61 protein-coding genes and 3 pseudogenes (2 of these 64 cut by a window edge) are annotated in these 53,993 nt (G+C 58.7%); 26 read left to right on the top strand and 38 right to left on the bottom strand.

The features are described from left to right. A pseudogene (locus tag CTR2_RS14735) lies at positions 1-12 on the top strand (PhzF family phenazine biosynthesis protein); its annotated part reaches 280 nt to the left of the window's first position; the annotation flags it as partial. A 23-nt stretch (positions 13-35) separates the two neighbouring features. Then, entirely contained in the window at positions 36-611 is a 576-nt protein-coding gene (locus CTR2_RS14730) for a DinB family protein (protein ID WP_176391718.1), read from the top strand. A gap of 145 nt (positions 612-756) precedes the next feature. On the opposite strand, the gene CTR2_RS14725 is transcribed toward CTR2_RS14730, so the two are convergent. Next, positions 757-1,512, bottom strand: coding sequence for an alpha/beta fold hydrolase (locus CTR2_RS14725; protein WP_087083143.1), 756 nt, complete (start codon positions 1,510-1,512; stop codon positions 757-759). A gap of 527 nt (positions 1,513-2,039) precedes the next feature. Here CTR2_RS14725 and CTR2_RS14720 point away from each other — a divergent pair. After that, positions 2,040-2,234, top strand: a pseudogene (locus CTR2_RS14720) (macro domain-containing protein); the annotation flags it as partial. A gap of 43 nt (positions 2,235-2,277) precedes the next feature. Beyond that, positions 2,278-2,568, top strand: a complete 291-nt coding sequence (locus tag CTR2_RS14715) for a hypothetical protein (RefSeq protein ID WP_140401022.1) — start codon at positions 2,278-2,280, stop codon at positions 2,566-2,568. A gap of 6 nt (positions 2,569-2,574) precedes the next feature. Here CTR2_RS14715 and CTR2_RS14710 read toward each other — a convergent pair whose 3' ends face one another. Beyond that, on the bottom strand, positions 2,575-3,048 hold the full coding sequence (locus tag CTR2_RS14710; RefSeq protein ID WP_087083145.1) for a CPBP family glutamic-type intramembrane protease: 474 nt from the start codon (positions 3,046-3,048) through the stop codon (positions 2,575-2,577). A 148-nt stretch (positions 3,049-3,196) separates the two neighbouring features. Between CTR2_RS14710 and CTR2_RS14705 the strand changes: the two genes are divergently transcribed. Together CTR2_RS14705 and CTR2_RS14700 are read left to right on the top strand one after the other, a co-directional pair. Next, positions 3,197-3,619: an Imm10 family immunity protein gene (locus CTR2_RS14705; protein ID WP_087083147.1), complete on the top strand. Its 423-nt coding sequence runs from the start codon at positions 3,197-3,199 to the stop codon at positions 3,617-3,619. Positions 3,620-3,986: 367 nt separating this feature from the next. Continuing rightward, positions 3,987-4,388, top strand: a complete 402-nt coding sequence (locus tag CTR2_RS14700; protein WP_254913326.1) for a DUF2750 domain-containing protein — start codon at positions 3,987-3,989, stop codon at positions 4,386-4,388. A gap of 111 nt (positions 4,389-4,499) precedes the next feature. Here the strand turns inward: CTR2_RS14700 and CTR2_RS14695 are convergent, their stop codons facing one another. Both CTR2_RS14695 and CTR2_RS14690 read right to left on the bottom strand, forming a co-directional pair. Continuing rightward, positions 4,500-4,898: a BLUF domain-containing protein gene (locus CTR2_RS14695; RefSeq protein WP_034359506.1), complete on the bottom strand. Its 399-nt coding sequence runs from the start codon at positions 4,896-4,898 to the stop codon at positions 4,500-4,502. A gap of 226 nt (positions 4,899-5,124) precedes the next feature. Then, positions 5,125-5,898: an MHYT domain-containing protein gene (locus CTR2_RS14690; RefSeq protein ID WP_087083150.1), complete on the bottom strand. Its 774-nt coding sequence runs from the start codon at positions 5,896-5,898 to the stop codon at positions 5,125-5,127. A 287-nt stretch (positions 5,899-6,185) separates the two neighbouring features. On the opposite strand from CTR2_RS14690, the gene CTR2_RS14685 reads away from it, so the two are divergent. Continuing rightward, complete coding sequence (locus CTR2_RS14685) at positions 6,186-7,730, top strand: methyl-accepting chemotaxis protein (RefSeq protein WP_149357059.1); 1,545 nt, start codon at positions 6,186-6,188, stop codon at positions 7,728-7,730. Positions 7,731-7,804: 74 nt separating this feature from the next. Here CTR2_RS14685 and CTR2_RS14680 read toward each other — a convergent pair whose 3' ends face one another. From CTR2_RS14680 to CTR2_RS14655, 6 genes are all read right to left on the bottom strand, one after another. Then, positions 7,805-8,716, bottom strand: coding sequence for a polysaccharide deacetylase family protein (locus tag CTR2_RS14680; protein WP_087083152.1), 912 nt, complete (start codon positions 8,714-8,716; stop codon positions 7,805-7,807). A 92-nt stretch (positions 8,717-8,808) separates the two neighbouring features. Continuing rightward, a complete protein-coding gene (locus tag CTR2_RS14675) occupies positions 8,809-9,225 on the bottom strand; it encodes a GNAT family N-acetyltransferase (RefSeq protein ID WP_087083154.1) in 417 nt (138 codons plus the stop codon). 158 nt (positions 9,226-9,383) lie between these two features. Further along, entirely contained in the window at positions 9,384-9,773 is a 390-nt protein-coding gene (locus CTR2_RS14670; protein WP_140401023.1) for a hypothetical protein, read from the bottom strand. Positions 9,774-9,900: 127 nt separating this feature from the next. Continuing rightward, positions 9,901-10,713: a nucleotidyltransferase domain-containing protein gene (locus CTR2_RS14665; protein WP_176391637.1), complete on the bottom strand. Its 813-nt coding sequence runs from the start codon at positions 10,711-10,713 to the stop codon at positions 9,901-9,903. A gap of 89 nt (positions 10,714-10,802) precedes the next feature. Further along, complete coding sequence (locus CTR2_RS14660; protein WP_310220591.1) at positions 10,803-11,063, bottom strand: GNAT family N-acetyltransferase; 261 nt, start codon at positions 11,061-11,063, stop codon at positions 10,803-10,805. Positions 11,064-11,513: 450 nt separating this feature from the next. Further along, positions 11,514-12,557, bottom strand: coding sequence for an AraC family transcriptional regulator (locus CTR2_RS14655; protein ID WP_087083156.1), 1,044 nt, complete (start codon positions 12,555-12,557; stop codon positions 11,514-11,516). Between the two features lie 132 nt (positions 12,558-12,689). Between CTR2_RS14655 and CTR2_RS14650 the strand changes: the two genes are divergently transcribed. The 4 genes from CTR2_RS14650 to CTR2_RS14635 all read left to right on the top strand — a co-directional run bounded on the left by CTR2_RS14650 (position 12,690) and on the right by CTR2_RS14635 (position 18,070). Further along, positions 12,690-13,649, top strand: coding sequence for an alpha/beta hydrolase (locus CTR2_RS14650; RefSeq protein ID WP_087083158.1), 960 nt, complete (start codon positions 12,690-12,692; stop codon positions 13,647-13,649). Between the two features lie 255 nt (positions 13,650-13,904). After that, a complete protein-coding gene (locus CTR2_RS14645) occupies positions 13,905-14,264 on the top strand; it encodes a DUF2946 family protein (RefSeq protein WP_087083160.1) in 360 nt (119 codons plus the stop codon). A gap of 90 nt (positions 14,265-14,354) precedes the next feature. After that, positions 14,355-16,541 carry a TonB-dependent receptor gene (locus CTR2_RS14640; RefSeq protein WP_254913328.1) on the top strand — a complete coding sequence of 729 codons (2,187 nt, stop codon included), beginning with the start codon at positions 14,355-14,357 and terminating at the stop codon, positions 16,539-16,541. An 11-nt stretch (positions 16,542-16,552) separates the two neighbouring features. Next, positions 16,553-18,070 carry a PepSY domain-containing protein gene (locus CTR2_RS14635; protein ID WP_087083162.1) on the top strand — a complete coding sequence of 506 codons (1,518 nt, stop codon included), beginning with the start codon at positions 16,553-16,555 and terminating at the stop codon, positions 18,068-18,070. Between the two features lie 190 nt (positions 18,071-18,260). Here the strand turns inward: CTR2_RS14635 and CTR2_RS14630 are convergent, their stop codons facing one another. Both CTR2_RS14630 and CTR2_RS14625 read right to left on the bottom strand, forming a co-directional pair. Continuing rightward, positions 18,261-18,686, bottom strand: coding sequence for an NUDIX hydrolase (locus tag CTR2_RS14630; protein WP_087083165.1), 426 nt, complete (start codon positions 18,684-18,686; stop codon positions 18,261-18,263). 63 nt (positions 18,687-18,749) lie between these two features. Then, positions 18,750-19,379 (bottom strand): TetR/AcrR family transcriptional regulator, encoded by a 630-nt coding sequence (locus CTR2_RS14625; RefSeq protein WP_176391638.1) that lies wholly within the window; start codon positions 19,377-19,379, stop codon positions 18,750-18,752. A gap of 86 nt (positions 19,380-19,465) precedes the next feature. Between CTR2_RS14625 and CTR2_RS14620 the strand changes: the two genes are divergently transcribed. After that, the gene (locus tag CTR2_RS14620) at positions 19,466-19,702 is read left to right on the top strand and encodes a hypothetical protein (protein ID WP_087083169.1); all 237 of its coding nucleotides are present in this window, start codon (positions 19,466-19,468) and stop codon (positions 19,700-19,702) included. Beyond that, complete coding sequence (locus CTR2_RS14615; protein ID WP_087083171.1) at positions 19,695-20,432, top strand: siderophore-interacting protein; 738 nt, start codon at positions 19,695-19,697, stop codon at positions 20,430-20,432. The genes CTR2_RS14620 and CTR2_RS14615 overlap by 8 nt, the downstream gene beginning before the upstream one ends. 163 nt (positions 20,433-20,595) lie before the next feature. On the opposite strand, the gene CTR2_RS14610 is transcribed toward CTR2_RS14615, so the two are convergent. From CTR2_RS14610 to CTR2_RS14595, 4 genes are all read right to left on the bottom strand, one after another. Further along, positions 20,596-21,009, bottom strand: coding sequence for a GNAT family N-acetyltransferase (locus CTR2_RS14610; RefSeq protein WP_087083173.1), 414 nt, complete (start codon positions 21,007-21,009; stop codon positions 20,596-20,598). A gap of 60 nt (positions 21,010-21,069) precedes the next feature. Further along, positions 21,070-21,600: an NUDIX hydrolase gene (locus tag CTR2_RS14605; protein ID WP_176391639.1), complete on the bottom strand. Its 531-nt coding sequence runs from the start codon at positions 21,598-21,600 to the stop codon at positions 21,070-21,072. A gap of 102 nt (positions 21,601-21,702) precedes the next feature. Next, positions 21,703-22,905: a GGDEF domain-containing protein gene (locus CTR2_RS14600; RefSeq protein WP_087084579.1), complete on the bottom strand. Its 1,203-nt coding sequence runs from the start codon at positions 22,903-22,905 to the stop codon at positions 21,703-21,705. 339 nt (positions 22,906-23,244) lie between these two features. Then, positions 23,245-23,496, bottom strand: coding sequence for a hypothetical protein (locus CTR2_RS14595; protein WP_087083175.1), 252 nt, complete (start codon positions 23,494-23,496; stop codon positions 23,245-23,247). Between the two features lie 397 nt (positions 23,497-23,893). On the opposite strand from CTR2_RS14595, the gene CTR2_RS14590 reads away from it, so the two are divergent. From CTR2_RS14590 to CTR2_RS14580, 3 genes are all read left to right on the top strand, one after another. Then, on the top strand, positions 23,894-24,757 hold the full coding sequence (locus tag CTR2_RS14590; protein WP_087084580.1) for a DMT family transporter: 864 nt from the start codon (positions 23,894-23,896) through the stop codon (positions 24,755-24,757). 213 nt (positions 24,758-24,970) lie between these two features. After that, positions 24,971-25,279 carry a hypothetical protein gene (locus CTR2_RS14585; RefSeq protein ID WP_176391640.1) on the top strand — a complete coding sequence of 103 codons (309 nt, stop codon included), beginning with the start codon at positions 24,971-24,973 and terminating at the stop codon, positions 25,277-25,279. 451 nt (positions 25,280-25,730) lie between these two features. After that, on the top strand, positions 25,731-25,916 hold the full coding sequence (locus tag CTR2_RS14580) for a hypothetical protein (protein ID WP_140401024.1): 186 nt from the start codon (positions 25,731-25,733) through the stop codon (positions 25,914-25,916). Between the two features lie 161 nt (positions 25,917-26,077). On the opposite strand, the gene CTR2_RS14575 is transcribed toward CTR2_RS14580, so the two are convergent. Together CTR2_RS14575 and CTR2_RS14570 are read right to left on the bottom strand one after the other, a co-directional pair. Further along, positions 26,078-26,830, bottom strand: a complete 753-nt coding sequence (locus tag CTR2_RS14575; protein ID WP_087083179.1) for an SDR family oxidoreductase — start codon at positions 26,828-26,830, stop codon at positions 26,078-26,080. A gap of 202 nt (positions 26,831-27,032) precedes the next feature. Beyond that, positions 27,033-27,215 (bottom strand): hypothetical protein, encoded by a 183-nt coding sequence (locus CTR2_RS14570; RefSeq protein WP_012838487.1) that lies wholly within the window; start codon positions 27,213-27,215, stop codon positions 27,033-27,035. 285 nt (positions 27,216-27,500) lie between these two features. On the opposite strand from CTR2_RS14570, the gene CTR2_RS14565 reads away from it, so the two are divergent. Then, positions 27,501-27,719, top strand: coding sequence for a DUF7661 family protein (locus CTR2_RS14565; RefSeq protein WP_087083181.1), 219 nt, complete (start codon positions 27,501-27,503; stop codon positions 27,717-27,719). A gap of 458 nt (positions 27,720-28,177) precedes the next feature. On the opposite strand, the gene CTR2_RS14560 is transcribed toward CTR2_RS14565, so the two are convergent. Continuing rightward, complete coding sequence (locus CTR2_RS14560; RefSeq protein ID WP_087084581.1) at positions 28,178-28,570, bottom strand: methyltransferase family protein; 393 nt, start codon at positions 28,568-28,570, stop codon at positions 28,178-28,180. Between CTR2_RS14560 and CTR2_RS14555 the strand changes: the two are divergent. Beyond that, a pseudogene (locus CTR2_RS14555) lies at positions 28,496-29,079 on the top strand (IS5 family transposase); the annotation flags it as partial. The gene CTR2_RS14560 and the pseudogene CTR2_RS14555 overlap by 75 nt on opposite strands. A gap of 101 nt (positions 29,080-29,180) precedes the next feature. Here the strand turns inward: CTR2_RS14555 and CTR2_RS14550 are convergent. Both CTR2_RS14550 and CTR2_RS14545 read right to left on the bottom strand, forming a co-directional pair. After that, on the bottom strand, positions 29,181-30,377 hold the full coding sequence (locus tag CTR2_RS14550; RefSeq protein ID WP_087083183.1) for an MFS transporter: 1,197 nt from the start codon (positions 30,375-30,377) through the stop codon (positions 29,181-29,183). Positions 30,378-30,400: 23 nt separating this feature from the next. Continuing rightward, complete coding sequence (locus CTR2_RS14545) at positions 30,401-30,895, bottom strand: DUF2938 domain-containing protein (protein ID WP_087083184.1); 495 nt, start codon at positions 30,893-30,895, stop codon at positions 30,401-30,403. A gap of 79 nt (positions 30,896-30,974) precedes the next feature. On the opposite strand from CTR2_RS14545, the gene CTR2_RS14540 reads away from it, so the two are divergent. Further along, a complete protein-coding gene (locus CTR2_RS14540) occupies positions 30,975-31,421 on the top strand; it encodes a helix-turn-helix domain-containing protein (RefSeq protein ID WP_087083186.1) in 447 nt (148 codons plus the stop codon). Between the two features lie 70 nt (positions 31,422-31,491). Here the strand turns inward: CTR2_RS14540 and CTR2_RS14535 are convergent, their stop codons facing one another. From CTR2_RS14535 to guaB, 5 genes are all read right to left on the bottom strand, one after another. Beyond that, positions 31,492-32,028: an Arm DNA-binding domain-containing protein gene (locus CTR2_RS14535; protein ID WP_087084582.1), complete on the bottom strand. Its 537-nt coding sequence runs from the start codon at positions 32,026-32,028 to the stop codon at positions 31,492-31,494. A 141-nt stretch (positions 32,029-32,169) separates the two neighbouring features. Then, entirely contained in the window at positions 32,170-33,786 is a 1,617-nt protein-coding gene (gene guaA, locus CTR2_RS14530; RefSeq protein ID WP_087084583.1) for a glutamine-hydrolyzing GMP synthase, read from the bottom strand. A gap of 33 nt (positions 33,787-33,819) precedes the next feature. Beyond that, positions 33,820-34,260: a type II toxin-antitoxin system VapC family toxin gene (locus CTR2_RS14525; protein ID WP_087083188.1), complete on the bottom strand. Its 441-nt coding sequence runs from the start codon at positions 34,258-34,260 to the stop codon at positions 33,820-33,822. Beyond that, complete coding sequence (locus CTR2_RS14520) at positions 34,257-34,529, bottom strand: type II toxin-antitoxin system Phd/YefM family antitoxin (protein ID WP_087083190.1); 273 nt, start codon at positions 34,527-34,529, stop codon at positions 34,257-34,259. Before CTR2_RS14520 ends, CTR2_RS14525 begins: the two co-directional genes overlap by 4 nt. 97 nt (positions 34,530-34,626) lie before the next feature. Beyond that, positions 34,627-36,102, bottom strand: coding sequence for an IMP dehydrogenase (gene guaB / locus CTR2_RS14515; RefSeq protein ID WP_087083192.1), 1,476 nt, complete (start codon positions 36,100-36,102; stop codon positions 34,627-34,629). Between the two features lie 97 nt (positions 36,103-36,199). Here guaB and CTR2_RS14510 point away from each other — a divergent pair, with 97 nt between their 5' ends. After that, positions 36,200-36,709: a DUF4124 domain-containing protein gene (locus CTR2_RS14510; RefSeq protein WP_087083194.1), complete on the top strand. Its 510-nt coding sequence runs from the start codon at positions 36,200-36,202 to the stop codon at positions 36,707-36,709. 77 nt (positions 36,710-36,786) lie between these two features. Here CTR2_RS14510 and CTR2_RS14505 read toward each other — a convergent pair whose 3' ends face one another. Beyond that, positions 36,787-37,149, bottom strand: a complete 363-nt coding sequence (locus CTR2_RS14505; protein WP_087083196.1) for an RnfH family protein — start codon at positions 37,147-37,149, stop codon at positions 36,787-36,789. Further along, positions 37,142-37,594, bottom strand: coding sequence for a type II toxin-antitoxin system RatA family toxin (locus CTR2_RS14500; protein WP_087083198.1), 453 nt, complete (start codon positions 37,592-37,594; stop codon positions 37,142-37,144). Before CTR2_RS14500 ends, CTR2_RS14505 begins: the two co-directional genes overlap by 8 nt. A 159-nt stretch (positions 37,595-37,753) precedes the next feature. Between CTR2_RS14500 and smpB the strand changes: the two genes are divergently transcribed. Together smpB and CTR2_RS14490 are read left to right on the top strand one after the other, a co-directional pair. Then, positions 37,754-38,227 carry an SsrA-binding protein SmpB gene (gene smpB / locus CTR2_RS14495; protein WP_003054725.1) on the top strand — a complete coding sequence of 158 codons (474 nt, stop codon included), beginning with the start codon at positions 37,754-37,756 and terminating at the stop codon, positions 38,225-38,227. 103 nt (positions 38,228-38,330) lie between these two features. Next, positions 38,331-38,729: a DUF4259 domain-containing protein gene (locus CTR2_RS14490; RefSeq protein WP_087083200.1), complete on the top strand. Its 399-nt coding sequence runs from the start codon at positions 38,331-38,333 to the stop codon at positions 38,727-38,729. 58 nt (positions 38,730-38,787) lie between these two features. Here CTR2_RS14490 and CTR2_RS14485 read toward each other — a convergent pair whose 3' ends face one another. Then, a complete protein-coding gene (locus CTR2_RS14485) occupies positions 38,788-39,081 on the bottom strand; it encodes a hypothetical protein (RefSeq protein ID WP_087083202.1) in 294 nt (97 codons plus the stop codon). Between the two features lie 210 nt (positions 39,082-39,291). Here CTR2_RS14485 and alaS point away from each other — a divergent pair, with 210 nt between their 5' ends. Beyond that, positions 39,292-41,916: an alanine--tRNA ligase gene (gene alaS, locus CTR2_RS14480; protein WP_087083204.1), complete on the top strand. Its 2,625-nt coding sequence runs from the start codon at positions 39,292-39,294 to the stop codon at positions 41,914-41,916. A gap of 241 nt (positions 41,917-42,157) precedes the next feature. Here alaS and trmB read toward each other — a convergent pair whose 3' ends face one another. The 4 genes from trmB to CTR2_RS14460 form a co-directional block, all read right to left on the bottom strand. Then, complete coding sequence (gene trmB, locus CTR2_RS14475) at positions 42,158-42,892, bottom strand: tRNA (guanosine(46)-N7)-methyltransferase TrmB (RefSeq protein WP_087083206.1); 735 nt, start codon at positions 42,890-42,892, stop codon at positions 42,158-42,160. Between the two features lie 29 nt (positions 42,893-42,921). Beyond that, positions 42,922-43,980: a tRNA glutamyl-Q(34) synthetase GluQRS gene (gene gluQRS / locus CTR2_RS14470; protein WP_087083207.1), complete on the bottom strand. Its 1,059-nt coding sequence runs from the start codon at positions 43,978-43,980 to the stop codon at positions 42,922-42,924. Positions 43,981-44,021: 41 nt separating this feature from the next. After that, positions 44,022-45,137, bottom strand: coding sequence for an NAD(P)/FAD-dependent oxidoreductase (locus tag CTR2_RS14465; protein WP_087083208.1), 1,116 nt, complete (start codon positions 45,135-45,137; stop codon positions 44,022-44,024). 133 nt (positions 45,138-45,270) lie between these two features. After that, complete coding sequence (locus CTR2_RS14460; protein WP_087083209.1) at positions 45,271-46,209, bottom strand: LysR family transcriptional regulator; 939 nt, start codon at positions 46,207-46,209, stop codon at positions 45,271-45,273. A 121-nt stretch (positions 46,210-46,330) separates the two neighbouring features. Here CTR2_RS14460 and CTR2_RS14455 point away from each other — a divergent pair, with 121 nt between their 5' ends. From CTR2_RS14455 to CTR2_RS14445, 3 genes are all read left to right on the top strand, one after another. Continuing rightward, positions 46,331-47,032 carry a pirin family protein gene (locus CTR2_RS14455; protein WP_087083210.1) on the top strand — a complete coding sequence of 234 codons (702 nt, stop codon included), beginning with the start codon at positions 46,331-46,333 and terminating at the stop codon, positions 47,030-47,032. A gap of 69 nt (positions 47,033-47,101) precedes the next feature. Then, a complete protein-coding gene (locus CTR2_RS14450; protein WP_087083211.1) occupies positions 47,102-47,509 on the top strand; it encodes a DoxX family protein in 408 nt (135 codons plus the stop codon). A 170-nt stretch (positions 47,510-47,679) separates the two neighbouring features. After that, a complete protein-coding gene (locus CTR2_RS14445) occupies positions 47,680-48,234 on the top strand; it encodes a flavodoxin family protein (RefSeq protein ID WP_034355547.1) in 555 nt (184 codons plus the stop codon). 149 nt (positions 48,235-48,383) lie between these two features. Here CTR2_RS14445 and CTR2_RS14440 read toward each other — a convergent pair whose 3' ends face one another. The 5 genes from CTR2_RS14440 to CTR2_RS14420 all read right to left on the bottom strand — a co-directional run. After that, positions 48,384-49,169 carry a sulfurtransferase gene (locus CTR2_RS14440; RefSeq protein ID WP_087083212.1) on the bottom strand — a complete coding sequence of 262 codons (786 nt, stop codon included), beginning with the start codon at positions 49,167-49,169 and terminating at the stop codon, positions 48,384-48,386. 50 nt (positions 49,170-49,219) lie between these two features. Then, positions 49,220-50,071 carry a MinD/ParA family protein gene (locus CTR2_RS14435; RefSeq protein ID WP_042438298.1) on the bottom strand — a complete coding sequence of 284 codons (852 nt, stop codon included), beginning with the start codon at positions 50,069-50,071 and terminating at the stop codon, positions 49,220-49,222. A 4-nt stretch (positions 50,072-50,075) separates the two neighbouring features. Beyond that, on the bottom strand, positions 50,076-50,870 hold the full coding sequence (locus CTR2_RS14430) for a GGDEF domain-containing protein (RefSeq protein WP_087083213.1): 795 nt from the start codon (positions 50,868-50,870) through the stop codon (positions 50,076-50,078). A 40-nt stretch (positions 50,871-50,910) separates the two neighbouring features. Further along, positions 50,911-52,626, bottom strand: coding sequence for a SulP family inorganic anion transporter (locus CTR2_RS14425; protein WP_087084584.1), 1,716 nt, complete (start codon positions 52,624-52,626; stop codon positions 50,911-50,913). 475 nt (positions 52,627-53,101) lie between these two features. Continuing rightward, a protein-coding gene (locus CTR2_RS14420; protein ID WP_087083214.1) for a DUF1329 domain-containing protein crosses the window boundary here: on the bottom strand, positions 53,102-53,993 show its 3' portion. The gene runs 485 nt beyond the window's last position; the window shows 892 of its 1,377 coding nt (coding positions 486-1,377); the start codon falls outside the window, past its right edge — the gene reads right to left on this strand; the stop codon is at positions 53,102-53,104.

The following is a 53,993-nucleotide window of genomic DNA, read 5'->3' as shown; positions in this document are numbered from 1 at the left end:
CTCAGTCCATGAAGACATCCAAGGAACTTTCAAGCATGTCCACAACCTTTCAGGCCCCATACAGCCCACCTCCATTGAATGAGCGCACCACGCTGTCCACATCAGCAGCAGACACATTAAAAATGCTGGTGCGCTACAAGGCCTGGGCAAACACACTTACGTTCAAAAACGTACTGGAACTACCGGAAGGCGAGACTCTTCGACAAAGACCGACACGGTTCGGAAACATGGTGCATACGCTGAACCATGTCTATGTGGTTGACGACATCTTCAGGCACCATTTACAAGGCAGGAAACACAGCTATACCGCACGAAATACAGACCAGACGCCTGCCGTTGACGATCTTTGGAAGGCAGTTCAGGAAATGGACTCCTGGTACACCGGGCTTGTCGATACTTGGTCGGACGACGACCTTGTGAAAGTCGTTCATTTCGAGTTTGTGGGAGGGGGGCAAGGTGCCATGACGCGCGAGCAAATCGTTCTGCATATCGTGAATCACGGTACTTATCACCGAGGTTTTGTCGGCGACATGATGTACCAGATACCTTTTACGCCGCCATCAAACGATCTGCCCGTATTCATCCGAGATCACTATCGCAACACTCGGTGAGGCGTTCAATTTCGACGGGGTGCTCTGAAATCGTATGGTGTCGACCGTAGGGGGTACTGGCCCGTGCCAGTGCAGGCCAGATCGACATGGCGTCCGGCACCAGGCCTACGTTCTCGAATCCCTATTCATGCACTCCCGAACTCTCTCATGGTGTTGCAACGTCTCGAATGAAGTCAGCCACCACCGCAGCGGCCTCTTGCGGAATGGCTTGCAGCAGGCAGTGTGGAGCATCCAATGCTTCAACTCTTATGTTCCGAAAACACTGCTTTGTATCCGTCACGGCAGACTGCGGCACCAGGCGGTCACGTATCCCTTTCAAGTAGAGAACCGGAGCATCAACTGCTTTGGCATGTGCTCGCGCATCTACGGATACCACCGCTCTCAGCCTTGAACGCAGAACCGCCGTTTGAACCTTGGCCAAGGCGGATCGCAGCATAGTTCGCAGACCTGGCGTCGCAAACCGGCCCAGGAGCATCAGGTTCAGTACTGGTGTGGGGGGAAGCGGTACTGGCATGGTCGCCAGACCGCTGAGCCAGCGAAGCCCCGGCCTTGGATTGCGCACGAACGAGCAGCACAGAACAACGCCTACAACGCGCCCCGGGTATGCCGCTGCCAGCGAAATGGCAATGGGCCCCGAGAAAGACTCTCCCAACAAGACCAAACGGCCTTCGGGTGGCAAGGCCGATGCGGCGAGCTTCGTCAAACCGGTATAGGTTTGTGGCGGACCAGAAGTTGGATAGCTCACCATGACGATGGGCGTCGTCTTCGCGAATGCGGCAACGAACGGTGCGAAAAGCTCACCCGTGCCATCCATTCCAGGAAGGAGAACAAGGACCGCGGGCCCAGCCTCTGCAAAAGATGGTGACTGCAAATCAGAAAATCCTACTGAAAGGCTGCTCATGGCCGGGGGCGGTAGTGGCAACCCCGTCCATTACAGCACTTTGAATAGTCTAATTTAAAGGTCAAAGGAACTTGTTTAAGGGTGGGTGGAATAGGGCAGTTTCGGCTTGCCGGGAGGGCGGATATGCCTTGCGGGTCGTGTGCACGCGACCAGGAAATCGGACTAAGGCAGTTCCTCGTTCAAGATCCGGATGGATACCTGCTTGGACTGACAAGCGTCCTCGGGACAGGATCTTTTGGCTTCGGTAGGCTTTTACCGAAACTAGCGATCGATCACAGGAAAGTACGCTTCTGGCCGTACTGCGAAAGCCGCAGATCGACCCAGTGCAGACAATCGAATGCTCGCAAAAACAGAAGTTTTGCGACGGTCACGATCGCTCAAAATTGCAATCTTCCTGATTCCAGGCACTTCGGGGACGCGCCCGCACACAACTGCATCGCACGTCGGCACTTACGCAGGCAACGCGTTTACAAACCTGGCTCGCCATTGCAGCATCAACTGCCTTCCCGCTCTTTCGCTGTACAGATATGCCCACACGCCTTCATGCCATCTGCTCTGACATCACAAAGCTTCATGTGGGGGCGACTGTCAATGCAGCAAATTCGTCTCTGCTTGGCGGAGGTGGCGTCGATGGTGCAATCCATCGTGCGGCAGGTCCAGGCCTTGTGCATGACTACCGCATCCTTAGATGGAGCTTGACAGCGTCGAAGCGCTTAAGGAGATGGCGGCCATAGGCCTGGGTTATGCCGTGATTCCGCGATGGCCATGAATGGTGTTGCGCAAGGACGAGCCATTGAGCCGTTCACTGTCGATGGTTTGCCAGATTATTCAGGCGCATTGTGCAGCCTGGATGTTGCAGCCGGAGTTGTGAAGATGGCTTGTATCGAATCTATCATTGCTGATCCGGTACCGATGTCTGTCATCGATGAGGCAGTAACTCGCTGTCTTTTGCATCGGGGTCATCAATTGATGCCCGCTGGCTCTTCTGCTGCCAGGTTTTCCGCGTGGGCGGCCGTTTCAGGCCGAAAGCAGCGGCTGCACATGACCCTGAGCTGACCTACGTCAGAGGAACTGAAGGCTGAAGACCATTGAGTTTGCAGCCGCATGAGTGAGGTATGTGCAAAGGATAGGTCTCCCATTCCTTTTCGCCTCTATGGTGAAAACGGCAGAAAGCACTATGGCTCCGAGCAAGATGGTGACTGCGAAGCGGTCTGTGTAGCCATGCAGCACAGTGAATACGATCACGGAGACCAGTCCGGCAATCCACCATGAGGATGTCAGCAGACGACGGGTTACCTGAATTGGCAGCCATTGCCCTGCAAGCGTCTCGATGAATGGCATCATCACTACCCCGACCATGAACTGAATACCTGCAGGGTATTTGGCCATCGGGTTTGAGCCTGGTGGCACCGGCCCTATGGACCAGGTCGTAAGAAGGACCCAGATAATCTGTCCACAGAACATCACGGCTGCTCCGCCAATAACCATCATCCATCTTGGAGCAGCCAGTAGTCGAGTCGGTGCGTCGAGGCTCATCAACCGAGTAAGTCAAGTAGCAATGAAGCCGTTGTAGCACATGTGCTGCAAACGCCGGGAGACAGCTGCCAGTCGATCCACGGCGCTCGTGACCAGGGCCTTCCCGGCATAGGGCCTGTCGCCGCCCTGAACCCTCAAGAACACCCAAATGAACACTCTCTCCTTTCGCGCAGCCTGCATCGCCACAAAAGATCCGGAGCACTTCTGCCTTCTTGTCGGCTTCGCCGACAAGAAGCACGGCACCGAGCATTACCTGATGCTCCAACGCTCCTTCGAAGAGGATGAGGACGAGCAGGATGAAGAACTGGGCATGAATACCTACCATGTCGAGTGGTGTGGGCAGCAGAGAGCTCGCTATGGCGGCATTGAGCGGTTTGTACTGAAGCGTACCGGTGCGGACGTCACGTTCAAGCGCGAGGCGGCGGAGGACATCGATGAACTGAAGCAAATGTCGATCGCCTTTGATCTTTCGGCCGGCGAGTACGAGGAACTGAAAGCCGCCTTGACGAATATCTTTGCCGGGGAGAGTTGCTTCGAGATGACGGATGGCCAGGCTATCGGGGCCGAATAGGTGTGGCGAAGGGGTCCGGACCCTTCGGTTCGGATGCGTCATCAAGGGCAGGGTGGATGCGCCGCAGCCTTGATGGTCATGGTACCCATTACCGGTACGACTGGCTGTCGGCCGCCATGAGCGTAGGGCCGAGCAGGGCGGTGGTGGTCGGGTATCTGAGACGGGATGGCGGATCTGGACTCAACGCGGTCAAGAAGAAAATCTGCTGGCAGCCCGCTTCCGGTCGTATGTGGTTGTGGCGGCCGCTGTTCGATTCACAGATGGGATATGCATCGGCGCTATCGCCAGTTCATCATTGCCGAAGCGACTAGAGCTCCGGCTCCAACCTGTTGACAGAATGCCTCATTCATCCGGCGCCAGTTCTCACATGGAAAAGTCTTATCCACTCAACCGACAACAGTTCCAAGCGGTATCGGCACTTGCCAGTCATCAGCGTTATCGGCATTTCATCGGCCGAGTATCGGACTGGCAATTGGTGTGGGGACTGAGGAATGAGGGGGGATGGGTGACAGCCTCGTACAGCAACGGAAATCCTGTGGCCCCCTTTTGGTCACATCCCGATTACGCGATTGCTTGTGCAGTTGGCGAATGGGCCGGCAATACCCCGGCAAGCATCGATATTCACCATTTTCTGAGTCGTTGGCTTCCCGGCATGGAAAAGGACGGCATGCTTGCGGCTGTATTCCCAACGCCTGCAATGCAGGGGGTAGTCGTTTCACCGCGCCAGTTGCAAAGCGATATTGAGGAAGAACTGTCTTGCATGGAGTGAATGAAAGCAGGTTGAAATTCCGTTGCCGGCCGGCAGGCGGCCGTCTCGGAACGATCTTTGAATCTGCGGAAATCAGAGTGCTTCAGCAACAAGGAGTTTGAATGGACGCTGCTAGGCAGCATCCAGCATTGGCAATAGTTGCTGCAGGCAACTCATCGCGGCATCTCCGTCGACAACCCACATTTGGGCCAACGGCTCGGCATCATCTACCGAGAGGTAAGCCATGGTCCAACCGGAGAAAAGGCGACTCGTTATACCTCTTGCCTCGTGCTGCGGAGTGAAATTGGTATGGCGATTGTCCAGCGATATCTTTTTGGCCAATGCAATCACCTGCTGCTGAGGGCCCTCCATGTATTGGACGAAGCGCTGGCCGTCAAAAATCAGGATCCCTGTGATCCCATGGGCCTCATTGAAGCGGCGTGAGACTCTGGTGATATCTGCGACACAGCTCGTACTGGCGTCACTGGCGATTTCACTGTGGTAGAGAAAACATCCGAGCAGGTGTTTCAAGATTGCCTCTTACTTTTCAGCGTTGCATAGATGCGGTTGGTGCCGGTATCGTGTTTGTCTCAAGCGAGGTACCCAGAAGCTATTCCTTGCAGACAGAGTCGGAGTGGTGATCAACGGGCCGATTGCTCGTCATCGGGCGACACATGCCAACGAGACAGGTCGAGATTTATGGTGGCGCAATGGGAAGTAAGCTCCATAACAAGGGGCACCAGTCTGCTGCCCCAATTCATTTGCGAGGGATGCCTGCTCTTGTGCTGCTCTTTTGGAAAGATACCAGCGCCAAGTCCATCAGCAGAACCATCGACATGCCCAGGGCCAGTACAGCCACTACCATCGGCAGTCCAAGTGCGCTAAGCACATACCTTCCCGAAGGAATCGCAAGGCGATTTTCCGTCGTGCAAATGAACTCGGCCGCACTCATGCCTGTGTAGTGCATGGCACAAACGGCAAGGGCCATGACCGCCGCGGCAAGCAGGCGCATGCTTGTCTTTTCGGTGTGAAATGCCAGCCACAGCGCCGCAGTTGCAGCCACGAGAGCAATAAGCACAGACATGGCGATTCGCTCATAGTCCCACTCCAGGTGGCCTCCAAAACGCATGCCATACATGCCTAGGTAGTGCATGACAACGGCGCCCAGCCCAAGCATTGATCCCGCCAAAAGCAAGCGACCAATGCTGCGCGGATTGTGAGCCACGATATGAAAAGCCAGAGCCGAGATTGCCACTGCGGCAATGAGCGACACGCCGGTCTCCCATATCGAGTAGCCGGTCCCAAGGTCCATGCGCAGCGCAAGCATGGCAATGAAATGCATCGACCATACGCCAATGCCGCCAAGAGCAATCCCTGTGCTGCCGAGGCTCATCAGATAGGTCTGGCGGTCATCAACCTTCGGCTCAAGTCGCTTGGCGGAGATCAGCGCAATGAAGGCGCCAATCATTGAAATCGCGTACGACAGTACAACCAATTCCATGCTGTAGCCGGTGCTGACCATTGCATCCATGAGCCTCTCCTAGTTGCCGAACAAGAAGAATCCAGAATTTATAAATTGACTTGTATCAAATTAATTCAAAGCCTTCAAGGTGATTTTGTGAATCAGATCTGATTCGATGCTAGTTCGATACATCAGATCTGATATCTATTCAAAAAATGAAACAAGTCAATGAATATGTAAGTACTTGACACGAACAAGCGCTCAACGAGCGATCGCATGGGTGCCCAAGGCGTACCGGCTTCACTCCAACTGGGCGGCATCTCGTTTTGTCAGGCCATTGACTACAGAAGGCACATATGAGAGTGAACGCACCGGTAACTCAGCGGGAGTACAGCTTTGATGAGCACGCGACTCTGATGTCCACCACGGACACGGAGAGCTACATCAAATATGCCAATCAGGCGTTCATGGAGGTCAGCGGCTTCGAGCCGCAAGAGATCCTCGGCCAGACGCACAATCTGGTGCGCCACCCGGACATGCCCCCGGCCGCTTTTGCCGACATGTGGGCCACCCTCAAAAGCGGCGAGCCCTGGAGCGCACTGGTCAAGAACCGGCGCAAGAACGGGGACCACTACTGGGTTCGCGCCAATGCCATTCCCATCATCCGCAATGACAAGGCCAAGGGCTATATGTCCGTGCGGACACAGCCCGAGCGCAAAGAGGTCGAGGCGGCGCAAAAGCTGTACGAGTCCATGCACGACAAGGGCGGTTCAGCCCCCGAGCTGCACAAAGGCATAGTCTCCAGGAAGGGGCTGGGGAAGCTGCTTTCGATCTGGCGGCACATGGGGGTGCGCCGGCGCATTCGCCTGAACTCGCTGGCCTTGTGGGGCGCCCTGGTGCTCGGCGCCTGGCTGCTGGGCCAAAGCCAGATGCAGTTCCTGTCGATGGCGGCCTTCATGACGGTGGCCCTGATGGTGATGACGCTATTGCTCGAGAGCCAGTTCGCCACGCCGCTGGAGCTGCTCAAGCGTCAGTCGCTGAACGTGGCAACCGGCAACAACCGGCAGACGGAATACTTGCAGCGCACGGATGAAATCGGCACCACGCTGCGCACGGTCAACCAGATCGGTCTCATGTTCCGCTGGCTGGTGGACGATGTGAACCAGCAAGCTCTGAATGTTCAGCAGGCCTGTAACGAGATCGAGCAGGGCAACAGCTATCTGCACGGGCAGACGGAGCAACTGGCGGTGAATGTGGCCCAGACCTCGGCCTCCATGGAGCAGATCACGGCCCGGGTTCAATCCAGCGCCGATACGGCACAAAAAGCCGGTGTGCTGGCCAGCGAAGCCAGCGCGGCGGCCTTGCGCGGGGGGCAGTCCATGGATCAGATCGTCTCCACCATGGAGTCGATTACGGCCAACTCCCGCCGCATTGCCGACATCGTCGGCGTGATTGACAGCATAGCGTTTCAAACCAATTTGCTGGCGCTGAATGCGGCCGTGGAGGCCGCCCGTGCCGGCGAGCATGGCAGGGGGTTTGCCGTCGTTGCCGGCGAGGTGAGGGCCCTGGCGCAGCGCAGCGCCGATGCAGCCAAGGAGATCAAGGCGCTGATTCAGGCCAGCACGGCCACCATCGAGGCGGGCTCTCTGGTGGTCAGCGATGCGGGGAGCAATATCGGGGATATCGTCTCTCAGGCCCGCAGCGTGGCGGACTTCATTGCCGAGATCAGCAAGGCCACGCGCGAACAAAGCGAGGAGATCAGCCAGGTAGGGAAGTCGGTGGCGGACATGGACTATCTGACGCAGCAGAACGCGCAACTGGTGACCCAGGGGGCGCAGGCTTCCAGCAGCATGCAATGGCAGGTGAAAAATCTTGTGGAAGCGATTGGCGTGTTCCGGTAGCCCGCGCAGCGAAGCGCCGTGATGACTGCTTCTGACCGGCAGGCGACCGTCTCGGAATGACCCCAAAAGGACTGCTAGGGTACTAGTGATTCCAGGCGGAGCTTGGGTTCTTCATAGACCGAGTCCTCGGCGGGATAGCGCAGGCCAGAAATGCCGCGAGCTTTCGCGCTTGCCCATACGACGCTTTCGCCAGTAGGCAATGTGTCAGGCTGCGAAGAGTAGATAGGATCTTTGAATGCGGTTGTTGCTGGTACGAATGTCCAGCCTTGCTTGCGAAAAGCCGAAACGATATCAGGCAAGGTTTCCGCATTGATCTCATTGGTGTGCAGCAGCATCACATGCACAGGGCTTCGACCAAGTACCTGCTTGGCCAGGCCTTCATAGTAAATAGCCCGGTCAAGCAGGTGTTCAATGTAGGCCATCTTGACCCGCACAGCCTTGTCGTGTGAACCTGCTTGTAGAAGCGAGGAGTAGATCTGGTTGTAGTACCAATCGCTGGCATCAATGGAGACTGGAGCGGGTCTATAGCCATTTGATTTCATCCTGGATCGGATGCCTTCACGCTTTTCCTCCGTGTCACCTTCTTTCAGGTAAGGAAAGCGAAGCATCGGCACCCAAGTCGGAATGTGACGCAGAGCTGCATCGGCCTTTTTCACGTCCGCAATGAATTCGTTCAGTGTCGTTTCGGTGGATGCAAGACTGCGGTGTGTCGCCGTATGGTTGCCTACCGCATGACCTGCCTTGGCCCAATCCATGACGAGCCCCATTCCTCGATCACCGCCTATGCGAATCAGCGAGGGGAATACCATCGCTGTGATGCCAGAGTCTTTGAGGCTGGTAATGATCTGCTGATTCCACACTTGCGCTTGGACCTGCTTGTCGGGGTTCAGTCCATCATCAAAGGTCAAACTCAACGTCTGGGCAAAGCCCAGTGATGAAAAAAGCAGCACGGCCAGCGATGCAATAGCGCGAAGAATGGTTGTCATGAGAGCTGATAAAACACGCGTGCAGTGAACCTGCAAGTCATTGACTGTGAATCGACCCACTGCAGACGTCCGAGGATGTCTGCCAGTTGTCCCTAGGCGTTATCACTGCCAGAGCGCACGAAAGAATACCGGCGAATGTCCGTCCTCAGCTTCCATCCTCTGCTTTCCCAATAAGCGTGGGCAGAATGGTTCTCCTGAAGAACATCAATATGGCTCTTATGAATGCCGAGTCTTTCAAGTTCGTCCAGGCAGAGCTCCACCAAGCGGGAAGCAATGCCGCGTTTTCGGTGTGTAGGCAGGACGACAAGGTGCTGCAAGTAGCCGCGACGGCCATCGTGGCCTGACATGATGCATCCAACGATATGCTCGCCCTCTAACGCAACGAAGCTCAAACCCGGGTTGCGCGACAAGTAGCGCTGAGTAGCTTCCCGTGAATCGGCATCCCGAAAAGTAACCCCATCTGTTTTCTTCATCATTGCGGTGACGCTGTCGTAGTCCCCAATGTTCATGGGTCGGATAGATACCTGATCCACGGTGCTAGGGCAGTGGCGTGTTCTCACTGCTGTCTCCAATTTCTGGCAGTCCAAAGGCGAGAGCACATTCTGCTGGAAACACGTGGACTGCTTGTGGCCGAGAGCCGCTGTTTCTGTTCGACCTTGAGCGGTCACTAGACAAGCTCCTCATGTACAAAGAGATGGTAGGGCGGGCCATCAACTTGGATTTCGTCTGGGACCGGAAAGCTATTTGCGCAGCAGTCAATTTCAACATACTCAAGATACCCAGAGCGTCCTGCAAAAAAGAGGATTTCTAGCGTTTTTTCTTCATTAATCAGATGGAAATCGGCCTCGAAAATTAAGCCATAACGGCCTATTGATACCAATGGGGCGATTATCGAGTCTGACTTTATACGCACAGCGAAGCTATTACATCCGCAGGTACAGAAGTCAAAGAGCTCCGCATTTTCAAATTGCTCTGCTAACGACTCTGGCTTTGGGAAGCCGCATTCCTGCAAGATGAATTTTTGCCAGAATTCTGCTCTGGAAAGATCATTGATCACTGTGGTGCCCTATTGCTTGAAATCGATGGAATGAGCTGGTATTTATTGTGCTTTAGTCCGTCCTGCGTCAAATCATGAGCTGAAGAGATTGTCTGCAAATGGCCGGTTGCCGCCGTCGCTGTTCAGCCTAAGCAGACGCGGATGAGTACTGGAGCCCTTGCATCCAATCGACAAAGAACACCAGCCTCTGATTGAAAACGTCGTTCGTTGCCGAGGGCGTTTTGGCATGCTCAAGAAAGAACTCCATTTGTTCAGCCATTTCGGGAAAGCGAACCGAGAAAAACTTGGTGTATTCCTCCAGAGATTCAGGCCATAGATGGTCTGCCTCAAGGCGCAGGACGTTGGTTGCGCGAACCAGCTTTTTTGCAGCCTCTTTTTTCAGCCGTCTCGTTGCGTCTTCGTCATGTGCTTGAGAGATGCGCGCCATGTAGTCGCGGAGCACCTGGACATAGTCTTCGTTGACGGCTTTCGCAACTGCGGGTGATGGCTGAAATGCCTGAAACCGAAGTGCCAGATCTGAACCATAAATACAGCGGCACTCATGCTTGAGCCAGTAGCCCCAACTATACAAATTGGCCGGGTTCAGTACATCCTCAAGTACACCTACATCCAAATCGATCTTGGTGACTTCAGGATGACCCGCTTCCAGGTTGGAACGGACGCGCTCAAGAGATTCAGCCTCTGGTGTGGAAAGCGGCCTCGACAGCACCAACGTCAAATCCAAGTCCGATTTTCCGGGTTGGGCCATCGCTCTGGGCACGCTGCCGTACAGATACAGACTGTCTAGGAGTACTCCGAGCTCCCGCACTAGACTGTCACGCGCCTCGTCAATCAGGTTGACGAACTCGGGTTGTAGAGGTCTGACTGGGAGAGCCTTGATGAAGGTGGGGGCAGCGTCACGACAGCTTTTCATCAGGTCAAGGATAGCGCAGTGGTTCACTCTAGTGCCTCCCGGCCGGCAGTAGCCAACCACTGAGGGCTGTTCACAGCCCCAAGCAGTCAGTTGCCGCCTTTTGGTCTGGGCCTTCGCTACATGAGCGCTAAGGTTCGTGTGCCTGGGTAGGCACGATATAGGAGGTGCTCGCGCAAAGGGTGTCCTGAAGGACGAGAGGGATGCTCGAACGTTTGAGCGTCTCGCCTCATGCCAAGTCGTTGGATAACGCGTTCAGAAGCGGCGTTATCCAACGTTGTAAAGGAAATGATTTCGGACACTGCTAACTGTGCAAATGCAAAGGATAGTGCTGCACCTGCCGCTTCTGTTGCAAAGCCATTTCCCCATGCCGTTTTCACAAGCCGCCAGGCTATTTCGATGCATGGGGAAAATGGCAGCTCATCGGTCGGTCTATGCAAGCCGGAATGTTGCGGTAGCTTTTTCTTTCACTGCCCAAAATCACCAACCTTGCTGCTCGATGAGGTCGCGACAGTATTGCTCCATATCATTGCTCTGCTCCACACGAAAGTGTGGCGGGAAAAAAGCGCATAGTCTCTGCGTCGGCATTTATGCGCGCAAAGATGGGGTAGTCAGAATCTTGTCATTGCCGAAGACGCAATCGTTTGGTTTCTATCTCGTGAACGTTCATTTCATCATCAATTTTTCCACACCACTTCTTCTGCTGCCTTGTTTCCAAGAAGAGCGTCTGTTTTGACTGTGGCTTCAACTGGTCATTTTGTTGCATTGAGCAGTTGAATCCGCAAACCCAAACCGCCAGCCACTTTGCTATTGCCATCTTGAAAGGCCGGCTATCGATGCTTGCTACTTGAGACTTCTTGGCCGCGCATTTGCTCAGTTGCATTTGTGGGGGAAAAACCCGTCCATCGTTTATATGCTTGCGAGAACGCGGATACATCACTGTAGCCAAGTCTCGCGGCAATTTCTGCAACGGATAGCTCAGAGCCAATTAGCAGCTTGTCGGCTCGTGCTCTGCGAACCTCTTCGTATAGTTTCCGAAACGAGAGTCCTTCGTCATGAAGCCGGCGTTTGAGCGATCTCTCGCTTACGTGAAGCCAGCCAGCAACTTGCTGCAGGTTTGCCGCCGATCCATCAGGTTGTGCCGCCAGCATTTCTCGAAGTAGCGTTCCAGTCGAAAGCGATGTGCGACGTTTGGTCATGAGGTCTTCGCACATGCGGATGCACATGGCATACGTTGCCGCACTGGCTTGAGGCAGGGCTTGAGACATAGTTGCCTGTGTTACGCGTAGTTCGTTGCTTTGCGATCCCCACTCGATCCGTACGCCGCCGATTGCGTACGGCATATGCGGAGACCGTTTGATGCTGAGACTGAGTGCTTCCAGTTGCGTGTCTGTCCCCAGGACATCCAGCATTAGACGGCAGGTCGCGCCTACAGCGCGTTGCACTGCAAACTCGCGCAATGCTGGCTCAAGCGCAGGCGATGCAACGAATTTCAACCGATGCATCCCGTCTGAGCGCTCATGCTCCAGCATAGCGAGCGCAAAGGTTAAGGAGAGGAAACGGTGTGCGAGCAGGAGGGCATCCAGACCGCTTGCCGCACTAAGCATTCCAAGGCCAAGAATTCCATAGGCCGTAGCGTGGTAGCGCATGCCGACAAGAAGCCCCAGGCCTGGCTCGTCTGGGATGAGAGTGAGCAGGTTTCGAATGACGGCTACTTCTTGTGCTGGATCGATGCTGATCTCTGCGTCCGCCAGCCGTTCTTGGGTCAAACCGGAGCCCTGGAGCAGATCCCGCGCTCCAAGACCGCGCTTTGCTCCTGCTTCGAGCAGCAACTGGACACTTGCCGGACTGCGCGTGAAATCCCAGAACTGCATGAATCTTCCCCAGACTATTGGCCTGAAGGATAAAGCAGTTGGCCCGATTCAACCTTCTGCAAAGGGATCGCAACTCCTAAAGTGAAAACAACGCGACGCAATCCGCAGCGCGTATCGATCACGGAGACTTCCATGAGCATGTACGCCGACCAACCCATCTGGCGAGAAATCCAGTCTTTCCTTCCTGAGCGCTATCGGATCCCCTTGAGCGAGGAGCCCTCCGAGTCTTTCTGGGACTGGCACAGTGATCGAATTCACATCGATGCGTACCGCAATCCGAACGCCTCGGTAAGGGTTATTCTGATGCACGGAGTCGGGACAAATGGTCGTCAGATGATGACGATTCTGGGTCGCCCGCTGGCTCAACGAGGTTACGAAACCATCGCTGCGGATATGCCGGGCTACGGTTTGACTGAAGTAGGGGAGGGCCACGCCGTCACTTACGACGATTGGGTCCAGTGCGGTAGCGACCTGATTGACAGAGAACTGGCGCGTGACAGTCGCCCCATCGTTTTGTATGGCCTCTCTGCCGGCGGCATGCTTACCTATAACGTTGCGTCCCGAAACCGCAAGATCAAGGGTATCGCAGGAATGACGTTTCTTGATAACCGGGACCGGCGGGTGCGGGACGAGACAGCGAAAAATCTGATTGTCAGTCGCGTAGGAGCTCCGCTCATGAGCAAGTTGGCCAATACGCCATTGGCAAAGATGAAGATGCCGATGAGCCAGGCAGGGAAAATGAGCGCGCTGTGCAACAGCGATGCGGCCATGAAAGTTTTCATGCGCGATAAAACCTCCGCTGCAAACGCCGTGTCCATCGGATTCCTTGATTCCTACATGTCGCATGTGCCCGAAGTCGAACCAGCTGACTTCAATGTCTGCCCTGTCTTGCTGACGCAGCCAGTTGATGATCGCTGGACTCCTCTGGAGCTAAGCGAGCCTGTAATCGGCCGAATCGGCAAGGTACCTGTTCGGACCATCATGCTGGAGAACGCGGGGCACTATCCGCTCGAGGAGCCGGGTCTGTCACAAATGGTCGACGCAATCGATGATTTCTTCCGTGAAGTGACCGGCACCGAGAAGGTGCGCTGAGTTCGGCATCCTTTCAGGCAGTGCTGCCCGCCCTGTAAAGCTCAGCCCATGAATGCAGGCCTATGGGGTTCGGGCACGGTCGACTGCCTGGAAGAACAGAAGCTTTGCAATGGTCACCGTCGCTCAAAACTGCGATTTTTCTGTTGCAAGCCCTGTCGAGGACGCGGCCACACACGGCTGCATCTCCTCGATAGCGCGAAGTAGCGAGAAATCGACAAGTCTCGGCCTTCATCGGAGGCCTCATAATGCGCAACCATGCAAGCGCTGCGTAACTCCCTGTCACTGACCCGCCTGGTTCTGGCGTGGTTCATGCTGACGTTGAGTATTGCAATGGCTTCGCCCATAGTGCATCCAAAAGCCATCGAGGTGGTCTGTACCTCAAGTGGCAGCATGCAGGTGATCATGCTTGATGAGGACGGCCAGGCCGCGCCAGGGCTTCATCATTCGTTGGACTGTCCCCTGTGTCTGACTATCACGACACCGCCGAGCTATTCATCACCGCATCTTGAGCAGCCACAGCCGCTCGGCTTGACGCTACAACCTGTAATTTCAGCGCGCATTGCCGCGCTGGTGGGGGCACCTTTGCCCCCGCGAGGGCCGCCAACGCTCGTGTAAGTCCACTGTGCCGCCAATCGATGGCGGATACAGCCTATCGCCGTCGGGCCCAGTCCTGCACGGCCGATTTCACTTGCACGCAGATAGTTCATGACCCATCCCTTTTATGGCGCGATGCCCAATGGCAACGCGAGTTTTCTTTCGCTCACCTTCTTTCAACGCAACAGCGTGGCCCTGGCTGTGGCCCATCTGTCATTGGCTGTCCCTCTTGCAGTAGCGAGTTCTGGCAGTTTGGCGCAAACCGACGTCACCCTGGACACGGTTACCGTACGTTCATCGGGGGACACTCCTTTGGAGCGCTCAGTGGGCACCGGTAGTCGACTCGACCTCAGTGCACGCGACACTCCGGCCAGTGTCGAGGTGACTACGCGCGAGCAACTGGAAGCTCGCGGCGACACTGCTCTGGTTGATGCAATCACGCGATCTACCGGCATCACCAGTCTGGGACATCCGGGCAACAGTGGCAGCGCTCTCTCGGCACGAGGTTTTACAGACTCCACCTCGGTCATGCGCCTATACGACGGTACGCGCCAATACGGGGGAGTCGGTGTGAGTTTTCCCTTCGACACCTGGTCTATCGACCGCATCGAAGTGCTGCGCGGACCCGCATCCGTGATCTACGGTGACGGTGCTATTGGTGGCGTGGTCAACGTGATCCCCAAAAAGCCCACGCGCGGGCCTGTCCAGAATGAAGTCCAGGCCACGGTGGGAACCAAAGGCAAACGTGCATTGGCCTTTGGCAGCGCAGGCGCGATCAATGAGCAATGGTCCTATCGACTGGATGTCAGCGGCGACCAGTCGGATGGGTGGGTGGATCGTGGCGATTCCAGCAATCGAACGATCTCCGGCGCTCTGCGCTGGGATGTGACACCTGACTTCAACTTGCAACTGTCGCACGCACAGGGCCGGCAAAAGCCGATGCGTTACTTCGGTGCACCGCTGATCAACGGAGTACAAGACCCTGCGATCCGAGAGCGCAACTACAACGTTGCCGACAGCCGCATCCAGTTCAAGGATCGCTGGACCGAACTGGCTGCTCAGTGGGCACCCGGCAGCAATATCGTCGTACGAAGCAAGCTCTATCACATCGGCAGCGACCGCTATTGGCGCAATGCTGAAGCGTACCGGTACAACACCGCTACAGGATTGATCGACCGCTCGGACAACACCGAGATCGGTCACGACCAGACGCAGACAGGCAACACCACGGATGTGACCTTCAATGGCAGCTTGCTCGGACGTCCAAACCAGCTCTCCGTGGGCTTCGACGTGAACCGAGCATCGTTTCAGCACACCAACAACACTTACACCGGCAGCTCCGGTCCGGTAGACCCCTATAGCCCCGTCCCTGGTTACTACAGCAGCTCCGTACCTTTCATTCCTCGCTATCAAAACAAGGCCGAGCAATATGCGCTGTTTGCGGAAGACCGGCTTGAACTGACGGATCGCTGGTCTGTCGTGGCGGGCACCCGCTTCGACCACGCGGATCTATCGCGCCAGGACCTGGTGGCGGGCACTCAAGCTTTCAAACGCAGCTACTCCAATACCGGTTGGCGACTTGGTTCGGTCTACAAGCTAAGTCCTCAGCTGTCCCTGTATGCGCAGGCATCCAAGGCCGCAGATCCAGTGAGCGGCCTGCTGATGCTGTCGGCGGCTAATTCCGCCTTTGACGTATCGAGCGGCAAACAGTTTGAGGTTGGTATCAAGCAATCCTTTTGGGAAGGCAAGGGTGACTGGACGCTTGCAGGGTACTCCATCACCAAAAACAACTTATTGACGCGAGACCCTGCAAACCCCGCTTTGCGCATACAGGTTGGCGAACGCTCCTCCAAGGGCATCGAGGGGACCCTGTCGATGCAAGTCAGCAAGGCCGTGCAGATTGATGCCAACTTTGCGCTGCTCAAGGCTCGCTATGACGATTTCAGCGAGTCCGTGGGCGGCATCGCTGTTTCACGCAATGGCAATATTCCCACCGATGTGCCGGAGCGTGTCGCCAATGTCTGGGTGAGCTGGAAAGTCGTGCCAGACTGGACGCTGTTCGGCGGCCTTCGCCATGTTGGCAAGCGCTATGCAGACAATGCAAATACCTTGAAGCTGCCTGCCTACACCACAGCAGACCTGGCGCTGCAATGGAAGGCAACCAAGGCCACCACGTTCACGCTGCGCGGCTTCAACATCTTCGACAAGCACTACTTCACGACCTCCTACTACACCAACACGCAGTGGTTCGTCGGAGAAGGGCGGCGTGTTGAGCTGACACTGAATCATCGTTTCTGAACGGGCCGCCGATGTGGACTTCTGCCCATGCCAAACGGCTTGTGTTTCTGGCGCATCGATGGACCGGGGTGGCTGCATGTGTGCTGATGGCGCTCTGGCTCTTCAGCGGGGTGGTGATGCTCTTTGTCGGCTACCCCAAACTGCTGCCGACCGAGCGCCTGCAGGCATTGCCTTCCCTGAGCTCTGGCCAGAGCTACCTGCCTGTTGAGGCAGCTCTGAAGCAAAGCCAGTCTGCTGACAAGGTGCAGCAGATCATGCTCACCACTATTGCGGGCCGCCCCAGCTACCGGCTCAAGGAGGCGGACGGCACGCTGCGTGTGGTTGATGCCGGCACGGGCGTTGTTGTGCCGCTGCCCGACGACGCAACAGCCTTGCGCAGTGCCCAGGTGTTCCTGCCCGGAGCAAATGGAGTGCTGCAAGGTCACACGCAAGACGATCGCTGGACGCATTCCGCCTTGCTCGATCCCCATCGGCCTCTCATCAAGGTCCTGATGGACGATTCCGCATCAAGCCTGCTGTACATCTCGTCGACTACTGCCGAGGTGGTCATGGATGTACCGCGCCATCAACGCTACTGGAACTACGTGGGAGCCTGGCTTCACTGGGTGTATATGCTGCGTGAAGGTTCCAAGGACACTGTGTGGAGCTGGCTGGTCATCGGACTCTCGGCATTGGGAACCGTCTCCGCCATTGCCGGTGCCTTGGTGGGCATCTGGCGATGGCGCTTCAACGGTCGCTACAAATCTGGAGCCAAGACGCCGTATCGGGAGTTCCAGATGCGCTGGCATCACATCACTGGCCTCGTATTTGGAGCGATGATGATCTGCTGGATCTTCAGCGGCCTGATGTCCATGAATCCGCTGGGTATCTTCAGCCCGCAAGGACCTCGTCCCGATCTGCGTGCCTACCAGCAGGCAGGTCCAGGAAGCAATCCCCTCAGGCTCACCACGCACAAAGCGCTGACACTGCTCAGTGCCGAGGGGTTTGACACGCGCGAGGTCGAATGGAAGGTACTGGATGGACAGCCCTACCTCCTGGCCTGCAATGGGCTAGGGGAGACCCGCATCGTGTCCGCAAGCCTTGCTGCGCCCCAGGTTGAGCGGGAACTTGACCGTTCGAAGCTAGAACAGGCTGCGAAGAAGTTGTTTCCTTTTGCCATTCGCTCGACAACGCTGCTGAACGAGTACGACGCCTACTATTACCGTCGGGGTGAGGCCTCAATGTATTCAGCAGCGGCGCGTGATCTGCCTGTGCTTCGGATGCAGTTTGGAGATCCGGGAAGCACCATCGTATACATCAGCCCGTACTCAGGTGATGTTGTGCTGAGCCTGGACCAAAGGCAGCGTACAGGGCGATGGCTGTTCAATTTCCTGCACAGTTGGGATCTGCCGTGGATGCTGCACCACGCCTGGCCGCGTGATGCCATCCTCGTTTTGCTGAGCATTGGTACGTTGGCTCTGGCACTGACCGGCATCGTGCTGGGATACAGGCGACTGAAGCTGTTTATCGGGCATAAGCGCCGATTTTGATCTTGGGATGGTACAATCGAAGAGTGTCTCTTTACGGCTTGCCGGAAGATCCGAGCGAGTTTGCCTCGTGGAGCTTCGGACGCAAGTCAGGCTGGTAAATGCTTCATCCTGCCTCCGTCCGATGCCTTGTCCCAAAGTCTGCAATCAGGCCGGTTGCGGGAACAGCCCCACCTCCGAGCAGCCAATCGAGTCACGCGGATAACTTGCTTGCGATGTATTTCAGCGCACCGTGAAACACCCAGTGCCATCGCTCATTGGGCGGCTGGGCAAGCGGATGCCAGAAGAACTTGAAATCATGACCGCCATCATCGCTGGTTTGATGTGTCCAAGATTCGGGTGAATGACGCACATCACACAGATGGAATGCCCAAATTTGGTCCTCGTAGCCAGATAACCATATTCCCAGATCCAGCAAGACTTCAGATGCTTGAAGTCCACTTTCCTCGCGCAATTCGCGCAATGCCGCCTCTCTGGAGTTCTCGCCCGGTTCAATCGTGCCTTTGACAAGTTGCAGACCTGTCAGCGGGTGCTCAAATGCCAGTATTTCGATAGCGCCTTGGCCCCGAATGACCACTGGACAGGCCTTGCTTGGGCGCAATGGAATTTCCGATCTCATTGAACTATTTTCATGCCATAGCCTTGGCTGCTCCCGCGAGCACCATGCACTGAAGCCCAACCTTCATGCGGTGCGCCGCGAGCCGCTACAGAGATAGCCAATCAGTATCTCCACGATGGCCTGCTCGGTCTTCTGGATCGGGTGAGGCGTTCCGGGAGGAATGACAGCGGCATGAATCAATGACTCCATGGTCCGCAACACAATCCAGGTGGCGAGATTCAGGTCTTCCTGGACGACTTCATCCCGGTGCTCTTCCAGCAGCTGACGAATGCGGCAATGAATGCTTTGATCGGCCGCGCTCTGATCCGATGGTGCATCAAAGAACGGAAACTCTTTCTCCAGCACCTGGTGCAACTCGGGAGCAACCTGATGCGCCGCCAGCCATGCATGCACGATGGCTGCCAGCCGCTCCAGCAGGCTGGGCGACGTGGTGCCCGCCAGGACGGTTTCCATGGCTGCGTGCATTTCTACCGCGTGCCGTTCATGCAGGGCCGTGATCAGGGAATCCTTGTTGGGAAAGTACTGGTAGACGGAGCCGACGCTGACCCCGGCGCGTTCGGCAACCAGATTGGTATTGGTTCCTGCATAGCCGCGCTCGCTCAAAACGCGAGCCGTAGCTTCAAGAATTGCATCGACCAAGGCCCGTGAGCGGTTCTGGCGAGGGATGCGTCGTGGTTGAGGCAGGGTCGGCATAGGTCTGTCCGAACGCGAGTTTTCAATGCGAGCAATGGCTCATATTCTTTCACATATCGAGCAAATGCTCATATTTGGAGTGATAGATGTCCATTCGTTCTCATGGGACGGTGGCTGCGGCGGCCTGTCAGCCGCCCACCGTCAACGTATTTATCAAGCTGCTGCCTGTCACACAGGCGGTGTTCACCGGATTTCCGATCATCGGGACGCAGTCTGTGACGGTCTTGCTGTCTCGGACATGGTTAGGCACCTTTGTCGCCCCATTCCTGCTGGTCGCAGTGCGGCTGCTGACCTTCTTGCCCCAAGGAGTGCCCCGTGCATGAAATCGACCACAAGCCGCGCACAGCAAGAGCCGTAGGAGTCGTGCAGGCAGTTCATTCCATCACGCCACATATGCGGCGAATCACGGTGGGCGGTGACGAGATTGCAGCATTTCTTCAAGTGCAGGGAGTCGATGAACCAGCCGCCTGGGTCAAGGTCTTTCTTCCCACCGGGGAAGGGCGTGCCTACACGATACGAAGCGTCGACTTCAAGGCCGGAACGCTGGATCTGGACTTTGTTCTGCATGGAGCAGGATCCGGCTCCGGTCCGGCTTCTGAGTGGGCATATCGGGCTTTGATTGGCGAACACATCGGAATCGCAGGGCCTCGCAGCGGCGGTTTCCTGCTCCCCGGCAATACGCAATGGGTCATGCTGGCAGGCGATGCAACCGCTTTGCCCGGCATCCAGAGCATTGCCAGCCGATTGCCTGCCAGCATCAATGCCAAGGTCTATGCGGAAGTGCTGTCGCCAAGTGAGCATCAGCCTATCGACAGCCAGGCCAAGCTGCGCGTCCAGTGGATCAATGCCCAGCCTGAACCCGGCCTGAGCCTGTGCCAGGCACTGCTGCACCGCCCCTTGCCGACAGGGCCCGGCTACATCTGGATTGCGGGAGAGTCTGGGGCCATTCGTACCTTGAAGCATCATTACTTTCAAGAGCGAGAGCTGCCCAGGCATGTCGTGAGCGCGAAGGGATACTGGAAGTCCGGGGCGGCCGATCACCGGGAAGCATGATGTGTTTCTCGAATACCTGCTGTCAGCGTGGCTGATGACAGGTGGCCGCGCGCGCATCCCAGATGTGCATCCGAGGGCCTGCGAATACTGTCTGTCGGTTGTCTGCTGCTGGTGTCGAAGGCAGCCGCTTGCAGTCGACCCAGGCGGGGCATCGGCGGTACTGCTAGCTGGTGCGTTTCCGGGTCCGCTCCATCGCATCGCTCGATGGCACAAATCCAAGTTTCGAAAAAAATGCTGGCGCTTGGGAGCGAGAGGCTCGCAGCATCCAGGTGATGCCTTCGTCGTCGCTCACAATCTCTTTGACCAGGCTTCTACCCATTCCCTTGCCTCTCCATTCCGGAGCCACCACAACCATCGACAGATAGCCATTGGACAGTCCGTCAGTGATTGCGCGCGCAAACCCGACCACCTGGTCGTGGGAGACGGCCACGACCACTCGTTGAGATGCTGAGACAAGGCGCTCAAGAAATTGGCGGTCCGGGATGCGGTAAGACCATCCATTGCTTGTCAGAAGCTGAAATGCGCTGCCCAGATCGGCAGCAGAAAATTTGCGGATATGTGATGGGCGAACTTCCATGCTGGAGCATTCCTTCAAGGGAGAATTTTTGACCGTAGCAGAGCCGGAGCCTGGTCTATTTCAGTCATTCAGCGACAGTGCAAGACCTTCAGCGCAAACAGGACTGCGAGTGGCAGTATTTGCCTGGCAATGATGCTTGCCCTGAAGAGCTTTCTTTAGACCCACAGGGAAAAGAGAGGGCCCTTCAGGCAGGTCGAGTTCGGCCAGGTCAAACCATCTGGCGGTGCATTGCGTTCCACTGTCTTCATGAAACTCAATGCTGCTCCGGTTTTCAAAATTTGCGATGCTGAACAGCACCTCGCAAATGAACAGCACTTCGTGGCCGGGTTCCCCTTCATGGGTATAGATGTTCTCCATGACGAGCGGAGTACCTATTACTTCGACGTCAACTCCCAGCTCCTCCTTGAACTCACGTATCAGCGCTGATTGCCAGTGCTCCCCGAATTCGACGCTTCCTCTAAGGGGGCGAACACCTTTCAGGTGGCCCTGGTCATCCAATACCTCTGCGGCCAACAACTTGCCTTCTTGCCAGTGAAGTCCAAGTGCCTTGACTTTTATGGATGCGGCGGGCCTCCACTTGGTTGTGAACATGCTTTGTCTCTGAACAAGCCGAATTTGCTTGCGTGCATTGTGCGTGTCTGAACGAAAGGCTGCTTCAGGCCGGTTCCGAGGGGCAAGAGTCGCCGCGACGGATCACGCCGCAATCTTGTCTGGCTGCAGTGTGCTTTCGATCGGTATATCCGGATAGTCCACTCCAGACACATGCACCCGATCACGCCCGGCATTCTTTGCTTGGTAGAGGAGCTGATCCGCTTCCTTAAGGGCCCGCTCAAATTGAAGAGCCTGGGCGACCGATGAAAGCCCGAAGCTCATGGTCATTCTGGAGCCTGATGGAAGAATGTCATTGCTTGAGCCGATGTCGAGCTGGATTTGCCGGGCAATGGCTTCGGCATCGTTCAGAGCAATGTTCGTCAGCAGAATCACAAACTCCTCACCGCCAAACCGGGCAACAAGGTCGTGTTCTCGCATATTGCTTTGCAAAATCGCCGAGACAAGCTGCAGCACCTTGTCGCCGCGCTCGTGGCCCCAGGCGTCGTTGATGCGTTTGAAGTGATCTATATCGCAGGCCAGCACAGCCATGGGATAGAGCCTCAGGTCGTCAAGACGCTTCTGGGCATATTCCTGAAAGGAGCGGCGATTCAGTATCTGCGTCAAAGCATCAAAGTCACGTTCCATGCGCAGCTTGACAATCGTTTCCTTCACGGCAATCGCGGTCATCACCACGGTGAAGAGCAGCGAGAAGTTCAGAATGCTCAGCAGCGTCAAGATCCAATAGGGTGAGCTTGGCAGGGAGCGGAGATCGGAATATCCCAGCAGCCAGATCAGGACGGGTCGAGTGAAGGTGTAGGCGGTGAAGAGGATGCTCAGCCAGAGAAGCGATTCATCGAGCCAGTCAAATGAGTTTTTCTTCGAGCGGACCTGCAGGATGGGGAGCAGTAAAACAAGACCGGAACCCACGCTGAAAGAGCTCACCCGAGCCCAGACATTCGGCTCGACCCGGCTGAATTGGTAAAGCGCAGCCAGGGTGACTATGGCAATGAGCAATGCTGCATGCGGCTGGGCGGATACACGCCAGCGCTCTGCCCAGCTTCTGGCAAGACACCATGCACTCAGCAGGTAGAAGCTGCCGATGAGCAAGGCGTAGCGGTTGAGCTCTTCGAGAGGGAGCAGGCTTTGCGCCCCAAGAGGCAGTGCTGTGAGCGAATAGGCGCAAGCTTGCCACAGCAGAAAGCGCTGGGATCGTTGGACAAGCCAGGCAACGATCAATATGGCAGCCAGAACCAGTATCGCCAGCGATGGCGCCAGAACCAAGATGAAGTCGTTGTTCGAGAACATCTGACCATAGCCTCCTCGATCAAAGATCGAAACGGAGCTGCATTGCCTGTTCCTGGATTGCAAAGCGACAACCAGCAGCCAGCATTCATACATCCTGGTGTGTGATCTCACAAGTTTTAGCCATGCCTTGTGTCTGATCTACGTCACCCGGATTCGAATGCGAGCAGGCCGGCAAGTCCGCTCAGGCGATGCCGGCGTTTGAACTTCTGTCCTTGGAATCGTCGGCTGCTATTGGGCCTCGGAAGGTGGTTTGGGGCCGTGATCCACCCAGTCGGCACCATGCAAGCCACCAAAGAAAAAGCCCGCGTCTTGGCGGGCAGGTCTTTGTTGTGCAACAAGTCAAGGGCGCAAGTTGACGGTCTTCGAATATCTGTCAAGGTGTTCCAGCAGGCGCTCGTAGAGCTCATCTGTCGCCATCGAGTTCAAGACCTCCGCCTTGATCTCTTCGGCGCGCTGGCTGAAGTTGTGTTGCAGATTGCTTTTTTTGTTGTCATCCAGCGTTTCGATCAGGGCAATGAGAAGTGCTTCTTGCGCCATGATCTGGCATTTCATCATCCTCAGCTGGGCGCTTTGATTGCCTAGGAACTCCATCCAACCCTTCCTCTTTCATGATGTGTGTCAAGTTTGAGGAATTATGGTGACTGTAGCTGTCGCGGAAATTTCACCGCCCTTATTCTCTGAACCACAGAAAGTGCCTAGAAGTGTGCAATTGATGCACAGAGGTAATGGTGTGGCTTGATTCCTGAATCCGAGCGTCAGGCCAGCTGTTTTGGCGACCGGGGCTTTGCTCTTCCAGACATCTTGTGAAGCTGATGGCGCTTGCTGCGCCCAGCCGCGTTCTTCCAGTCTGCCAGGCTGAATCTCAGACCCCCTGGCACAGGGCTGGCGCTGGCAGCAAGGCGGGGCTATCTCCATCAAGACAGCAGTTGCTTGGTTGCGGGCGGATGACATGGAAAAATACCGGGGTTGGTCTATCTACGAGGTTGTGATGCCCTTGTTTCACACCGCTGTGTTGACTGGTCTGGCGATGCTGGCCTTTGCCGGCAACTCGCTGCTGTGCCGCCTTGCGCTCCAATCCCACTCCATTGATGCCGCGAGCTTTACGGTAGTGCGTCTGGCTTCGGGCGCGGCAATGCTGGCGCTGGTCGTGAGCCTGAAACGTGCTCCCTCTACTGGTGTTGGCAACTGGACGTCAGCGGGCTTGTTGTTCGCTTATGCCGCGATGTTTTCCTTCGCCTACGGGAGTCTGTCGGCCGGTGTCGGTGCCTTGCTGCTTTTCGGGGCGGTGCAGGCGACGATGGTGGGCGTGGGCCTTTGTCGCGGCGAGACACTTGCACCCCGGCAATGGGGCGGATTGGTGCTGGCTTTCGGCGGCCTGGTGGTGTTGCTGCGACCCGGACTCTCGGCACCGCCCCTGGGGGCTGCTTTGCTCATGCTCCTGGCAGGGGTTGCCTGGGGGCTGTATTCCTTGCTCGGCAAGGGCGCAACCGATCCGATCGGCGTGACGGCAGGAAATTTCTTACGGACGGTGCCGCTTTCGCTGCTGATGCTCGTGATGGTGCAGGGGCAAGCTTCATTGAGCACGGCAGGATTGATGTATGCGCTGTGCTCCGGAATGCTGACTTCCGGATTGGGCTACGTCGCATGGTATGCGGCGCTACCCCAGCTGAAGGCGGGTGCTGCTGCATCCATACAGCTGAGCGTTCCCTTGCTGGCCGCCATCGGTGCCGTTTCCCTGTTGGGAGAGCCCTGGACCATGCGGCTGACTCTGGCTGGTGCCGCCATATTGGGCGGTATCTCATTGGTTGTGGTGACCCGGTCTGGCGGCAGGCCTGCTGTGGCAAAAGAGTAGTTGTGCAATCCTTTCCCGAGCGCTCTTCAGGAGCCAGGAGAGCAGTGCTTGCTGCATCTTTGTGCTGCTGCGAAAGTCACGAGCTTGAATGCAGGGGCTGGTCGATGCATAAGCTCCCATGCGCATTCCTGCCGTCGTGCCGACGAACATCGCATTACACGGGTATTCGCTGGCAGGAATAGGCTGTCAGTGCCACTTGTAGAAAGGGCTGCCATGAAAGAGCTAGTTGCACTGACTGCGTTCGCCTTGATATTGACCGGATGCGTGATGCAGAGGCCGGTCAATGGGCAAGGAATGGATCCAGGCTCCCAGCAGGTTGAGAAGAATGCGGATCGGGATCTTAGAAACAACGATATTCAACAACGGGATCGCTCGATCGACTTTGAAAACGACTGGGACCGGGATCACTTTCGCGACCGCGGAAACGAGGGCCATGAAAATCAAGGCAGCCTGTGGCCGTGGCCGGGCTCCGGATTGAGTGGTGGGCGCACCTATCCAGGAGGCCAAAGCTGGGGCTATTAGCGTAGCGCCACTCGTCAACCATCACGTAGTGCTGCAATTCGGCAGCCGGGCATGCATGCTTGGTCGGGCGAACTCATTGCGCAGTGCCTTGGCCGGAACGAGGGGAGGGCGCAGCTGCCATCCCACACAGCAGCGGCGCTCAGGCAGAAGCTGAAAAAGCAGGCCAGCTTGCCGTCAAACATTTGCATGCATTCCCCGGATACAACCGGTGCGCCTACGCCAGCTGCCGGACGTTGTGGGGCATGTCAAAAGAAAATTCCTCAAGATGCCGGCAGTTGTTTGCACAAAGCCGGGCTTACACATTGAAAAACCGCGCGATTTCGGTCCGTCTAAACTTCTCACATGAAGAAACTGTTTGGAGTCTCTGCGCTCGTCTTGCTTTTGTCGGGCTGCTATGCAGCAGGCCCTGGATACAGCTACGGGTATAGCGATACCTACATCTATCAGCCTTATGGTGGCTCGTACTACTATGACTATGGGCGGCCTGCATATAGGCCTGGGTACTACCACCATCATCACGCACATCGCCCACCGCATCACAGGCCGCATCCAGGCCACGGAGGGCATGGAAATCACCGTCCACCGCATGGAGGCCATCGCCCAGGTGGCGGTCATGGGCACGGCCATCGCTGAATGACAGGCCTCGACTGGCGCGGACGAGGGAAGGCTGAGAGGCAGATAGCGCCGCGATTTGCCAGTTCAGGGGACAGCGAGCCAACACGTCCGGGCTGACGCAAGATGCCTTGTCACCTGGTGTGACTACCCGAGGGCTGGCCGTGGTTGGACGGCTGTGCCCGGTTAGAGGTTGCCGCCCGAAATCTCGATCAGGCTACCTGTGGTGTATGGCGACTCGTCCGAGATGAGCCATACGATTGCATTGGCAACCTCAAGAGCCGTCCCTCCGCGCTTCATGGGAACGCCGGCGGCCAGGCGTTGAACCCGGTCCGGCTGTCCCCCGCTGGCATGAATATCCGTTTCAATGAGACCGGGACGGACAGCGTTGACACGGATGCCTTCCGCAGCCACTTCCTTGGCCAGCCCCAGAGTCATCACATCCACAGCACCCTTGGATGCCGCGTAGTCGACGTACTGGCGTGGCGCGCCAAGTCTTGCAGCAATGCTGGACACATTCACGATGGCTCCACCATGGCCACCATTGGCAGTACTCATGCGAAGCACCGCTTCGCGAGCACAAAGAAAAGCGCCTATGGTGTTGATGCGAAACATTCGCTCAAGGCGCTGCGAACTGAACTCGGCCAGCGTCTGTGCCGTGTCCACAATACCGGCGTTGTTGACCAGGGCGTCCAGGCGCCCGAACTGTACATCTGCCACGGCAAAAAGACGGCGAATCTGCTCTTCGCAGCCCATATCCGCCTGAATGGCCATGGCGTGCCTGCCCATTTCCGTGATTTGCGAGACAACCGCATCGGCTGCAGTCTGGTCTGTATTGAAGCTGAGCAGTACATCCCAGCCTGCCGCTGCTGCTTGCAGGGCGGTGGCTGCGCCAATGCCTCGGCTGCCTCCGGTGATGAGCACAACTTTGTTTTTCATGGGGCTCCTTGGTGATCCATTTGATTCTGCCGCGAGTTTCGTCTCCAGCTTCACGGTTCTCGATTCATCGTATCGCTGCTTTTCCTCTGTAGCCTAGGCCTGATCTGGTCCAAGTGCTCATGCTGTTGTATCTCAAGGCAACAAAAAACCACCTGAAGAGGTGGTTGAAAACCAATCGCAAGGCTGGATTCAAGAGACAGGGTTACCAGTGTCGGTAGTTGTGGCGCATGCGCAGCAGTCTCTCTTCCTCCTGCTTTTTTTCCATGTCTGTGGGCTCTTGCGGGTCTAGTTGGGGCGGCGCAGGGAAATCCTTGTCCATGGAGAACAGCTCCTTGGTGGTTTCCCAGAACTTCTGGATTGGCGGGGGAATACGGCTATCTGGCATATAGACCTCCAGTCCTGGATGACGAATCAAGATCGATCGCCAAGAGCCACAGTACTCTTTTTAATAACCTTGAAGCCCTATCCGATAAGTAAAACGTCAGCTTTGGTGCATAAGCAGGATGGGCGCGAGTGCCAAGAAGAACCGCGATGCTCCCTTTCCATCGACTCTGACAAGGCTTCGGGCTGGTGGCTCCTGATGCACAGGTTTGGCAATTCAGGTGCGACAGGCTGTCCGAGACTGGTGAGCAGATGCGGCTAGCATGCAAGGCTCAACAGTGGAGCAGAAATGGAAAAGTACCGATTCAATGTGTTTGGCGACATCCTGGCCATAGAGCGCAGCAACTCGGGATGGCGCTGCTTTGCGGTTGGACTCGATGGAAAGCGCGGCCCGGTGGATCTGGTCGTTCCTCCCGAGATCACTCATGAGGAGCTGCCTCAATACCTCTACGACATCTACCATGAGAGCGCGGCATTGTCAGATGGCGACATCTTCGAGATATCCTGAGTCTCACCGAATGCTGCCCGCAGCTCGTCAGAGATCGATGGTGCTGCTACCCATTGTGTCTGTGACCCATTCGCCAATCTGTTCGGCACCGACTTCATCACTGCAAGGAGATGGCCGCCATGACTCTTCAGAAGAATCCGCTCAAAGAGCAGGAACCCAAGCCGGATCCGATTGATCCGCCCAACGATCAACCGCCTGCAGAGCTGCCGGGCGATCCGATAGAGCAGCCCAATGTGTAACAGCTAAAGCCCGCGAAGTGCAAGCTGTCTTCATTTGCTGGCGAGCATCCGAAGTGGGACCATGACTGCATCGATGCACTCAAGGAGAGCGGCGATGTCTACTCTCATGATTCAACTGATTGGTCTGCAACTAGTCGTCTTGCTGGTGGCCTGGGTCATTTACGAGGTCAGAGACGATTGGACGTAAAAAACCGGCTGCAGCAAGCCTCTACTGCTCGATCAGGTTACTGGCTGGTGATCGAGAGCAAAGAGCATCTGGAAGTGTTGCAGGTAGGCCATGAACAGCGGCACAAGAAGAAATCCTGATAGCTTGCCCAAATACATGGCGAGTGCCAGCAATAAAAGCGCAAAGCCCAGATACATCGGATTACGTGTCATGCGATAGATCCTGCCGACCACCAGCGTTGTCGATGCTGCCGGGGTGATGGGGTTCACCGTGGTCCGGGCACGCTGAAATGCCCGAACACCGACGAGGCAGAACGCTCCGCCCAGTGCGGCGAGCATGAGGGTCGCCATCCATGAAGCAGTGAATCTGACCGGATGGATGTCGGGCACGCCGCTGGTGTCTGGGAACAGTTGCACCAAGCCATACTGACTCGCCTGCATGAACATGACCAGATCGATTGGAGGTGGGCCAGCATTGATGGCTCCTCGGTACCAAGCACCCGGGGGGCAGGAAATGGGCCCCAACCCGACGGACAGAGGCAAGCTCGGCTCCAAGCGACACATCGTTGTATATGCCAGAGGCATCCCCTTGGTGATCTTGGTCAGCGGCGCGAACAGGCACGATTCCAAAATGTTTGAGAGGTGCGTGGACGCGAATCCTGCGATTGCAGGCTTGGCGGGACGCCCCCGTAAAAGACCAGCAAAGCTGCGCGCCGACAAAGACTACGACTACCAGCTGAGGTACAGAGGCATTGCCAGCCGGATTGGCAGACGGGGGGATCGAACGTGGCGAGCGGCTGGGCCAGCACTGCTGGGTGGTGGAGCGGACGCACAGATGGTTTGCAAGTTTTGGCAAGCTGAGAATCCGCTTTGAACGCCGACCGGATATCCACGAAGCGCTGCTGAAGTTGGCGGCAGCGATCATCTGCGCGCACTTCCTGGAACGGCAGTGTTAGCCACTCTTGGTGTATGAATGCATCCAAGAAATAGTGCCAATCTGCCTACTTGGAAAGTTGCCATAAAGAGCACCTGGCTGCATGCATCGGATTCAATATCTTTACAGAGGCTTGCGGGGCGGTTGGCGGTTGCTTAGCCACCTATCCAAGACCGACAATCCGAGTGCGCCAACACCCATTGCAGCCCCAACCCAGCCAACCGACGACAGTCCGTAGCCGAAGCTGATCGGTAGCCCTGCGATCAAAGGTGCAAGCGTAAGACCACCTTGAAAGGCAGACGAATTCGTTGCTCCCGCAAGCATCGGTGCATCTGGAGCCACGGCATAGACTCGCCCCCAAACAGCAGGGTTCAGCAAAAAGCCTGCGAAGCCAAGAACGAAGACCAACGCAATGGTTGCTTGCCAGTAGGGGGCAAACAGTGCAATCGCCGCTGACACAACAATCAAACAGATTACTCCCGTCACTAGCGTGGCGAACTGATGGCGATCGGCGGTCCGGCCTCCAATCGATAGTCCGATAAATGCGCCAACACCGAACAACGTCAGCACAGCAGGCAGCCATTCAGCGGACATCCCACTGACATCAAGCAGCAGGGCTCCCAGATAGCCGAATGTGCCCATATATGCAGCGGTTGTGACCATCGTCGTGGCATACGCCACCCAAAGAACCGCGCGCTTCATTGCTTGCAATTCGGTATGGAGGTCTGGTGTGGCTGCCTTGCCGCGACTTTGACGAGGCAGTGCGAGCAGGCTGCAGATCGCAGATACCGCTGTGACACCAATGACCGCCCAAAAGCCACCACGCCAACCGCTCAATTCACTGATGAAAGTGCCCGCAGGCCCACCAAGAATCATGGCTGCAGTCAAGCCACTGACAACAATGGAAAGTGCCTTGGCGCGACGATGGGGAGGCGATAGTTGCACAGCCGTTGCCGCGGCAACTGCCCAGAAGCAGGCATATGCCAAGCCCATTGCTAAGCGAGCGGCAAGAATGGACCAGTATCCTTGGGCTAGCAAACTAATTGCTGTTGCAGCAATGAAGGCCACTTGGCTGATGAACAGTGTGGTGCGACTAGGCCAGCGCAGCGCCAGGATGGCAAACGGTGGGCCTCCAATCAAAGCACCAATCGCAAAAGCTGAAATTAAGGTGCCTGCAGTGGGGAGTGTGATTCGCAGATCCGCTGCGATCATTGGAAGGATTCCTCCCATCAAAAACTCGGCACTACCCATTGCAAAAAGGCTAAGGGCAAGAAGATAGACCGCAGGAGGAATCACCTCTGTGTGCTTGTTTTCTGTCATGACAGTTGTCCTGGGCGCTGAACTCATTTCCACACCACTTTTAGAAGTGATGCCGATAGATAGAGACCGACCCCAAAAATTGCATGTGTCAGTAGGCTGAGCAAACGGTTTTTCCATGGGCTGGGCGTGCGAGATGCGGCAATGCCGGCGCCCAGTGCGGGCTGCATCACGAAAAAGGGAATGACGACGGTTACAGTGCCTGTGGCCAGCGCAGGTAGCCAAGAAGGATCATGCAGCCACGCTAACCCATAGACACTGACTAGAAACGCTGCGAAACCGATGCCCACGGCGTAGTGGATCGCCCAGCCAAGCGGGCGCTCCCCTGGTATGGACTCTGCTTTGCCAATGCTGATGTGGGCGAACCTGCCTTTGAAAAGGTGTCCGACCCACCTGCCAACCATTGCGTAGTCGAGCGTAGGGATACCCAAATTCCGCTGGATCACCGACCACACATCCATCACGACTGTTGCACCGACCCCAGTCAGAACCAGCCTTGCCAATCCATCCGTCGATATCATTTTTTGCCCTTTCCGTTGCTGCAATCATTGGATGAGGGCATGATAGAAGTTGAAGTCAACTTCAAGTCAAGGGTTCTCCATGGATATTTCAGAAGTCGCCCGGCGCACGGGCCTAGCGTCTTCCACGGTGCGTTTCTACGAGAAGACAGGCCTTATTAAGGCGACCAGCTCAGCAGGCGAGCGGCGACGCTTTGCGCCAGATGTGCTCGATCAACTGGCATTGATAGCGCTCGGACAGGCCGGTGGCCTTTCGCTGGAGGAGATTCGCGCCATGCTCCCCGCCGACGGAGCTCCACAAGTAGACAGAAACGTGCTGCTGGCCAAGGCTGAGCAGATTGATGCAACCATCAAGCGTCTCCGTGCGATGAGCAAAGGCTTGCGCCATGCTGCAGACTGCCCTGCAGTCAGTCATGCACAGTGCCCGATTTTTCAGAGGCTACTGAAGGTTGCGGCAGGCAGAGTAAAGCAAAGCAGGGGGACGAACCACGGCGCGGGCACGTCGAGAATTGGCAGTGCAATCTTGTGAGCAGGGGCGGGCAGAGGCAGTGAAATGGTCAACAGCCTTGCTGCGCTTGATGCAAACGAGCAGTTTTCGTTCAGGTCTTTCTTCCGGCTCTTTGATCGTATGCAGTACTTGTAATGCGCGTATCGTGGTGACCGGGCCCAATCGATTCTAGGAGCCTGCTCGGCGGAACCTTATGTAGCTTTCCGAACCGGCCTTGGAGATCGCGCTCATCGACCGAGTGGCGCATGTCACGGGTGTTGTCGGCCATCCAGTGGCCCTTGATCCATTTCTCGGCCCACTTGCCAGACGTTCCGTCAGCTCCGTCGTGGGACTTGGTGCGGATCTTCTCGCGGACAGGGCTGATGCCTTCTTGAACCAGCTTCTTCGCTGTCAGCTGATTTTCACGGGCTGCAGCGAGCGCTATCCCGCCGATACCATACGCGCCAATTGTCAGCGTCTCCTGGCAGTCGTTGATCCTATAGTTATAGCGGAAGCTTATTCCTCCACCAGCGGTTACGGCCACACAGAGGCCATCTCGATCAGTGACTTTGTAGAGCTTGCCAGCGGGCTTGAGAGAGCGGATCTTGGTATCGACGAGGCGGATGGTATGGGCGACGCTCGGTGCCATGCAAAGTGCCATCGAAACCCGCCGACTTCGTAAGACCGGCTAGTTCCAGATAGGACTAGATGGAAATGAAAAAAGCCCGTGAAAACACGGGCTTACATGCGAAAAAAATCTAAAGGCTGCGTGTCAGTTCACGACAGCCCTTTATTCCCACTCGATGGTCGCTGGGGGCTTGGTGCTCACGTCGTAGGTGACACGGTTGATGCCGCGCACTTCGTTGATGATGCGGCCAGAGACCTTCTTGAGCAGGCCGTAGGGCAGCTCGGCCCAGTCGGCAGTCATGAAGTCGCTGGTGACCACGGCGCGCAGGGCCACGACGTAGTCGTAGGTGCGGCCGTCGCCCATCACGCCCACGCTCTTGACGGGCAGGAACACGGTGAAGGCCTGGCTGGTCAGGTCGTACCAGCTCTTGCCGGTCTTTTCGTCGATCCAGTTGTTCAGCTCTTCGATGAAGATGGCATCTGCGCGGCGCAGCAGGTCGGCATATTCCTTCTTCACTTCGCCCAGAATACGTACGCCCAGGCCGGGGCCGGGGAAGGGGTGGCGGTAGACCATGCCGCGGGGCAGGCCCAGGGCCACGCCCAGTTCGCGCACTTCGTCCTTGAACAGGTCGCGCAGGGGCTCCAGCAGCTTCAGGCCCAGCTGCTCGGGCAGGCCGCCGACGTTGTGGTGGCTCTTGATGGTGACGGCCTTCTTGCTCTTGGCGCCGCCCGATTCGATCACGTCGGGGTAGATGGTGCCCTGGGCCAGGAAGGTGGCACCCTTGGAGCCGGCGTTGGCAGCCTTGAGCTTTTCGGCCTCGGCCTTGAATACGTCCACGAACAGGCGGCCGATGATCTTGCGCTTTTGCTCGGGCTCGGACACGCTGGCCAGCTCGCCCAGGAACAGGGCGGAGGCATCGACGCGCACGACCTTGGCGTGCAGCTTGCCTTCGAACATATCCATGACCATATCGCCTTCGTTCAGGCGCAGCAGGCCGTGATCGACGAACACGCAGGTCAGCTGGTCGCCGATGGCGCGGTGGATCAGGGCGGCAGCCACGGACGAATCCACGCCGCCGGACAGACCCAGGATCACTTCTTCGTCGCCCACCTGCTCGCGGATCTTGGCCACGGCTTCTTCGATGTAGTCGCCCATGATCCAGTCGGCTTGCGTGCCGCAGATGTCGAGCACAAAGCGGTTGAGCAGTGCCTGGCCCTGCACGGTGTGCGTGACTTCGGGGTGGAACTGCACGGCGTAGTAGCGACGCGCTTCATCGGCCATGCCGGCGATGGGGCAGGAGGGCGTGGAGGCCATGACCTTGAAGCCTGGAGGCAGTTCGGTGACCTTGTCGCCGTGGCTCATCCATACCTTGAGCATGCCGTGGCCTTCGGCCGTGGCGAAGTCTTCGATGCCTTCCAGCAGCTTGGTGTGGCCATGGGCGCGCACTTCGGCGTAACCGAATTCACGGGTGTTGGAGCCTTCGACCTTGCCGCCCAGCTGGGTGGCCATGGTCTGCATGCCGTAGCAAATGCCCAGCACGGGCAGGTTCAGCTCGAACACGGCGTCGGGAGCGCGGTCGTCCACTTCGTAGACGGAGGCATGGCTGCCCGACAGGATAATGCCCTTGAGCTTGCCGTCGGCGGCAAACTCGCGCACCCAGTCGCTGCTCACATCGCAGGGGTGGACTTCGCAGTAGACATTGGCTTCGCGCACGCGGCGGGCAATCAGCTGTGTGACCTGGGAGCCGAAGTCCAGAATAAGAATCTTGTCGTGTTGCATGGTGATCAAGGGCAAGAGGGTGGCAAAAAGGGATTAGAAATCTTCGGGAGCCCAGACGGTGACGCCGCTTCTGCGGGCGGCCGCCATCTGGGCTGCGTCGAATGTGGCCAGCGGCAGGCGCAGCGATTGCGCCAGCCACAGGTAGGCGGCATCGTAGGTGGGCAGGCCCGTGTCCAGCGCCACATCCAGCACGGCCTTGTGCTGTGCAGGAGCCAGGTCGTGCAACTCTACGCGATGGCGAATGGCTTCCAGCACGCCCCACAAGCCTTCGACCGAAGTCTGTGGAATACGGCCATTATTCACGCCCGATGCAATCAGGTTGCCGCATTCCCACTGCCAGAGGTTAGGGGCTTGCGGGTCCACTTCGTCGCGGCGAATACGGGTGTAAAGGCGTCTGGTGTGCTCGCTGGCGCCGTCAGGCAGCAACCAGGCGGCGGTGACGGATGCATCAAGCACAAAAGCGGTGGCGCTCATGCCTGGCTCCGTCCTGTGTGGCGCAGGCCGGTGATGCTGTCAGCGGCGGTCGTCGCAACTGCTGGCGCTTTCACCGTCTGCTGCAGAGCCGAGATCTGCTCCAGCTCACGGGCAATTTGCTCATCGGTGATCACGGGCTTGCGGCGCATGGGCAACATGCGCACAACCTCCTTGCCGTGGCGCGTGATGCGCACTTCCTCGCCTTGCTCGACCATTTCGACCAGGGCGGAAAAGCGGCTTTTGGCTTCGTAAATACCGATAGATTGCATGGCGGAAAACAAAAAATCTGGCTAGAACCAGTAGTTCAGGCCAGATTTTAGCATTCTGACCAGATTTTTCAATCTGGTCAGATTTCAAGGGACTTGCTCAGTCAGCGCGGTAGTTGGGCGCTTCCTTGGTGATCTGCACGTCATGCACATGAGATTCACGGATGCCGGCTGCGGTGATTTCCACAAACTCGGCCTTCTGGTTCATCTCGGAGATCGTGGCGCAACCGCAGTAGCCCATGGAGGCGCGCACGCCGCCGGCCATCTGGTAGACGATGGAGACCATGGAGCCCTTGTAGGGCACGCGGCCTTCGATACCTTCGGGAACCAGCTTGTCGGCATTGGGGTTGCCGGTGGAGGATTCCTGGAAGTAGCGGTCGGCCGAGCCCTGCTGCATGGCACCGATGGAGCCCATGCCGCGGTAGCTCTTGTACGAGCGGCCCTGGTACAGAATCACTTCGCCAGGCGCTTCTTCGGTGCCGGCAAACATGCCGCCCATCATGATGGTGGAGGCGCCTGCGGCCAGAGCCTTGGAGATGTCGCCGGAGAAGCGGATGCCGCCGTCACCGATCAGGGGCACGCCGGTACCCTTCAGGGCGTCGGCCACATTGGAGATGGCCATGATCTGGGGCACGCCCACACCAGCCACGATACGGGTGGTGCAGATGGAGCCGGGGCCGATACCGACCTTGACCGCGTCGGCGCCGGCTTCAACCAGAGCCAGAGCGGCAGCGCCGGTGGCAATATTGCCGCCGATGACATCCACCTGGGGGTAGTTCTGCTTGACCCAGCGCACGCGATCGATCACGCCCTTGGAGTGGCCGTGAGCCGTGTCCACCACGATCGCGTCCACGCCGGCCTTGACCAGCAGTTCCACGCGCTCTTCGGTACCAGCACCCACGCCGACAGCGGCAGCCACGCGAAGGCGGCCCGATGCGTCACGCGCGGCATTGGGGAAGGTGGTTTGCTTGTTGATGTCCTTGACAGTGATCAGGCCCTTGAGTTCAAAGGCGTCGTTGACCACCAGGATTCGTTCGAGCTTGTGCTTGTTCAGCAGTGCCTTGGCTTCTGCAGGGCTGGTGCCGTCTTTTTCATTGACGGTGATCAGCTTTTCGCGGGGCGTCATGATCTGGCTGACCTTGACGTCGTAGCGGGTCTCGAAGCGCAGATCGCGGCTGGTCACGATGCCGACTACCTTGCCGCCGTCGCACACGGGGAAGCCCGAAATGCCGCGTTCTTCCGACAGCTGCAGCACTTGCAGCACGGTGTGTTCGGGAGTGATGACCACAGGGTCGTGCACCACACCGGATTCGTGGCGCTTGACCTTGGACACTTCAGCGGCTTGCTGCTCGGCTGTCATGTTCTTGTGGATCACGCCGATACCGCCTTCTTGCGCAATGGCGATGGCCAGACGCGCTTCGGTCACCGTGTCCATGGCGGCAGACACCAGGGGCAGGTTCAGGCGGATATTGCGAGTGAATTGGGTGGCGAGAGAAACGTCCTTGGGCAGGACTTCGGAGTAGGCGGGAACGAGCAGGACGTCGTCAAAGGTCAGTGCTTTTCCGAGAAGGCGCATGTGATGGCTCCAAAAGAAAGATTGTACCTGTGACTTGCCGCACAATGTGGGCTCGTGACCCAGAATCCCCAACGCCAGTCCAAGACTTATTGACTCCATGCACGCCATCAAGTTCGCTTTGTTTGCAGCCATTGCCTGCTGCACGGTCCCCGCAATTGCCCAGTGGCAATGGATTGATGGTCAGGGGCGCAAGGTGTTCAGCGACAGGGCTCCGCCGGCCGATATCCCTGCCAAGAATATTTTGCGCAGCCCCGGTGGCGCAAAGCCTGCGGCGCCTGTGGCCGTGCCTGAAGCCAGTGCGGCTGCCGCCAAGCCTTCGGCGGACAAAGGCGTGGACAAAGGGCTGGAAGAGCAAAAGCGCAAGATGCAGGAGCAGGAAGCAGCCAAGACCCAGGCCGACAGACTGCAGAAGGAAAAGCAGCGCCAGGACAATTGCAATCGTGCCAGGCAGGCCAAGGCAACCCTGGCGTCGGGCCGCTTGCTCTCCCAGGTGAATGCCAAGGGCGAACGTGGCTTCATGGACGAGGCTGCGCGCGATGCCGAGATCAAGCGCGCCGATGCCGTGATTGCTTCCGATTGCGGGCCCATGGCAGAGCCGGCGCAATAGTCGCCGGGGCCTTCGCCGGGGTCTCGATAAAAAAGCGCCATCAGAAGGCGCTTTTTTTGAGTCCCGCTGACTGCTGGCTAGTAGCCAGCCTTGGCTCCGTCTCTCTGGCGTTTGAAAAGCCCGGCGCTGCGCGCGCCCTGACGGGCAAAGCGTTCGCGTCGGGCAACCTTGGGGTCTACGGTCAGCGGTCGATAGACCTCCAGACGATCTCCATGCTTGAGAACCTGGCCCGGATTCGCGACTTTGCCCCAGATGCCGACCATGCCGGCCAAGGGTTCGGGCAGTTGCAGGTCCGACAAGGCTGTTGGGGCGGTCATGGCGTCCAGCGCCTGCTGGACAGTGCTGCCAGCGGGAAGCTGTAACAAGGCTTCCTGCACGGCGCCGGAGCAGGGCGATAGGCAGACCGTGATGTCGATAACCTCGGGCAGAGCATCAGCCATAGATCTGCTCGGCGCGCTTGATGAAGGCGTCGACCATGGAGCCTGCGATGCGGTCGAAGACCGGGCCGATGATGGCGGCCACGGCACCGTTGTCGAAGCCGTAGTCCAGCTGCAGCTCGACCTTGCAGGCGCGTTGCGTGCCGTCGCCTACGGGATGAAAGCGCCAGTGGCCTTCAAGACGCGAGAAAGGTCCTTTGACCAGACGCATGCTGACCTGCTTGCCGCCGTCATCCATGCTACTGTTCGTGTTGCGCGTCACGAAAGACTTGCGCAGTCCGCTGAACGCAATACCCACCTCGGCTGTCATACCTGTGTCGTCCTGCTCCAGAATCTTGGCATGATCGCACCAGGGCAGAAAGTCGGCATAGTGGGCCACGTCCGTCACGAGGGCAAACATTTCTTCGGGGCTGTACCAGATGAGGACGGACTTGTTGACGTTTTTCATGAACAAAGAGCAATCAGCAGGGCGCAAGAGCAGGGAATTGGCCTAGGCCAATACACCCAGAGGCGCGATGCGAAACTAAAATCATCGCTCAGAGGCGAGACGGCAATCCAGTATTGTAGGGAGAGCTTTCATCTCCGGTCCGCCTGCAACTAATATTCCATGGCCAAGAAACCAGAAACATCGTCGCGCATTGCCGACAATAAAAAAGCAGCTTTCAACTATTTCTTCGAGGAGCGCCACGAAGCCGGCATGGTGCTGCACGGCTGGGAGGTCAAGGCCCTGCGCAGCGGCAAGGTGCAGCTCACCGATGGCTATGTGCTGATCAAGGACGGAGAGCTGTTCCTGCTGGGCTGCCAGATCAACCCGCTCAAGACGGCTTCCACCCACGTCAATCCCGACTCGGCACGTATCAAGAAGCTGCTCTTGAAAAAGGACGAGATCAAGCGCCTCGTCGGCAAGGTGGAGCAAAAGGGCTATACCCTGGTGCCCATCAATCTGCACTGGAAGAACGGTTACGTGAAATGCGAGATCGCCCTGGCCAAGGGCAAGGCCGAGCATGACAAGCGCGATGTGATCAAGGACCGAGAAGGCAAGCGCGAGGTGGAGCGCGCCATGAAAAATCGCAACCGTTGACCTGCCGCGCCTGGATCGATCTTCCGCGCTGACACAGTTTTGACATCAAGGCCCGCTATGTTGAGCCTTGCTTTACTGACATATCGCTGCAAGGAGTTTGGTCATGGGTACTTGGTCGCACGGCAATTTCGATAACGACACCGCATTGGACTGGCTGGCGGATATCACGGGCCAGCTCATCGATGAAATTGCCGAGGCCCTGGACTCGCCCGAGGCCTTGCAGGCGGGCGAGCCCGAGTCTGATCTGGTTCCCTGCCGCATCGAGCTTCTGTGCGCCATGGCCGAAAGCGGCATGCATCCGCTGTGGCCGGATCTGCAGACGCTGGAGCAATGGAAAGCCACTTATCTGCAGGCCTGGGACCAGAGCATCGACGAGCTGGAGCCGGAAGAAGGCTACAAGCAGGACCGTCGCGTCGCAATCATCGAGACCTTCGACCGCATGATCGCTCTGGCCGCAGCAGAAGAGGAAGAGGGCGCCGAGGAAGACTGGGGCGAAGAGTAAGTCTCTGAGTCACGCAGGACGCGTGCCAGGGGGCCCGGGCTTGCCCGTCGCAGCTGCTTCAGGGGTTTTCGCCGTAGCGGGTCTTGAAGTCGAACTCGAGGCGCTCGCAGTCTTCGGGGGACCTGAACTCCTGGGTCTTGCGCTCGGTCTCGGGCTTGGCCGTCTGCTTCCAGCAGATCTTGATGGTTTCAGCTTCCGTCCAGCGCTGCTTGCTGAGTGGATCGTCCATGAACTGGCCGACGAGCATGAGCGCGCCAAAGATGATCACGGGCAGGGCGATGAGCCAGACCACCAGGCGGTTTTTGGCAGGGGCAGCGGGCTTGGAGGTCTCGGTTTGGGGTGTGTCGCTCATAGTGGTTGCCGATTATCCGCAAGCCGATGATGAAGACATTAATGCAACGCATGAAAATTCATGATCGCTGTTATCGGCACAAGGCCGCGCGGGTATGTAGCTGCAAACCTATAATGTTCGGCTGATTTGCCTGTCTGCGCAGCTCCTGAAAAAGCAGCGCCGGGCCGTACTGATCGCAGGCGTCATGCAGGCGTCTTCATACCAAACACCATGAGTACACCCACTTTTTCCGTTGCGGACATCCGCAAGACGTTCCTGGATTTCTACGCTTCCAAGGGCCACACGGTTGTCGCGTCCAGCTCGCTGGTTCCCGGCAACGATCCGACGCTGATGTTCACCAACTCCGGCATGGTGCAGTTCAAGGATGTGTTCCTCGGCACGGACAAGCGTCCCTACAATCGCGCAACTTCGGTGCAGGCCTGCCTGCGCGCCGGCGGCAAGCACAACGACCTGGAAAACGTGGGCTACACCGCGCGCCACCACACGTTCTTCGAAATGCTGGGCAACTGGTCCTTCGGCGACTACTTCAAGAAGGAGTCCATCGAGTGGGGCTGGGAGCTGCTGACCAAGGTTTTCGGCCTGCCCGCCGAGAAGCTGCTGGCCACGGTCTATCACGAAGACGACGAAGCCTATGACATCTGGAAGAACGTCATCGGCCTGCCTGCCGAGCGCATCATTCGCATCGGCGACAACAAGGGCGGCAAGTACAAGAGCGACAACTTCTGGATGATGGCCGACACTGGCCCCTGCGGCCCCTGCTCGGAAATCTTCTACGACCACGGCGAGCACATTGCCGGCGGCCCTCCCGGCTCGCCTGACGAAGACGGCGACCGCTTCATCGAGATCTGGAACCATGTGTTCATGCAGTTCGACATGAAGGAAGACGGCTCCGTGGTGAAGCTGCCTGCGCCCTGCGTGGACACCGGCATGGGCCTGGAGCGTCTGGCTGCCATCCTGCAGCATGTGCACAGCAACTACGAGATCGACCTGTTCCAGGCATTGATCAAGGCTGCCGGCCGCGAAACCCACACAGAAGATCTGAGCACTCCTTCCCTGAAGGTGATTGCCGACCATATCCGCGCGACCTCCTTCCTGGTGTCCGACGGTGTGATTCCTTCCAACGAAGGTCGCGGCTATGTGCAGCGCCGCATCATCCGTCGAGCCATCCGTCACGGCTACAAGCTGGGTCAGAAGACTCCCTTCTTCCACAAGCTGGTGGCCGACCTGGTTGTCCAGATGGGCGATGCCTATCCCAAGCTCAAGGAGCAGGAAGCGCATATCACCAGCGTGCTCAAGGCCGAGGAAGAGCGTTTCTTCGAGACCCTGGCCAACGGCATGGAAATCCTGGACAGCGCACTGGCCGGTGACGTCAAGGTGCTGCCCGGCGATGTGGCCTTCAAGCTGCATGACACCTACGGCTTCCCGCTGGACCTGTCCAACGACGTGGCGCGCGAGCGTGGCGTGACGGTGGACGAGGCAGGCTTCAACGCCGCCATGCAGCACCAGAAGGAAACGGCCCGCGCAGCCGGCAAGTTCAAGATGGACCGCGCGCTGGAATACACGGGGGACGCCAATGTGTTCACCGGCTACGACAAGCTGGCCGAGGCTGCCAAGATCGTCGCGCTGTACGCCGATGGCGTGAGCGTGAATGAACTCCAGGCCGGCCAAAACGGTGTCGTGGTGCTGGACACAACCCCCTTCTACGCCGAATCCGGCGGCCAGGTCGGCGACCAGGGCGTGATTGCCGCAGGCGGAAACCGCTTTGCCGTGGAAGATACGCTCAAGATCAAGGCCGATGTATTCGGTCACCACGGCCAGCTGGAATCCGGCAGCCTGAAGGTGGGCGATGCCGTTGAAGCACAGGTGGATACCGCCGTGCGCGCTGCGACCATGCGCAACCACTCGGTCACACACATCATGCACAAGGCCTTGCGCGAAGTGCTGGGCGGCCATGTGCAGCAAAAGGGCTCGCTAGTCAATGCCGAGCGTACCCGCTTCGACTTTGCGCACAACGCCCCGGTGACGGCCGAGCAGATCCGCGAGATCGAAGCCCGCGTCAATGCCGAGGTGCTGGCCAACACCGCTACCGATGCGCGCGTGATGGATATCGAGTCGGCCCAGAAGACCGGCGCGATGATGCTGTTCGGCGAGAAGTACGGCGAAACCGTGCGCGTGCTGGACATCGGCTCCAGCCGCGAACTCTGTGGCGGCACTCATGTCAGCCGTACCGGCGACATCGGCCTGTTCAAGGTGGTGGGCGAATCCGGTGTGGCCGCTGGCGTGCGCCGTATCGAAGGCATTACCGGCGAAAACGCGCTGGCCTATCTGCAGTCGCTGGAGTCCACTGTGGACCAGGCTGCAGCCGCTTTCAAGGCCCCTGTGGCCGAGCTGACCAACCGCATCGGCGGTGCACTGGATCAGATCAAGGCACTGGAAAAGGAAATCGCTGCGCTCAAGGGCAAGCTGGCTTCCAGCCAGGGTGATGAACTGGCCACGCAGGCAGCCGACGTCAATGGTGTCAAGGTGCTGGCCGCCAAGCTCGAAGGCGCCGATGCCAAGACCTTGCGCGACACCATGGACAAGCTCAAGGACAAGCTGGGCGCAGCCGTGATCGTGCTGGTTGCCGTGGATGGCGACAAGGTGCAATTGGCTGCAGGCGTGACCAAGGCTGAAACTGCCAAGGTCAAGGCTGGCGAGCTGGTGAACTTTGTGGCCCAGCAAGTGGGCGGCAAGGGCGGTGGCAAGCCCGATATGGCTATGGCCGGTGGCACCGACGCCGCAGCCGTGCCCGCAGCGCTGGCCAGCGTGCAGGCCTGGGTGGCCGAGCGCCTGTAAGCGTATCGGAAAAGGCAGCTGGGCTGCCTTGCCCAAAAACAAAACGCTCCTCGATGAGGAGCGTTTTTTATTGTTGGAGCGAACCCTTGGAAACTGGCATAACCCAAGTCGGAGACACCGAGGAAGGGCCTGGGCCGGCCGCGCCGCCCCGCACCGAGGGTGTCGTCCCCCTTTCCTTAGCGCGAAGCGCGTAGAGAAAGGGGGCGCCCGGCTAGGGGAGGGCGCAAAGCGCATCAGGGGGTTACTTCTTCCTGAACACCAGATCCCAGACGCCATGACCGAGGCGAATGCCGCGGTTTTCGAATTTGGTCAGGGGGCGGTAGTCGGGCTTTTCGGCGTAGTTCTCGGCCGTGTTCTGCAGCATGGGTTCTGCGTTCAGCACTTCCAGAATCTGCACTGCATAGGGCTCCCAGTCGGTGGCGCAGTGGATGTAGCCACCGGGCTTGATGCGAGCGGCCAGCTTGGCGATCAGCGGGCTCTGGATCAGGCGGCGCTTGTTGTGCTTTTTCTTGTGCCAGGGATCGGGGAAGAAGATGTGCACGCCGTCGATCGAGGCTTCGGGCAGCATGTTGTCGATGACTTCCACGGCATCGTGCTGCAGGATGCGGATGTTCTCGATCTCCTGCTCGCCAATGCGCTTGAGCAGCGCGCCCACGCCGGGCTCGTGCACTTCGCAGCACAGGAAATTATCGTCGGGGCGCACGCGGGCGATATGGGCGGTGGCTTCACCCATGCCGAAGCCGATCTCCAGAATCAGCTTGCCGCCGCGGCCATAGGCGGCTGTGGCGTCCAGAGGAGCCTTCTGGTATTGCAGCAGAAAGCGCGGACCCAGTTCTTCAAAAGCCTTGGCCTGGCCCGTGGTGGTACGGCCGGCGCGGCGTACATAGCTTTTGATGGTCTTGGGATAGGCCACGCCTTCGGGCGCCTGGCCTTGGGATGCTGCGGATGCGTCAGCGGCTGGCACGTTTTCGGCCATATCGGTGGTAGGTGTTGGATTTGAAGAAGTCACGGGGCGATATTGTAGGTTTGGCGCCAGCACCGGACCCAGAAGTCCAGCGCCAAAGGCAAGGCGCTTGCGGGGCTTTCGCTGCTGCAGGATGCGACTGCGGGCGCTTGTGGCAGGCCGAGCTGCTGCGCCGCGCCAGAAAGCACGGTCAGCGGCTGGCTGACATCCACGGCCGGTGCGCCATGCTGTTTGGAGAGCTTTTCTCCGTTTTCCATACAGACCAGCGGCGTGTGCAGATAGCGCGGCTGGGGCAGGCCCAGGGCGCACTGCAGCATTAGCTGGCGCGGGGTGTTGTCTGCCAGGTCTTCGCCGCGCACCACATCGGTGATGGCTTGCTCGGCATCGTCGACGACCACGGCCAGCTGGTAGGCCCAGAGCCCGTCCGCTCGGCGCAGCACAAAGTCGCCGACGCTGGCGAGCAGGTCTTGCTGCTGCGCGCCCAGACGCCGGTCCTGCCAGTGCAGCACGGGGCGCTTGCTTTCCAGGAAAGAGTGCCCGATTGCTTTGCTTTGCGTAGCTGCTTGCGCTTGTTGGTAGGGTGTTTGGGGCTGATTTTCTTGTAATTCATGCACCTGCTGCTCCAGCGCAAAGCGCCAGGCTCTGGCCGGCTTGCCTTGCAGGCCATGACGGCAGGTTCCGGGGTAGGGTCGCTCCACATGGCGCTCGTGAGCCAGTCCCTGTGCCTGCCAGGCGGCTTCGATATCCTTGCGCGTGCAGCCGCAGGGGTAGGCCATTTTTTGCGCCTGCAGCTGTTGCAGGGCTTTTTCATAGAGTGCATGGCGTTGCGACTGCCAGACCACGGGGGCATCGGAGTGCAGGCCGCAGGCGGCCAGCTGGCGCAGGATTTCCTGGTCGGCGCCTGCCTGGCAGCGTGGTGGATCGATGTCTTCGATGCGAATCAGCCAGCGTCCGCGGTGGGCGCGTGCATCCAGCCAGCTGGCCAGCGCTGCGACCAGAGAGCCGGCATGCAGCGGCCCGGTGGGAGAGGGCGCAAAGCGCCCGATATACGGCCCCGTACAGGGACCGCTGGAGGAGGGACGGGAGAGGGCCGCAGTCATGAGGGACGCCATCTTACGCCCCTTGACTGCGCGCAGTTGGCTCAGGCCAGGGCCAGCCCCATTTCCAGACCCGAGACAAAAGCGTCTTCCACCCGCATGCCTAGGCACCAGTCCCCGCACAGGCTCAGGCCGACCGAGGGGTCGTGGCTGAACGGCCTGCCCAGGGGCGCCAGCGTCTGGGCATGCTGCCAGAGGTAGACGCTGGCATGGCGCGGTGCAACGCGGATGCCCGTGATCTCGCCGAAGGCCTTTTGCAGCTTGGCAAGCACGCGCGTGGCGTCGTCGTGGCGGTGCTCGTTGGACCACAGCGGGTTGGCATGAATCGTCCAGCGCTCGGTCTGGGCGCGACCGGGTTTGGAAGACTCGCGGGCCACCCAGGCAACGCGCTCATGCGTGCTGCGTGCGGCATTCCACTGCGGGCCCAGTGTGGTCAGTCCGGCCTGCGCGGCCATGGGGTAGGACAGCGTCATGGCCCAGCAGGGGGCCATTTCCACAGGGGCCAGGGTCCTGGCCAGGGCCGCACCCTGCGGCGCGGTCTGCAGCAGCTGCGCGGCCACGGGCGCCGGCACTGCCAGCACCACGGCGTCGAAGTCGGCAGCAATCTGCGGGCCGTGGTCTTCGGTATCCAGCATCAGGGACCATTGGTGGCGGCTGTGGTGGCTGCCGCTGGCAATGTGGTGGCTCATGGCGCGCAGGGACTGGCCCAGATGCAGGCGTCCTGCATCCCATAGCGGCGCAGCCCAGGCCAGTGGCAGGGACTGCATATCGGGCATGCCGACCCAGTGGGTCTCGCGCACCGGCGTGTGCTTGTCGACTCTGCGGCCCTGGGCGTTGCGGGTCTGCACGCTGTTCAGGCTCCAGGCGCGCAGATTGCCGGGCGTGGTATCCAGCACTTGCTGAAAGCGCGGGTCGCGTACGGTGAAGAACTGGGCGCCGATGTCAAAGCTGCCGTAGGGGCCGCTGACCGAGCGCATGCGTCCGCCGGCCTGGGTCAGGCTCTCATAGACATGGACGTCGTGCCCGGCCTGCAGCAGCGTGCGGGCACAGGCCAGACCTGCAATGCCCGCGCCGATGACGGCAATGCGCTTGGCGCCGGTATGCGGGGAAGGGGAAGAAGCGGAGGCAGTTGCGGACGCGCGAGTGCGGGAAGCATTCATGAAAAAGCCTTTTCGACACCGTTTGAGTTCTAGCGTAGCAGCTATCCAAAAGATAGCAAGTGCTGCTTGTGCTGAATTGTTGCAGCGCAACTCACTCTACACCTCCCGCGTGATGGCTGCGATGCGCAGCAGCTTATTGACGGTGATGGTTTTCCATAAGCGCCTTGCGCGTAGCGGGGCTTTCCAGTTGCGTCAGCCACCACTGAAGGGCGCGTCCTGGCGTGCGGTGGGCGGGGCCGGGCCATGCATAGTGCAGGCGCAGATTGCGACTGGCGCGCTGCACCTGTCTTGTGACCAGCAGGCCTGCATCGAGATAGGCCTGAACCATGCCGCGTGGCAGAAAGCCGGCGCCAATGCCGCGTATCTGGGCCTCCAGCTTGGCCTGCATGCTGTCCACGGTAAGCACGTCCTGGCCGTTGACCAGGCCAAAGCTGGTGTTGCTGCGCACGCCCGAGTCGGCCACGGCCACCATGCGATGCTGCAGCAGCAATTCGTCGGACAGCGGCTCATCGAGTCTGGCCAGGGGGTGGTGCGGCGCGACGGCGAAGACGAAATCTATCTCCCCGATCTCGCGCGTCTGCAGCTCGGAGACATTGCTGGTGTTGACCGCCACGCCAATGGCCAGATCGGCATGGCCGCTGGTCAGCACTTCCAGTGTGCCGTTGAGAATGCCGTCACGCAGCTTAAGCGTGGTGGGCGGAGTCAGCGCATAGAAGGCTTCGACCAGCTCGAAGATGGGCGTGCGGGCCACGGCCCCGTCGATGACGATGGTCAGCTGCGGCTCCCAGCCCGTGGCCACACGCTTGACGCGGTGCGCCACGGCGTCGATCTCCTGCAGCAGGCGGGCGCCTTCGCGCAGCAAGGCCTGGCCGGCCTCCGTAGCCTGGGCATGGCGCGAGCTGCGGTCAAACAGCAGCACATCGAGCGCATCTTCGATCTGGCGCACGCGGTAGGTCAGTGCACTTGGCACCAGGCCCAGGGAGCGCGCTGCGGCGGCAAAGCTGCCGGTTTCGGCAATGGCCTGCAGCATGGCCAGGCTGTCGGGGGTGAGCACATCGCGGGAGCTGGGCATGGTGAGATTGATGATTCAAACAGTTTGAATGATGCCATCAACGCCGTTCAGCCACAGCCTGGCAGGCGACTTCTACAGTAGAGCCCATAGAGACAGTCACTTGAACGAAAGGAAGCACACCATGATGACTCTGCGCAAATCCCAGGAACGCGGCTACGCCGACCACGGCTGGCTCAAGTCCTATCACAGCTTTTCGTTTGCCGGTTACTACGACCCGCGCCATATGGGGTTCGGCAATCTGCGCGTGATCAACGAAGATCGGATTGCCCCCGGAACGGGCTTTGGCTCGCACGGCCACCGTGATATGGAAATCATCAGCTATGTGCTCGAAGGTGCGCTCTCGCACAAGGACAGCATGGGCAATGAGACCCCCATCCTGCCTGGAGAGGTGCAGCGCATGAGCGCGGGCTCGGGGGTGGTGCACAGCGAGCAGAACTACGCCAAGGAGCAGACCACGCACTTTCTGCAGATCTGGCTGCTGCCCGCATGCACAGGTATCGAGCCAGGTTATGCCCAGAAGACATTCAGCGAGGCGCAAAAGCGTGGACGTCTGTGTCTGGTGGCTTCACCCGATGGTGCCGAGGGCTCGGTTCCCATGAATGCCGATGCACGCTTGTATGCCGGTCTGTTCGATGCAGAGGAGGCTGCCGATGTGGCCCTGCCGGCCGGTCGCAAGACCTATGTGCACCTGGTGCGTGGCGAGCTGGACGTGAATGGACAAAAGCTGACAAGCGGTGACGCTGCACTTATTGAAAATGAGGAGCGCCTGCGCCTTGCCAATGGCCGGGCTGCGGAAGTTCTGGTGTTTGACCTGGAACCTTGAGTCTGACGATTTCAAGGCTTGTGCTGATATGAACCAACGCGGCCCTGGGTCGCAATGACTGGAGTTGAAATGTTGAATCAATTGCGAAATCCTCTGGACTTGGCAGGCCGTGTGCTGATTGCCCTGCTGTTTCTGCCAGCAGGCATTCAGAAAATCAGCGGCTTTGCGGGCACCGTGGGTTATGCAGCATCGGCGGGCATGCCCATGCCCCAGGTGGCGGTGGCGGTGGGCCTGGTGATCGAGATCGTGGGCGGTCTGGCCATATTGCTGGGCTGGCACACGCGCTGCGCGGCCTTGATCCTGGGATTCTTCACGCTGATCGCCAGCTTCTTCTTCCATAACTTCTGGGGCGTGCCTGCAGAGGCCGCCATGATGCAGCAGTTGCTGTTCTGGAAGAACATCGCCGTGGTCGGGGGCCTGCTTGGTTATGCGGCTCATGGAGCAGGCGCCTGGAGCATGGACGCCCGCAAAGGCTGAAGCATGAGGCAGCACAAGCTGAAAGTGCGCAAGCGGTCATAGCTTTGATAAGCTAGCGCGCTTTCGGAAGACAAGGCCCGCCGGGTGTCAATCCGGCGGGCCTTTATTTGGCACAGATACAGGATGGTGCGGCGGATGGCCGCGCCGACGCAAGCAGGAAAGAAGAAATCATGAGCAATATCGTTGTGGTCTACCACTCCGGCTACGGCCATACCCAGCGCATGGCGCAATCCGTGGCCCAGGGCGCGGGCGCACAACTGCTGGCCATCGACGCCGATGGCAATCTGCCCGAGGGCGGCTGGGAGCAGCTGGCCGCGGCCGATGCCATCGTCTTCGGCGCGCCGACCTATATGGCCGCTCCGAGCTGGCAATTCAAGAAATTTGCCGATGCCTCGTCCAAGGCCTGGTTTGCCCAGGCCTGGAAGGACAAGCTGTTTGCCGGCTTTACCAACAGCGCGAGTGTGCAGGGCGACAAGCAGGTCACGCTCGATTATTTCTACCACCTGGCCATGCAGCATGGCGGCGTGTGGGTGGGACTGGGCCTGCTGCCTTCGAACACCAAGGCCGCCCAGCGCAACGATGTGAACTGGATGGGCAGCTTCTGCGGTGCCATGGCGCAGTCGCCCTCTGACTCATCGGCCGGCGAGATGGCCGGCGGTGATCTGGAAACCGCACGCCAGTTTGGCGAGCGCGTGGCCAAGGCCGCAGCGCGCTGGGCCAGATAAGCGTTCAGCTAAGTTGGGTGCTATCCAATTAAAAGCGGCTAGCGCTGGTTTTATAGAAGTTTCAGGGCTAAATATTTCTGAAACTTATTCAGAGCCAGCGCTAGCCGCTTAGTTTTTGATAGTAGCGCTGAGCGCCACCTTGGCGCTTCTTACTCTGCGTCTTGTTCCATCAGATGCTTTTTGATGGGGCGGGGGTGAACCAGCTCGGTGCGTGACAGGTCGGTGCCCAGCGAGTCGCGGCCGTCAAAGACGAAGCAGCCTCCGTCGTAGAACTTGCCGTCGGTCTCCTCGAAATATTTGAGGATGCCGCCTTCGAGCTGGTAGACGTTTTCGATACCTTCGTCCTGCATGAGGATGGCGGCCTTTTCGCAGCGGATGCCGCCAGTGCAATAGCTGACGACGGTCTTGCCGGCGAATTCGTCCTTGTGCTGGCGCAGTGCGGGCGGGAATTCGGTGAACTTGCCCAGGCGCCAGTCGATCGTTCCGGCAAACGCGCCTTCGTCCACTTCGTAGTCGTTGCGCGTGTCCAGCGTCACCACCTCACGGCCCTCGTCGTCATGGCCTTGCTCCAGCCAGCGGCGCAGCGTGGCCGGGCTGACCGATGGCGCACGGCCATGGGCGGGTCGAATGGCGGGATGATCCATGCGGATGATCTCGTTCTTGACCTTGATCAGCATTTTGCGAAAGGGTACGGTCTCGGACCAGCTTTCCTTGGGAGCCAGATCGGCAAATCGCGGGTCTTGTTTCAGCTGGTCCACAAAACTGCGAACGGCTTCGGCAGGGCCGGCCAGGAAAAAGTTGATGCCTTCTTCGGCCAGCAGCACCGTGCCCTTGAGGCTCAGGTCATGTGCACGCTCCAGCAGCGTCTGGCGCAGCTGGTCGGCGTCGGGCAGGGGCGTGAATTTGTAGCAGGAGATGTTGAGTATGTCGGCCACGTCGATATCCGGGGGCGGCCGCGCGGGCGCTGCATCGACAGTGATGCAGCTCAGACCGGGGCCGTCAGCTCTGCCTTGATTTTATTGGACAGCTGTGCCACTGCGAGGGATGCGGGTGCTCCGGGCATGGCCTGCAGCAGCAACTGGCGACGCATCACGGCCTCGCGCACGGCGGAGTCGACCGGAATATCGCCCCAGTGGGTCAGCTGCAGCGGCTGGCCGGACTCGGTGGTCACGAAGCGGTTGAGCACCTGCTGCAACTGGCCCGTGATGGCGCGGCCATCGCCGGGGCGTTGTGCCTGGTTGATGACCAGACGGATTTGCTGGCGCTTTTGCTGCAGGGCCAGCACCTTGATGGCGGCGTAGGCATCGGTCAGCGAAGTGGGCTCGGGCGTGGCCACGACCAGCACTTCGGTTGCCAGAGAGACGGAGAACAGCACCACATCCGAGATGCCGGCACCGGTGTCGAGCAGGATGATGTCATAGCGCGGGCGCAGCAGCTCCACCGTGCGCATGAACTGGGAACGAATCTCGGGGGTGAGGCGCGAGTACTCGATCATGCCCGAGCCTGCCAGCAGCACGGAATAACCGCCCGGCGTGGTCAGAATGGCATCTTCCAGCGTGGAGCGACCCGTGAACACATCGTGCAGCGTGACCTTGGGGTAGAGGTTGAGCACTACATCCAGATTGGCCAGGCCCAGGTCCGCGTCCAATACCAGCACGTTGAAGCCATGACGCGTCAGCGCAGCAGCCAGATTGGCCGAGACGAAAGTCTTGCCGACACCGCCTTTGCCGCTGGTGACGGCAATGATGTGGGCCTGCTTGTTGCGGCCAGGCGCCCGCAGGGCATCTTCCATGGATATATGAGCGGGCAAAGTAGGGTGAGGGGCCAAGGTGTCCATCGTCTCAAGGCGTTATGACCTGGCTTGCGGCGTCGGTGTTTACGTCTGGTGCTGTATTGTCAGAGACATTTTCCTCTAACGAAGAGGCAGTCAAAGGGCTGAAAAGCAGGCTTTTTTCCTCGGCACTCACCGTACTGTCGGGCGGATCCTCCACGCAGACGCAGTTGCGTCCCGCCGATTTGGCCAGATAGAGCTGGCGATCGGCGCGCTCGGTCCACAGTTGCGCTGTGCTGCGGATCCATTGCTGGGCGTAGACCCCGCCAATACTCACAGTGACCTTCAGCGACTGGCCGGAGGACACAGCGATGGAGTTGCTCTCGATGGCCTGGCGCAGACGCTCGGCGACCGCACGGCCCTGATGCGCAGGGCACACCGGAAGCACGATGGCAAATTCTTCGCCTCCGAAGCGCGCCAGGGTGTCCATGGGGCGAATGATTTCCGACAGGGTCTGTGCCACGGATTGCAACACCATATCGCCAGCAATATGACCGTGTTCGTCGTTGATCTGCTTGAAATGGTCGATGTCCAGCATCAGCAGCAGTGCGGTTTCTCCGGAGCGGGCCACGCGGTCGATCTCGCGCTCGATCACGGAGCGGAAATGGCGCCGGTTGGCCAGCCCCGTGAGGGGGTCGCGCAAGGACAGTGCGCACAAGCCATCAATCAGTGCTTGCAGGTAATGGGTGGGAGTGTCGGTGGGCAGACGGTTATCGCTACCGCCCGCGCGAGTCACCAGATTGTGTGCGGTGGCAAGGCGCAGATCGCGCAAAAACACGGATTGGTGGGGGGCGGATGAAGTCACGACAAACTATCAATGATGACCGTCAGTGTAGCAGCGCCCCCTAACTTTTTGTGGATGTAGGCTTTTCGTCAGCGTTGATCCTAGTCAGTTCTGTGGGGAAATTGCCAAGCGTTCGCAGAAAGTCGGCATCGGTGCGATAGAGCCTGATGGGGCTGCCTTCCTTGTGCAGCAGTCCGGCGCGTTCCAGCCTTTGCTCGGCCGGCAACTTCAATCCGACCACGTGCAGCAGACCGCCGCGCAATGCGACCAGGCGTTCCAGTCGGGCAAATGTTTCGACTCCGGTGATGTCTATGCTGTTGATGGACTGCATCAGCAGTGCCAGGTCTTTGGCCTGGGGCGTTTGCTGCAGGGCATCGGCCGCGTAGCGCTCAAGTGCCGTGGCCGTGGCGAAGTCCAGGTCTGCATCCATGCGCAGAGCCACGACTTCAGGTGCCAGAGGGGGCAATTGCCAAAGCAGGCGGCTGCGCAGGCTGCCGTCGGGATGCTCGCCGACCTCGATGATGCGTGGGTGCAGGTGGTGATAGAGGTAGTAAGCCTGGCTGAGCATGATGCCCGCGAACACACCCCAGTACATGCGTGGGGCGGTGACGATGGTCAGCACCAGCGTGGCGACGCTGATGCTGGCTTCGACCTTGGAGATCCTGAAAAGCTTGAGAATCGCGCTGGGCTTGACCAGGTTGAGTACAGCGGTGATTACGATGGCAGCTAGCGTTGCTTGCGGCACATGGTAGAGCCAGGGAATGAACCAGAGCACGACCACAACCACCAGCAAAATGGAAAAGACGTTGGCATAGCCGGTCCTGGCGCCTGCGAGCAGATTGACGGCAGAGCGTGAGAAAGATGCGCTGGTGGCAAAGCTGCCGAAGAGGCCGGCGCTGATCTTGGACAGGCCCTGGGCGATCAAATCCTGGTTTTCGTTCCAGCGCGTGCCGGCCTGCTGATGCTCGACCTGGGCGCTGGACGCGGTTTCCAGAAAGCTGACCAGGGAGATGACCAGCACAGGCATGACCAGGGCGCCGAACTGCTCCCAGTCCAGCATGCCGGGCCATTGGAAGCTGGGCAGCCCCGCAGGCAGGTGGCCGATCACGGCTCCGCCCCCATCGGCGAAGCCCGTGAGCCAGCTGATGAACCCGCTCAGACCGATGATGAAAATGGCCGAGGGAAAAGCAGGGCGCCATTTCTTGGCCAGCATCAGCAAGCCCATGCTGACCAGGCCGTAGGCGATGGATTGGATGCTGAACAGATAGATGGACGGCGAATGCCAGACGGTGGACCAGTCGGCGCGCATGCCCAGCAGGGTGGGCAACTGCGAAGCCAGAATCAGCAGCGCAGCAGCCTGGGTAAAACCTGCCAGTACCGGCGAGGTGACCAGATTGAGCAGCCAACCCGCGCGTACCACGCCCAGACTCCATTGAACGAGGCCCGACAGAATGGCCATCCATGCAGCGAGTACCACCCACTGGGCCGAGCCCGGTTCGGCCATGCCGGTCAGAGATGCGCCGATCAGCAAGGCGCTCAGTGCCGTCGGCCCCACGCCTAGGCGGGGCGACGGGCTGAAGAGGATGGCCACCGCAGCAGGAATGATGGAGGCATAGATGCCGGTAATCAGCGGCATGCCCGCCAGCGCGGCGTAAGCCACGCCCTGGGGCAGCAACATCAGGCCCACGGTCAAGCCGGCCCAGAATTCGCCGCGCAGCAGGCCGAAAGTCGGTTTGGGCCAATTAAGAAAGGGCAGCCATCGGGCCAGGGATTGCATGGAAGTCATGATTGCGGCGAACTAAATCGTCTGCAAGCTTAGTCGGGCTTTGTTGTGCAGGGATTAAAACAGGACGAGGCTGCGACCTTGGCCGAGCGGGACGCCTTGTTCCAAAGTGACTCAAGGTGTTGTCCGAACCGGGCCCGCATGGCGTCGATGGCGGCAAGGGTGTCGGCGGATGGCCGATGAGTCCGGGAGGGGGCGCCCGCCAGATCCGCGCCCTGCCACGCGACCGGGTGGGTCGTTGGCCGCTTGTGAATGATGTTCACGTTGAAATCGACTCGAAGACAGAAAAGGCGACGCCAGCTGCTATGGTTTTCAAGGCTGGCACCGTGTTTCATCCTAGCACGCTGCCCGCGCATACGCAGGGGCGTGCCAGTTTCGGGACGGGAGTGGCCATAAAAAAGAGAGGCTCATGGCCTCTCTTTACACCTTGCGGTGCGGTGCGCGCGGTGGTTGAGCCACCTGTTGTCTATCAATTGCCCAGGTTGCGAATCGCCTCGGGAGTGTACTGGCTGGGCTTGAGGTCGTCCTTGCCCAGAATCGGTGCCTTGGGGCGCTCCTGGACCAGATTCATGCTCACATAGGAGCCGGCATTCAGGTCATAGTAGAACGATGTGCCCGCATGCCATTTCTTGATGTCGTAGGCATAGTAGTAATTGATTTCACCATGCTGCCACAACTGGCCGCGTGCGTCGTAGAAGTCGCCCGAGACGGCGTGGCCGGTGTCTTCGTCGATGAACATCACACGCTTGGAGTACAGGTGACGGAAGCCGGGCTTGAGCTTGCCCTCCAGCACCCAGACGCGGCGCAGTTCATAGCGGGTGTAGGCCGGGTTGGGGTGACCTGGCTTGAGCAGATCGGCGTATTTCATCTGCTGGTTGATGCGGAAGGTGTTCGCAGGAATGAACATCTCGCGCTTGCCGTGCATGGTCCACTCGTAGCGCTCGGAGCCGCCGTTGAACAGGCGCTCGGAGTCGATGGTCGCCTTGCCGCTGGTGCCGGGGGAGGGTTGGTCATAGCCGAACTCGGGCAGTTGCCGCACGCGGCGTGTGCCAGGATCGTAATTCCAGGCCAGGCGCTTGTCCGTGCCAAAGTTCATGGGCTCGATGGACAGAATCACGCCGCCTTTTTCGCGTTCGGGCAGGATTGAAAAATTGGTCACATAGGCGTATTTGCCTTCGTTGGGCTTGCCCAGATTTTCCTTGGAGTCATAACGACTGAGCTGGATATAGCTGGTGCGGCCCCAGGCGATATCGCCGCTTGCGCCCACCAGTGCCATGTCGCGTTCCACCTCTTCGGTGCTGGCGCGGCTGGGCATGAGGTTGTTCCAGAGCAGTTCCAGGCCGGTCTTGGGAATGGGGAAG

It is taken from the genome of Comamonas thiooxydans (assembly GCF_002157685.2).
In the GTDB taxonomy this organism is placed as follows: Bacteria; Pseudomonadota; Gammaproteobacteria; order Burkholderiales; family Burkholderiaceae_C; genus Comamonas; species Comamonas testosteroni_H.
The sequence above is the reverse complement of the archived record's forward strand: the minus strand, read 5'-3'. Positions and strand labels throughout refer to the sequence as shown.

Excerpts from the sequence above, each read along its gene's own strand:
- CTR2_RS14730 (WP_176391718.1), top strand. The coding sequence starts at position 36 with ATGTCCACAACCTTTCAGGCCCCATACAGCCCACCTCCATTGAATGAG.
- CTR2_RS14725 (WP_087083143.1), bottom strand. The coding sequence starts at position 1,512 with ATGAGCAGCCTTTCAGTAGGATTTTCTGATTTGCAGTCACCATCTTTT.
- CTR2_RS14715 (WP_140401022.1), top strand. The coding sequence starts at position 2,278 with ATGAATGGTGTTGCGCAAGGACGAGCCATTGAGCCGTTCACTGTCGAT.
- CTR2_RS14710 (WP_087083145.1), bottom strand. The coding sequence starts at position 3,048 with ATGAGCCTCGACGCACCGACTCGACTACTGGCTGCTCCAAGATGGATG.
- CTR2_RS14705 (WP_087083147.1), top strand. The coding sequence starts at position 3,197 with ATGAACACTCTCTCCTTTCGCGCAGCCTGCATCGCCACAAAAGATCCG.
- CTR2_RS14700 (WP_254913326.1), top strand. The coding sequence starts at position 3,987 with ATGGAAAAGTCTTATCCACTCAACCGACAACAGTTCCAAGCGGTATCG.
- CTR2_RS14690 (WP_087083150.1), bottom strand. The coding sequence starts at position 5,898 with ATGGATGCAATGGTCAGCACCGGCTACAGCATGGAATTGGTTGTACTG.
- CTR2_RS14685 (WP_149357059.1), top strand. The coding sequence starts at position 6,186 with ATGAGAGTGAACGCACCGGTAACTCAGCGGGAGTACAGCTTTGATGAG.
- CTR2_RS14680 (WP_087083152.1), bottom strand. The coding sequence starts at position 8,716 with ATGACAACCATTCTTCGCGCTATTGCATCGCTGGCCGTGCTGCTTTTT.
- CTR2_RS14675 (WP_087083154.1), bottom strand. The coding sequence starts at position 9,225 with ATGAACATTGGGGACTACGACAGCGTCACCGCAATGATGAAGAAAACA.
- CTR2_RS14655 (WP_087083156.1), bottom strand. The coding sequence starts at position 12,557 with ATGCAGTTCTGGGATTTCACGCGCAGTCCGGCAAGTGTCCAGTTGCTG.
- CTR2_RS14650 (WP_087083158.1), top strand. The coding sequence starts at position 12,690 with ATGAGCATGTACGCCGACCAACCCATCTGGCGAGAAATCCAGTCTTTC.
- CTR2_RS14645 (WP_087083160.1), top strand. The coding sequence starts at position 13,905 with ATGCAAGCGCTGCGTAACTCCCTGTCACTGACCCGCCTGGTTCTGGCG.
- CTR2_RS14640 (WP_254913328.1), top strand. The coding sequence starts at position 14,355 with ATGACCCATCCCTTTTATGGCGCGATGCCCAATGGCAACGCGAGTTTT.
- CTR2_RS14635 (WP_087083162.1), top strand. The coding sequence starts at position 16,553 with ATGTGGACTTCTGCCCATGCCAAACGGCTTGTGTTTCTGGCGCATCGA.
- CTR2_RS14630 (WP_087083165.1), bottom strand. The coding sequence starts at position 18,686 with ATGAGATCGGAAATTCCATTGCGCCCAAGCAAGGCCTGTCCAGTGGTC.
- CTR2_RS14625 (WP_176391638.1), bottom strand. The coding sequence starts at position 19,379 with ATGCCGACCCTGCCTCAACCACGACGCATCCCTCGCCAGAACCGCTCA.
- CTR2_RS14620 (WP_087083169.1), top strand. The coding sequence starts at position 19,466 with ATGTCCATTCGTTCTCATGGGACGGTGGCTGCGGCGGCCTGTCAGCCG.
- CTR2_RS14610 (WP_087083173.1), bottom strand. The coding sequence starts at position 21,009 with ATGGAAGTTCGCCCATCACATATCCGCAAATTTTCTGCTGCCGATCTG.
- CTR2_RS14605 (WP_176391639.1), bottom strand. The coding sequence starts at position 21,600 with ATGTTCACAACCAAGTGGAGGCCCGCCGCATCCATAAAAGTCAAGGCA.
- CTR2_RS14600 (WP_087084579.1), bottom strand. The coding sequence starts at position 22,905 with ATGTTCTCGAACAACGACTTCATCTTGGTTCTGGCGCCATCGCTGGCG.
- CTR2_RS14595 (WP_087083175.1), bottom strand. The coding sequence starts at position 23,496 with ATGGAGTTCCTAGGCAATCAAAGCGCCCAGCTGAGGATGATGAAATGC.
- CTR2_RS14590 (WP_087084580.1), top strand. The coding sequence starts at position 23,894 with ATGCCCTTGTTTCACACCGCTGTGTTGACTGGTCTGGCGATGCTGGCC.
- CTR2_RS14585 (WP_176391640.1), top strand. The coding sequence starts at position 24,971 with ATGAAAGAGCTAGTTGCACTGACTGCGTTCGCCTTGATATTGACCGGA.
- CTR2_RS14580 (WP_140401024.1), top strand. The coding sequence starts at position 25,731 with ATGGTGGCTCGTACTACTATGACTATGGGCGGCCTGCATATAGGCCTG.
- CTR2_RS14575 (WP_087083179.1), bottom strand. The coding sequence starts at position 26,830 with ATGAAAAACAAAGTTGTGCTCATCACCGGAGGCAGCCGAGGCATTGGC.
- CTR2_RS14570 (WP_012838487.1), bottom strand. The coding sequence starts at position 27,215 with ATGCCAGATAGCCGTATTCCCCCGCCAATCCAGAAGTTCTGGGAAACC.
- CTR2_RS14565 (WP_087083181.1), top strand. The coding sequence starts at position 27,501 with ATGGAAAAGTACCGATTCAATGTGTTTGGCGACATCCTGGCCATAGAG.
- CTR2_RS14560 (WP_087084581.1), bottom strand. The coding sequence starts at position 28,570 with ATGTTCATGCAGGCGAGTCAGTATGGCTTGGTGCAACTGTTCCCAGAC.
- CTR2_RS14550 (WP_087083183.1), bottom strand. The coding sequence starts at position 30,377 with ATGACAGAAAACAAGCACACAGAGGTGATTCCTCCTGCGGTCTATCTT.
- CTR2_RS14545 (WP_087083184.1), bottom strand. The coding sequence starts at position 30,895 with ATGATATCGACGGATGGATTGGCAAGGCTGGTTCTGACTGGGGTCGGT.
- CTR2_RS14540 (WP_087083186.1), top strand. The coding sequence starts at position 30,975 with ATGGATATTTCAGAAGTCGCCCGGCGCACGGGCCTAGCGTCTTCCACG.
- CTR2_RS14535 (WP_087084582.1), bottom strand. The coding sequence starts at position 32,028 with ATGGCACCGAGCGTCGCCCATACCATCCGCCTCGTCGATACCAAGATC.
- guaA (WP_087084583.1), bottom strand. The coding sequence starts at position 33,786 with ATGCAACACGACAAGATTCTTATTCTGGACTTCGGCTCCCAGGTCACA.
- CTR2_RS14525 (WP_087083188.1), bottom strand. The coding sequence starts at position 34,260 with ATGAGCGCCACCGCTTTTGTGCTTGATGCATCCGTCACCGCCGCCTGG.
- CTR2_RS14520 (WP_087083190.1), bottom strand. The coding sequence starts at position 34,529 with ATGCAATCTATCGGTATTTACGAAGCCAAAAGCCGCTTTTCCGCCCTG.
- guaB (WP_087083192.1), bottom strand. The coding sequence starts at position 36,102 with ATGCGCCTTCTCGGAAAAGCACTGACCTTTGACGACGTCCTGCTCGTT.
- CTR2_RS14510 (WP_087083194.1), top strand. The coding sequence starts at position 36,200 with ATGCACGCCATCAAGTTCGCTTTGTTTGCAGCCATTGCCTGCTGCACG.
- CTR2_RS14505 (WP_087083196.1), bottom strand. The coding sequence starts at position 37,149 with ATGGCTGATGCTCTGCCCGAGGTTATCGACATCACGGTCTGCCTATCG.
- CTR2_RS14500 (WP_087083198.1), bottom strand. The coding sequence starts at position 37,594 with ATGAAAAACGTCAACAAGTCCGTCCTCATCTGGTACAGCCCCGAAGAA.
- smpB (WP_003054725.1), top strand. The coding sequence starts at position 37,754 with ATGGCCAAGAAACCAGAAACATCGTCGCGCATTGCCGACAATAAAAAA.
- CTR2_RS14490 (WP_087083200.1), top strand. The coding sequence starts at position 38,331 with ATGGGTACTTGGTCGCACGGCAATTTCGATAACGACACCGCATTGGAC.
- CTR2_RS14485 (WP_087083202.1), bottom strand. The coding sequence starts at position 39,081 with ATGAGCGACACACCCCAAACCGAGACCTCCAAGCCCGCTGCCCCTGCC.
- alaS (WP_087083204.1), top strand. The coding sequence starts at position 39,292 with ATGAGTACACCCACTTTTTCCGTTGCGGACATCCGCAAGACGTTCCTG.
- trmB (WP_087083206.1), bottom strand. The coding sequence starts at position 42,892 with ATGGCCGAAAACGTGCCAGCCGCTGACGCATCCGCAGCATCCCAAGGC.
- gluQRS (WP_087083207.1), bottom strand. The coding sequence starts at position 43,980 with ATGACTGCGGCCCTCTCCCGTCCCTCCTCCAGCGGTCCCTGTACGGGG.
- CTR2_RS14465 (WP_087083208.1), bottom strand. The coding sequence starts at position 45,137 with ATGAATGCTTCCCGCACTCGCGCGTCCGCAACTGCCTCCGCTTCTTCC.
- CTR2_RS14460 (WP_087083209.1), bottom strand. The coding sequence starts at position 46,209 with ATGCCCAGCTCCCGCGATGTGCTCACCCCCGACAGCCTGGCCATGCTG.
- CTR2_RS14455 (WP_087083210.1), top strand. The coding sequence starts at position 46,331 with ATGATGACTCTGCGCAAATCCCAGGAACGCGGCTACGCCGACCACGGC.
- CTR2_RS14450 (WP_087083211.1), top strand. The coding sequence starts at position 47,102 with ATGTTGAATCAATTGCGAAATCCTCTGGACTTGGCAGGCCGTGTGCTG.
- CTR2_RS14445 (WP_034355547.1), top strand. The coding sequence starts at position 47,680 with ATGAGCAATATCGTTGTGGTCTACCACTCCGGCTACGGCCATACCCAG.
- CTR2_RS14435 (WP_042438298.1), bottom strand. The coding sequence starts at position 50,071 with ATGGACACCTTGGCCCCTCACCCTACTTTGCCCGCTCATATATCCATG.
- CTR2_RS14425 (WP_087084584.1), bottom strand. The coding sequence starts at position 52,626 with ATGCAATCCCTGGCCCGATGGCTGCCCTTTCTTAATTGGCCCAAACCG.